At 72.8% G+C, this 57,671-nt stretch carries 43 protein-coding genes (1 of these 43 running past the window's edge); 7 read left to right on the forward strand and 36 right to left on the reverse strand.

Annotated features, from left to right (window positions below):
* Positions 1-156 precede the first annotated feature (156 nt).
* Together pruA and ACIP84_RS23670 are read right to left on the reverse strand one after the other, a co-directional pair.
* Positions 157-1,797: an L-glutamate gamma-semialdehyde dehydrogenase gene (gene pruA / locus ACIP84_RS23665; protein ID WP_401800054.1), complete on the reverse strand. Its 1,641-nt coding sequence runs from the start codon at positions 1,795-1,797 to the stop codon at positions 157-159.
* Positions 1,798-1,827: 30 nt separating this feature from the next.
* Positions 1,828-2,754 carry a proline dehydrogenase family protein gene (locus ACIP84_RS23670; protein WP_355968689.1) on the reverse strand — a complete coding sequence of 309 codons (927 nt, stop codon included), beginning with the start codon at positions 2,752-2,754 and terminating at the stop codon, positions 1,828-1,830.
* A 183-nt stretch (positions 2,755-2,937) separates the two neighbouring features.
* Here ACIP84_RS23670 and ACIP84_RS23675 point away from each other — a divergent pair, with 183 nt between their 5' ends.
* Positions 2,938-4,068, forward strand: a complete 1,131-nt coding sequence (locus ACIP84_RS23675; protein ID WP_401800057.1) for a PucR family transcriptional regulator — start codon at positions 2,938-2,940, stop codon at positions 4,066-4,068.
* A gap of 9 nt (positions 4,069-4,077) precedes the next feature.
* Here the strand turns inward: ACIP84_RS23675 and ACIP84_RS23680 are convergent, their stop codons facing one another.
* The 15 genes from ACIP84_RS23680 to ACIP84_RS23750 form a co-directional block, all read right to left on the reverse strand.
* Complete coding sequence (locus ACIP84_RS23680) at positions 4,078-5,118, reverse strand: aldo/keto reductase (RefSeq protein WP_401800058.1); 1,041 nt, start codon at positions 5,116-5,118, stop codon at positions 4,078-4,080.
* Entirely contained in the window at positions 5,115-9,035 is a 3,921-nt protein-coding gene (locus ACIP84_RS23685; protein WP_401800061.1) for an ABC transporter ATP-binding protein, read from the reverse strand. Before ACIP84_RS23685 ends, ACIP84_RS23680 begins: the two co-directional genes overlap by 4 nt.
* A complete protein-coding gene (locus ACIP84_RS23690) occupies positions 9,032-10,471 on the reverse strand; it encodes an LLM class flavin-dependent oxidoreductase (protein WP_355968682.1) in 1,440 nt (479 codons plus the stop codon). The genes ACIP84_RS23685 and ACIP84_RS23690 overlap by 4 nt, the downstream gene beginning before the upstream one ends.
* Positions 10,455-11,399 carry an ABC transporter ATP-binding protein gene (locus tag ACIP84_RS23695; RefSeq protein ID WP_401800064.1) on the reverse strand — a complete coding sequence of 315 codons (945 nt, stop codon included), beginning with the start codon at positions 11,397-11,399 and terminating at the stop codon, positions 10,455-10,457. The genes ACIP84_RS23690 and ACIP84_RS23695 overlap by 17 nt, the downstream gene beginning before the upstream one ends.
* Entirely contained in the window at positions 11,375-12,175 is an 801-nt protein-coding gene (locus ACIP84_RS23700) for an ABC transporter permease (RefSeq protein ID WP_355968698.1), read from the reverse strand. The genes ACIP84_RS23695 and ACIP84_RS23700 overlap by 25 nt, the downstream gene beginning before the upstream one ends.
* 125 nt (positions 12,176-12,300) lie before the next feature.
* Positions 12,301-13,374: an ABC transporter substrate-binding protein gene (locus ACIP84_RS23705; protein ID WP_401800067.1), complete on the reverse strand. Its 1,074-nt coding sequence runs from the start codon at positions 13,372-13,374 to the stop codon at positions 12,301-12,303.
* Positions 13,375-13,414: 40 nt separating this feature from the next.
* On the reverse strand, positions 13,415-13,918 hold the full coding sequence (locus ACIP84_RS23710) for a flavin reductase family protein (protein ID WP_401800069.1): 504 nt from the start codon (positions 13,916-13,918) through the stop codon (positions 13,415-13,417).
* Positions 13,919-14,360: 442 nt separating this feature from the next.
* A complete protein-coding gene (locus tag ACIP84_RS23715) occupies positions 14,361-15,596 on the reverse strand; it encodes an ROK family protein (RefSeq protein ID WP_401800517.1) in 1,236 nt (411 codons plus the stop codon).
* A 461-nt stretch (positions 15,597-16,057) separates the two neighbouring features.
* The gene (locus tag ACIP84_RS23720) at positions 16,058-16,639 is read right to left on the reverse strand and encodes a TetR/AcrR family transcriptional regulator (RefSeq protein ID WP_401800070.1); all 582 of its coding nucleotides are present in this window, start codon (positions 16,637-16,639) and stop codon (positions 16,058-16,060) included.
* 81 nt (positions 16,640-16,720) lie between these two features.
* Positions 16,721-18,310, reverse strand: a complete 1,590-nt coding sequence (serA, locus tag ACIP84_RS23725) for a phosphoglycerate dehydrogenase (RefSeq protein ID WP_355968672.1) — start codon at positions 18,308-18,310, stop codon at positions 16,721-16,723.
* 238 nt (positions 18,311-18,548) lie between these two features.
* Positions 18,549-19,550 (reverse strand): ketol-acid reductoisomerase, encoded by a 1,002-nt coding sequence (gene ilvC / locus ACIP84_RS23730; protein WP_073912719.1) that lies wholly within the window; start codon positions 19,548-19,550, stop codon positions 18,549-18,551.
* 133 nt (positions 19,551-19,683) lie between these two features.
* The gene (ilvN, locus tag ACIP84_RS23735; protein ID WP_355968669.1) at positions 19,684-20,211 is read right to left on the reverse strand and encodes an acetolactate synthase small subunit; all 528 of its coding nucleotides are present in this window, start codon (positions 20,209-20,211) and stop codon (positions 19,684-19,686) included.
* A gap of 41 nt (positions 20,212-20,252) precedes the next feature.
* Positions 20,253-22,103, reverse strand: coding sequence for an acetolactate synthase large subunit (locus ACIP84_RS23740; protein WP_355968667.1), 1,851 nt, complete (start codon positions 22,101-22,103; stop codon positions 20,253-20,255).
* A gap of 215 nt (positions 22,104-22,318) precedes the next feature.
* Positions 22,319-25,156, reverse strand: coding sequence for a putative bifunctional diguanylate cyclase/phosphodiesterase (locus tag ACIP84_RS23745; RefSeq protein ID WP_401800520.1), 2,838 nt, complete (start codon positions 25,154-25,156; stop codon positions 22,319-22,321).
* Between the two features lie 773 nt (positions 25,157-25,929).
* A complete protein-coding gene (locus tag ACIP84_RS23750) occupies positions 25,930-26,895 on the reverse strand; it encodes a 2-hydroxyacid dehydrogenase (protein ID WP_401800074.1) in 966 nt (321 codons plus the stop codon).
* A gap of 75 nt (positions 26,896-26,970) precedes the next feature.
* Between ACIP84_RS23750 and ACIP84_RS23755 the strand changes: the two genes are divergently transcribed.
* The 3 genes from ACIP84_RS23755 (at position 26,971) to ACIP84_RS23765 (ending at position 29,678) form a co-directional block, all read left to right on the forward strand.
* The gene (locus ACIP84_RS23755) at positions 26,971-27,993 is read left to right on the forward strand and encodes an aldo/keto reductase (protein ID WP_355968663.1); all 1,023 of its coding nucleotides are present in this window, start codon (positions 26,971-26,973) and stop codon (positions 27,991-27,993) included.
* A 114-nt stretch (positions 27,994-28,107) separates the two neighbouring features.
* Positions 28,108-29,247: a PQQ-dependent sugar dehydrogenase gene (locus ACIP84_RS23760; protein ID WP_401800077.1), complete on the forward strand. Its 1,140-nt coding sequence runs from the start codon at positions 28,108-28,110 to the stop codon at positions 29,245-29,247.
* Positions 29,248-29,261: 14 nt separating this feature from the next.
* Positions 29,262-29,678 carry a DUF6191 domain-containing protein gene (locus tag ACIP84_RS23765; protein ID WP_401800523.1) on the forward strand — a complete coding sequence of 139 codons (417 nt, stop codon included), beginning with the start codon at positions 29,262-29,264 and terminating at the stop codon, positions 29,676-29,678.
* Here the strand turns inward: ACIP84_RS23765 and ACIP84_RS23770 are convergent.
* The 6 genes from ACIP84_RS23770 to ACIP84_RS23795 all read right to left on the reverse strand — a co-directional run bounded on the left by ACIP84_RS23770 (position 29,562) and on the right by ACIP84_RS23795 (position 38,763).
* Complete coding sequence (locus ACIP84_RS23770; RefSeq protein ID WP_401800078.1) at positions 29,562-32,618, reverse strand: AAA family ATPase; 3,057 nt, start codon at positions 32,616-32,618, stop codon at positions 29,562-29,564. The genes ACIP84_RS23765 and ACIP84_RS23770 overlap by 117 nt on opposite strands.
* A gap of 7 nt (positions 32,619-32,625) precedes the next feature.
* Positions 32,626-32,823 (reverse strand): hypothetical protein, encoded by a 198-nt coding sequence (locus ACIP84_RS23775; RefSeq protein ID WP_401800081.1) that lies wholly within the window; start codon positions 32,821-32,823, stop codon positions 32,626-32,628.
* A 171-nt stretch (positions 32,824-32,994) separates the two neighbouring features.
* The gene (locus ACIP84_RS23780) at positions 32,995-33,618 is read right to left on the reverse strand and encodes a hypothetical protein (RefSeq protein WP_401800084.1); all 624 of its coding nucleotides are present in this window, start codon (positions 33,616-33,618) and stop codon (positions 32,995-32,997) included.
* Positions 33,619-33,666: 48 nt separating this feature from the next.
* Complete coding sequence (locus ACIP84_RS23785; protein ID WP_355968648.1) at positions 33,667-34,224, reverse strand: GNAT family protein; 558 nt, start codon at positions 34,222-34,224, stop codon at positions 33,667-33,669.
* The gene (locus ACIP84_RS23790; RefSeq protein ID WP_401800086.1) at positions 34,202-36,460 is read right to left on the reverse strand and encodes an MMPL family transporter; all 2,259 of its coding nucleotides are present in this window, start codon (positions 36,458-36,460) and stop codon (positions 34,202-34,204) included. Before ACIP84_RS23790 ends, ACIP84_RS23785 begins: the two co-directional genes overlap by 23 nt.
* A 203-nt stretch (positions 36,461-36,663) precedes the next feature.
* Positions 36,664-38,763 (reverse strand): phosphocholine-specific phospholipase C, encoded by a 2,100-nt coding sequence (locus ACIP84_RS23795; RefSeq protein ID WP_401800088.1) that lies wholly within the window; start codon positions 38,761-38,763, stop codon positions 36,664-36,666.
* 239 nt (positions 38,764-39,002) lie between these two features.
* Between ACIP84_RS23795 and ACIP84_RS23800 the strand changes: the two genes are divergently transcribed.
* Positions 39,003-40,925: a protein kinase gene (locus ACIP84_RS23800; protein WP_401800092.1), complete on the forward strand. Its 1,923-nt coding sequence runs from the start codon at positions 39,003-39,005 to the stop codon at positions 40,923-40,925.
* 69 nt (positions 40,926-40,994) lie between these two features.
* Here the strand turns inward: ACIP84_RS23800 and gatB are convergent, their stop codons facing one another.
* From gatB to ACIP84_RS23845, 9 genes are all read right to left on the reverse strand, one after another.
* Positions 40,995-42,506 carry an Asp-tRNA(Asn)/Glu-tRNA(Gln) amidotransferase subunit GatB gene (gatB, locus tag ACIP84_RS23805; RefSeq protein ID WP_401800095.1) on the reverse strand — a complete coding sequence of 504 codons (1,512 nt, stop codon included), beginning with the start codon at positions 42,504-42,506 and terminating at the stop codon, positions 40,995-40,997.
* A gap of 16 nt (positions 42,507-42,522) precedes the next feature.
* The gene (locus ACIP84_RS23810) at positions 42,523-42,756 is read right to left on the reverse strand and encodes a hypothetical protein (protein WP_355969791.1); all 234 of its coding nucleotides are present in this window, start codon (positions 42,754-42,756) and stop codon (positions 42,523-42,525) included.
* A gap of 5 nt (positions 42,757-42,761) precedes the next feature.
* Entirely contained in the window at positions 42,762-44,258 is a 1,497-nt protein-coding gene (gene gatA / locus ACIP84_RS23815; protein ID WP_355969762.1) for an Asp-tRNA(Asn)/Glu-tRNA(Gln) amidotransferase subunit GatA, read from the reverse strand.
* Between the two features lie 5 nt (positions 44,259-44,263).
* Complete coding sequence (gene gatC, locus ACIP84_RS23820) at positions 44,264-44,560, reverse strand: Asp-tRNA(Asn)/Glu-tRNA(Gln) amidotransferase subunit GatC (RefSeq protein ID WP_015036350.1); 297 nt, start codon at positions 44,558-44,560, stop codon at positions 44,264-44,266.
* Between the two features lie 106 nt (positions 44,561-44,666).
* On the reverse strand, positions 44,667-46,781 hold the full coding sequence (locus tag ACIP84_RS23825; RefSeq protein ID WP_355969764.1) for a bifunctional diguanylate cyclase/phosphodiesterase: 2,115 nt from the start codon (positions 46,779-46,781) through the stop codon (positions 44,667-44,669).
* 352 nt (positions 46,782-47,133) lie between these two features.
* Positions 47,134-49,314, reverse strand: a complete 2,181-nt coding sequence (gene ligA, locus ACIP84_RS23830; RefSeq protein WP_355969767.1) for an NAD-dependent DNA ligase LigA — start codon at positions 49,312-49,314, stop codon at positions 47,134-47,136.
* A gap of 32 nt (positions 49,315-49,346) precedes the next feature.
* Positions 49,347-50,363, reverse strand: a complete 1,017-nt coding sequence (locus ACIP84_RS23835) for a methionine synthase (RefSeq protein WP_355969770.1) — start codon at positions 50,361-50,363, stop codon at positions 49,347-49,349.
* 2 nt (positions 50,364-50,365) lie between these two features.
* Positions 50,366-51,064 carry an SDR family oxidoreductase gene (locus ACIP84_RS23840; protein ID WP_355969772.1) on the reverse strand — a complete coding sequence of 233 codons (699 nt, stop codon included), beginning with the start codon at positions 51,062-51,064 and terminating at the stop codon, positions 50,366-50,368.
* A gap of 7 nt (positions 51,065-51,071) precedes the next feature.
* A complete protein-coding gene (locus tag ACIP84_RS23845) occupies positions 51,072-51,611 on the reverse strand; it encodes a TIGR00730 family Rossman fold protein (protein WP_355969775.1) in 540 nt (179 codons plus the stop codon).
* A 97-nt stretch (positions 51,612-51,708) separates the two neighbouring features.
* Between ACIP84_RS23845 and ACIP84_RS23850 the strand changes: the two genes are divergently transcribed.
* Positions 51,709-52,497, forward strand: coding sequence for an alpha/beta fold hydrolase (locus ACIP84_RS23850; RefSeq protein WP_401800100.1), 789 nt, complete (start codon positions 51,709-51,711; stop codon positions 52,495-52,497).
* A gap of 197 nt (positions 52,498-52,694) precedes the next feature.
* Here the strand turns inward: ACIP84_RS23850 and mnmA are convergent, their stop codons facing one another.
* The gene (mnmA, locus tag ACIP84_RS23855; RefSeq protein ID WP_401800103.1) at positions 52,695-53,882 is read right to left on the reverse strand and encodes a tRNA 2-thiouridine(34) synthase MnmA; all 1,188 of its coding nucleotides are present in this window, start codon (positions 53,880-53,882) and stop codon (positions 52,695-52,697) included.
* 61 nt (positions 53,883-53,943) lie between these two features.
* Between mnmA and ACIP84_RS23860 the strand changes: the two genes are divergently transcribed.
* Complete coding sequence (locus ACIP84_RS23860; protein WP_355969784.1) at positions 53,944-54,639, forward strand: N-acetylmuramoyl-L-alanine amidase; 696 nt, start codon at positions 53,944-53,946, stop codon at positions 54,637-54,639.
* Positions 54,640-54,776: 137 nt separating this feature from the next.
* Here ACIP84_RS23860 and ACIP84_RS23865 read toward each other — a convergent pair whose 3' ends face one another.
* The 3 genes from ACIP84_RS23865 to ACIP84_RS23875 all read right to left on the reverse strand — a co-directional run.
* The gene (locus tag ACIP84_RS23865; RefSeq protein WP_355969785.1) at positions 54,777-55,940 is read right to left on the reverse strand and encodes a cysteine desulfurase family protein; all 1,164 of its coding nucleotides are present in this window, start codon (positions 55,938-55,940) and stop codon (positions 54,777-54,779) included.
* 419 nt (positions 55,941-56,359) lie between these two features.
* Positions 56,360-57,250, reverse strand: coding sequence for a thioesterase family protein (locus tag ACIP84_RS23870; protein WP_401800107.1), 891 nt, complete (start codon positions 57,248-57,250; stop codon positions 56,360-56,362).
* Positions 57,251-57,273: 23 nt separating this feature from the next.
* A protein-coding gene (locus tag ACIP84_RS23875; protein ID WP_355969789.1) for a trimeric intracellular cation channel family protein crosses the window boundary here: on the reverse strand, positions 57,274-57,671 show its 3' portion. Its footprint extends 280 nt past the window's final position; only the last 398 of its 678 coding nucleotides appear in the window; its start codon lies off the right edge, out of view; its stop codon occupies positions 57,274-57,276.

The following is a 57,671-nucleotide window of genomic DNA, read 5'->3' on the forward strand; positions in this document are numbered from 1 at the left end:
CCCCGGCTCTCTTGGGGGAGAGAGCCGGGGCCGTCGTTTGCGCTGGTCAGAAGACCAACCCGTTACCGCCCCCTTTGGATCCACTGTTGGGGGACCGGGGAGGGGGGCGGTGATCAGGGGCCGCTCACGCGGCGGGCCTCCGGGGAGGCGGGGGCGTCAGACCATGTGGGGGTAGCCGTACTCGGTCGGCGGGACCAGCGTCTCCTTGATGGCGCGGGTCAGCGTCCAGCGCATCAGGTTCTGCGGGGCGCCGGCCTTGTCGTTCGTGCCCGAGGCACGGCCGCCGCCGAAGGGCTGCTGGCCGACGACGGCGCCGGTCGACTTGTCGTTGATGTAGAAGTTGCCCGCGGCGAAGCGGAGCTTCTCCATCGTGTACGCGGCCGCCGCGCGGTCACCGGAGATGACCGAGCCGGTGAGGGCGTAGTCCGAGACCGACTCCATCTGGGTCAGCATCGCGTCGTACCCGTCGGCAGCGCTGTCGTCGTACACGTGGATCGCCAGGATCGGGCCGAAGTACTCGGCCTTGAAGACCTCGTTCTCCGGGTCGGTGCAGGCGATGACGGTCGGGCGGACGAAGTAGCCCACCGAGTCGTCGTACGTGCCACCGGCGATGATCGTGCAGGTCGGGTCGGCCGCGGCACGGTCGATCGCGGCCTTGTTCTTGGCGAACGAGCGCTCGTCGATGACGGCGCCGATGAAGTTCGACAGGTCGGTGACGTCACCCATGGTGATGCCGTCGACCTCGGCCGCGAACTCCTCCTTGAAGCCGTCGTTCCAGATGGAGGCCGGAATGTAGGCGCGCGAGGACGCGGAGCACTTCTGGCCCTGGAACTCGAAGGAGCCACGGGTCAGCGCGGTCTTCAGGATGGCGCGGTCGGCGCTGGGGTGCGCGACGACGAAGTCCTTGCCGCCGGTCTCGCCGACGATCCGCGGGTACGAGCGGTACTTCTCGATGTTCGTGCCGACCGTCTTCCACAGGTGCTGGAAGGTCTTGGTCGAACCCGTGAAGTGGATGCCGGCCAGGTCGGGGTGGTTCAGGGCCACCTCGGAGACGGCGATGCCGTCGCCGGTCACCAGGTTGATGACGCCCTTCGGCAGGCCGGCCTCCTCCAGGAGCTCCATGAGGAGCACGGCGGAGTGGGTCTGCGTCGGGGACGGCTTCCAGACCACCACGTTGCCCATGAGGGCGGGGGCGGTGGGCAGGTTGCCCGCGATGGCGGTGAAGTTGAACGGCGTGATCGCGTAGACGAAGCCCTCGAGCGGGCGGTGGTCCAGACGGTTCCACACACCCGGGGAGTTCGCCGGCGGCTGCTCGGCCAGGATCTGGCGGGCGTACGCCACGTTGAAGCGCCAGAAGTCGACGAGCTCGCACGGGGTGTCGATCTCGGCCTGCTGGGCGGTCTTCGACTGGCCGAGCATGGTGGACGCGGCCAGCGTCTCGCGCCACGGGCCGGCGAGCAGCTCGGCGGCGCGCAGGATGATCGCGGCACGGTCGTCGAAGGCCATCGCGCGCCAGGCGGGGGCCGCGGCCAGGGCCGCGTCGACGGCGTCCTGGGCGTCCTGCGTGGTGGCGCCGCGGAAGGTGCCGATGACGGCCTTGTGGTTGTGCGGCTGGACGACCTTGAACTCCTCGCCGCCGCCGAGGCGCTTCACGCCGCCGATGGTCATCGGAAGCTCGCGCGGGTTCTCGGCCAGCTCCTTGAGCTTGGTCTCCAGACGGAGGCGCTCGGGGGAACCGGGGGCGTAGCTGTGCACCGGCTCGTTGACCGGAGCGGGGACCTGGGTGACAGCGTCCATAAGTCTCGATACTCCTTGTGAGAGGTGGGCTCAGCCCTTGGTGAGGATGGAGCGGACGAAGAAGAGGAGGTTGGCCGGCTTCTCCGCGAGGCGGCGCATGAAGTAGCCGTACCAGTCGGTGCCGTAGGCGGTGTACACGCGCATGCGGTGTCCCTCGGCGGCCAGCCGGTGCTGCTCCTCGCTGCGGATGCCGTACAGCATCTGGAACTCGTACTCGTCCAGCTTGCGCCCCGCACGGCGGGCGAGCTCCTGGCCGATGGAGATCAGGCGCGGGTCGTGGGAGCCGATCATCGGGTAGCCCTCGCCGTCCATCAGGATCTTCATGATCCGGACGTACGCCTTGTCGATCTCGGGCTTGTCCTGGATGGCGACGGACGCGGGCTCCTTGTAGGCGCCCTTCACGATCCGGACGCGGGAGCCGTTCGCGGCGAGGCGGCGGGCGTCGTCCTCGGTGCGGAAGAGGTAGGCCTGGATGACGCAGCCGGTCTGCGGGTGGGTCTTCCGCAGCTCCTCGTGGATGGCGAACATCGAGTCGAGGGTGGTGTGGTCCTCGGCGTCCAGGGTGACCGTGGTGCCGATCTCGGCGGCGGCCTCGACGACCGGCCGGACGTTCGCGAGGGCCAGCTCGTGGCCGTTCTCCAGCGACTGCCCGAACATCGACAGCTTGACGGACATCTCGGCGCGCTCGCCGAGGCCCAGCTCCTTGAGACGGCCGATGAGCTCCAGGTAGGCGTCCCGGGCGGCGTACGACTGCTCGACGGTGGTGATGTCCTCACCGACGACGTCGAGGGTGACCTCCAGGCCGCGGTCGCTCAGGTCCTGGACGATCGGGACGACGTCGCCGACCGACTCACCAGCGATGAAGCGGGCGACGACCTGCTTGGTCCCGGGGGCGGCCGACACGAGACGGCGCATCTTGTCGCTGCGCGACGCGGCGAGGATCACGGGACCCAGCACGGGGACCTCCAGAAGGACAGGGTGACGAAGGGTGCCGTACCCGATCTTCCGTAAGAAAACGGGAACAGCACGAAGAACCACCGTGAAACCTATGGATCGCTCCGATCGTCCGCCATCTACAGCTGTCACGCATCCGTGCACGGCATCTCATACATATGTCTGAGAGGGTGCGAGAATGGCGCTGTGAAGGGCGATTACCAAGAACTGGTGGACGAGATCTCCGCGCTGCTCGGCGCACCGGCGACGCTGGAGAACCGCGATTTCGGTCTGATCGCCTTCGGCGCCCACGACAGCGACGACGACACCGCCATGGACCCCGTCCGGACGCGTTCGATCCTGACCCGGAAGTCGACCCCGGCGGTCCGCGCCTGGTTCGAGGGCTTCGGCATCACCCGGGCGACCGGCCCGGTCCGCATCCCGGCCGCCCCGGACGCCGGTGTGTTCCGGGACCGCCTCTGCCTGCCCGTACGCCACCGGGGGGTCGTCCTCGGGTACGTCTGGCTGCTCGACGCCGAGCCCGGCCCCACGCCCGCCCGGCTCACGGCCGCGATGGAGGTCGCCACCCGGATCGGCGACCTCCTCGCCGACGAGGAGCGGGCGGACGCCGACCTCTCGCGCGAGTTCGCCGCGGCCCTGACCGCCGGGCGCGGCTGGCAGAGCGACATGTCCGTCGCGGCCCTCCGGGTGGCGCTCGGCCCCAGCGCGGACGGTCTGCACACCGTCGTCTGCGTGACCCCCTGGCAGGGCGACGCCCCCTCGATCCGTTCGGTCGCCGCCGCGGCCGCGGTCGCCGTCCTCCCCGAGGGCGAGTCCGGCGAGTCCGGCGAGTCCCTGGCCGTCCTCGTACGGCTGCGCACGCCCGAGGACCTCGCCCCCGCCCGCGCGGCCGCCGACCGGCTGCGCGCCGCCGCCCCGGCCGGCATCGCCACCCCCCGCCGGGGCCTCGCCGACCTCCCGGCGGCCTGGCGCGAGGCCAACACGGCGGCCCGCGCCGCCACCGCCCAGCCGACCCTCGGCCCGGTCGCGGAGTGGGCCGGGATCGGCCCGTACCGCCTGCTCGCGGCGCTCTACCACCCCGAGGTCGACCCCGTCGTCGCCCCGCTCGTCGCCCCCGCCCACGCCGAACTGGCCCGCACCGCCGAGGTGTTCCTCGACAACGCGGGCCAGGCGGGCCGCACGGCGGCGGCCCTGGGCATCCACCGCCAGACCCTCTACTACCGCCTGTCGCGGGTCGAGCAGCTCACCGGCCTCGACCTGGACGACGGCGAGGACCGCCTACTGCTCCACATGTCTTTGAAGTCGGCGCGGCTCTGAACGGATCCGTCAGGGACGCGCGCGGCGGCGCAGCTCCGGCTCCCCCAGCGCGGGCGGCACGTATCCGCCGTCCCGGGCCGACAGGTTCGTGCCCGGCGGCACGATCTTGTCGATCCGGTCGAGGACGTCCCTGCTCAGCCGGATCCGGTCGGCGCCGAGCTGCGCCTCCAGCTGCTCGAAGGTCCGCGGCCCGATGATCGCCGAGGTGACGGCGGGGTGTTCGAGGACGAAGGCGAGCGCGAGCTGGACGAGGCTCAGTCCGGCCTCGTCGGCGAGCTGGGCCAGCGCCTCGGCGGCGTCGAGCTTGGCCGCGTTCTCCGGGTCGGCGATGTCGAAGCGGGCGGCCTGGCGGTCGATCCGGCTGGACTGCGGCTGCTCCGCGCCCTTGCGGTAGCGGCCCGAGAGCCAGCCGCCCGCCAGCGGGCTCCAGGTGAGGACACCGAGGCCGTAGCGCTGGGCGACGGGCAGCACCTCGCGCTCGATGCCCCGGGCGAGCAGGGAGTACGGCGGCTGTTCGGCGACGACCCGCTCGCGGCCCCGGCGCTCGGCGATCCACTGGCCCTCGACGATGGCGGAGGGCTCGAAGGTGGACGTGCCGATGTAGCGGATCTTGCCCTGGCGGACGAGGTCGGTCAGGGCGCCGAGCGTCTCGTCGAAGTCGGTCTCCGGCTCGGGCCGGTGCACCTGGTAGAGGTCGATCCAGTCGGTGCCGAGGCGGCGCAGGCTGTTCTCGACCTCGCGGACGATCCAGCGCCGGCTGTTGCCGCGCTCGTTGGTGTCCTCGCCGAGGCTGCCGTGGAACTTGGTGGCCAGGACGACGTCGTCCCGGCGGCCGCCCGCGAGGGCCTTGCCGACGATCGTCTCCGACTCCCCCGCCGAGTACACGTCGGCGGTGTCGACGAAGTTGATGCCGGAGTCCAGGGCCCTGTGGATGATGCGGACGCTGTCGGCGTGGTCGGTGTTGCCGCGGGCGCCGAACATCATCGTGCCCAGGCACAGCGGGCTCACTCGGACGCCGGTGCGGCCCAGCAGGCGGTGTTCGGTGGTCATCGTGCACTCCCTTGTACGAGTCGGTCGTGGTGCTCCGCCGCCGCGGGGGCGGGCGGGGTGGTACGGGTGGTGGTGCCCTGCCGGTAGGCGTCCCAGAGGCGGCGGTACGGCCCCTGGCCCGCGAGGAGCTGGGCGTGCGTGCCGCTCTCCACGACGGTGCCGGCCTCCAGGACGACGACCCGGTCGGCCCGGGCGGCCGTGGTGAGCCGGTGCGCGACGACGAGCGTCGTACGCCGGCGGCTGAGCGCCTCGACGGCGGCGGCCACCCGCCGCTCGGTGGCGAGGTCCAGCGAGGCGGTCGCCTCGTCGAGGAGCAGGACGTCGGGGTCGACGAGTTCGGCCCTGGCGAGGGCGAGCAGCTGGCGCTGCCCGGCCGAGAGGCCGTGGCCCCGCTCCCCCACGGGGGTCAGATAGCCGGCCGGCAGGGCGGCCACCGTGTCGTGGGCGCCGACCGCCCGGGCGGCGGCCTCCACCTCGGCGTCGGTGGCGTCCGGGCGGCCGTAGGCGATGGCGTCGCGGACGGTGACGCCGAACAGGTGCGGTTCCTGCGGAACGATGCCGAGCCTGCGGCGGTACCCGGTCAGGTCGAGCTCGCGCAGGTCGTGCCCGTCCACCCGGACGGCTCCGGCCACCGGGTCGTAGAACCGGGCGAGGAGCTTGACGACGGTGGACTTGCCCGCGCCGGTGGTGCCCACGAGCGCGACGGTCTCGCCGGGCGCGACCCGCAGCCGGACGCCGTGGAGCACGTCGCGTTCCCGGCCGCCCGCGTAGTGGAACGACACGTCGTCGAACTCGATCTCGCCCCGCAGCGAGGTCACCCGGCGCGGTGCCGCCGCCAGGGGCGTGGCGACGGGGGTGCGCATCAGGGCGCGCAGCCGGCTCATTCCGACGACCGCCTGCTGATAGCCGTCGAAGACCTGGGAGAGCTGCTGGATGGGCGAGAAGAAGAGTTCGACGTACAGCAGGAAGGCGATCAGCGTCCCCGCCGTCAGTTCGCCGGAGCGCACCTGGCCCACGCCGACGGCGAGGACCGCGGCGGTGGAGAGCGTGCCGAGGAACTCCACGAAGGGGAAGAAGGTGCCCATGTAGCGCTGGGCGCGCAGCCGCGAGTCGCGGAACGACCAGGCGAGGGCGGCGAAGTGCGCGGCGTTGTGCCCCTCGCGCCGGAACGCCTGGGTGACGCGCAGCATGCCCACGTTCTCCTGGAGGCAGGCGTTGACCGTGCTGATCCGTTCCCGGGCCTCCAGGTAGGCGGGGACCGAGTAGTGCCGGAACACGGCGGTCGCGCCGATGAGCAGCGGCAGCGCGGCGAGCAGGACGAGCGCGAGGCCGGCGTCGATGGCGAGGAGCGCGGCCAGGACGCCGAGGACGGTGAGGAGGCTGACGACCGCGGTGATCAGCCCGGTCTGGAGGAAGGTGGACAGGGCGTCCACGTCCGTGGTCATCCGGGTCATGATGCGGCCGCCGAGCTCCCCCTCGTAGTAGTCGAGGCCGAGCCGCTGCAACTGGGCGTAGGTCTTGATCCGCAGGGTGTAGAGGAGCCGCTCGCCGGTGCGTCCGGTGGTGCGGACCTGGGCGACGCCGACGAGCCAGTTCAGCCCGACGACGAGGGCGGCCGTGGCCGAGGCCGCGAGGAGGACCCCCCGGGCCTGGTGGACGACGCCGCCGTCCACCCCGTGGCGTACGAGGACGGGCACGGCGATCTGCGCGAGGGCGTCCACGGCGACCAGGAGCAGTCCGGCGAGGAGCGACAGCCGGAACGGCTTCAGGAGGGTGCCGAGGTGGAACCGGGGGTCGGCGGAGACCGCCTGCTCCAGCGGCACCCGGGGGTCGTCCTCGGGCAGCGGGAGGCGTTCGAGGGCGGCGAGGAGTTCGGGGGTCGGCGGTGCGGAGCCGAGGACCCCGCCGCCCGGTCCGCCGCGGCCCGGCCCGGCGGTGGCCGCGGCCTCGGCGAGCGCGTTCGCGGCCCGTACGGCCGTGGCCTCGTCGTGGACGCGCCCGGACCCCGTGGGGCGCCGCCACAGCTCCGCGGTGACGCCCCGCGCCGGGGCCGGGGCCTCCTCCTGCCGTCCCTCCTCGCCGTCGGCGGCGAGCAGCGTGCGGAACAGGGCCGAGCGGGAGCGGAGTTCGTCCAGGGTGCCGGTGTCCACGATCCGGCCGCCGTCCATGAGCGCGATCCGGTCCGCCAGTTCCAGCGTCGACTCGCGGTGGGCGACGAGCACGGTGGTGCACCGGAGCCCGGCCTCGCGCAGGGACGCGTGGATGTCGGCCTCGACGCGGGCGTCGATCGCGGAGGTGGCGTCGTCGAGCACCAGGACCGCGGGCTCACCGAGCAGGGCCCGGGCGAGGGCGATCCGCTGACGCTGGCCGCCGGAGAGCGTCAGCCCCTGCTCCCCGACGAGGGTGTCGTAGCCGTCGGGCAGCCGCTCGACGAACTCGTCGGCGCACGCGAGACGGGCCGCCGCGCGGATCTCCTCGTCACCGGCGTCCGGACGGCCGTACGCGATGTTGGCCCGCACGGTGTCGGACAGCAGCAGGCTCTCCTCGAAGACGAAGCCGATACGGGAGCGCAGAGCGGCCAGGGTGAGGTCGCGGACGTCGTGCCCGCCGACCCGGACCGTGCCCGCCGCCGTGTCGTAGAAGCGGGGCAGCAGGGCGACGGCGGTGGACTTGCCGCAGCCCGCGGGGCCGATGAGCGCGAGGGTCTCCCCCGGGCGCACGTCCAGGCTGAAGCCGCGCAGCAGGGGCTCGCCGGCCCCGTGGGCGAACGTCACGTCGTCCCAGGCGAGCGCGGGGAGTCCGGTGGCCGTGCCGGGGGCGCCCGGGCCGGTCGTGGACGCGGCGGGCAGGTCCCGGGCGGTCGGCGGGTCGGTGATCGCCGGCTCCTCGTCGATCACCTCGAAGACTCGTTCCGCGCCCGCCCTCGCCTGCTGCCAGACGGTGAGCAGGGTCGCGACCTGGCGGACCGGGGTGACGAACGAGCCGAGGTACGCGGTGAAGGCCAGGAAGGTGCCCAGCGAGACCTGGCCGTCGAGCGCCAGCCAGCCGCCGAGGACGAGGACCGCCACCTGCCCGAGCGCGGGCACGGCCTGGAGGGCCGGGTTGTAGCGGCTGGTGAAGGCGACGACGCGCAGCCGCGAGGAGAACAGCCCCCGGACGCGGCGTTCGAGGCCCTCCAGTTCGCGCCGCTCCTGGCCGAAGCCCTTGACGACGCGGACACCGGTGACCGTGGACTCGACGGCGGAGGCGACCTCGGCCGCCTCCTGCTGGGCGTGCCAGTTGGCGGGGAAGAGGGTGCGCCGGCCGCGCAGCGCGATCAGCCACAGGAGCGGGCCGACGACCAGGGCGACGACGGTGAGCAGCGGCGAGAGCCAGGCCATGAAGACCAGCGAGACGCAGAACATCAGGGCGTTGCCGGTCATGTTGGGCAGGAACTGCAGCAGCGTCTGGATCAGGGTGATGTCGGAGATGGAGCGGCTCACCACCTGTCCGGTGCGCAGGTCGTCCTGTTGCGCGCCGTCGAGCCGCAGGAGCGCGGCGAAGGCGTCGTTGCGCAGGTCGTACTGGACCCCGAGGGAGAGCCGGCCGGAGCAGTAGCGGCGGACGAAGCTCCCGCCGAAGCGCACCGCGCCGATGCCGGTGAGCAGCAGGATCCAGGGGACGAGGGAGGTGGTGGTGGAGCCGGCGACGCCGTCGACGACGTGCCGCAGGACGAGGGGCAGCGAGGCGGTGGCGACGGCGGCAACGGCCGCGGCGCCGAAGGCGAGCAGGAGGTCGGTGCGGCGGCGGAGCGCGTACCCGCCGAGGCGGCGCGCCCAGCCGGGCCGCGCCGCCTCCGGGTGCCCCGTCCCGCCCGCCCCGGTGGGTGCGGACGGTGCGGCGGCCGGGGCGCCCTCGTGCGGGGGACAGTCGCTCACCGGGATTCGACCAGACCGATGCCCAGGTGACCGCCGGGCGCCTCGGCGGCCTCGCTTCCGGCGGCCTCGCTCCCGGCGCCGTCGCTCCCGGCGCCGTCGAACAGCCGGTTGGCGGGCCGCGGAAGGCCGTAGTGGTCCCGCAGGGTGGTGCCGGTGTACTCGGTGCGGAACAGGCCGCGCTCCTGGAGCAGCGGCACCACCCGGTCGACGAAGGCTTCGAGGCCCGAGGGCAGGACGGCCGGCATGATGTTGAAGCCGTCGGCCGCGCCGCTCACGTACCAGTGCTCGATGGTGTCGGCGATCTGCTCGGGCGTCCCGGCGAACGTCCGGTGTCCGCGGCCGCCCCCGAGGCGTCCGATCAGCTGGCGCACGGTGAGCCGTTCGCGACGGGCCAGTTCCACGATCAGCGTGTAGCGGCTCTTCGCGCCCTCGATGTCGTCCTCGGTCGGGATGTCCTCGGGCAGTTCGGCGTCCAGGTCGAGGTCCTCGGGCGCGATCTTCAGCCGCAGGGCCAGCTGGCGCTTGGCGTACTCCGGCACGATGAGCCGGTCGAGTTCGGCGTCCAGCTCGCGGGCCTCGGCCTCGGTGTCGCCGATGACGGGGACGATGCCGGGGAGGATCTTGATGCCGTCGGGGTCGCGGCCGAGCGCGAGCGCCCGCTGCTTGACGTCCTTGTAGAAGGCGATGCCCTCCTCCAGGGTCTGCTGGGCCGTGAACACCGCCTCCGCGTAGCGGGCGGCGAAGTCCTTGCCGTCCTCGCTCGACCCGGCCTGCACCAGGAGCGGGTAGCCCTGCGGGGAGCGCTCGACGTTCAGCGGCCCCTCCACCCGGAAGAACTCGCCGCGGTGGCCGATGGGCCGGACCCGGTCGGCGCGGGCGTGGATCCCGCCCTCCTTGTCCGCGACCACCGCGTCGTCGGCCCAGCTGTCCCACAGCTTGGTGGCCACGTCGACGAACTCGGCCGCACGCCGGTAGCGCTCGTGGTGGAGCGGGGTGTCGTCGAGGCCGAAGTTGCGGGCCGCGTCCGCTCCGGCGGTGGTGACGATGTTCCAGCCGGCCCTCCCGTTCGACACGTGGTCGAGCGAGTTGAAGCGGCGGGCCAGGTTGAAGGGCTCGTTGTAGCTGGTGGAGGCGGTCGCGATCAGCCCGATGTGCGAGGTGACGGCGGCCAGGGCGGTGAGGAGCACGGTCGGCTCCAGCTTGCTGACGGGCCGGCGCCCCGGGTCGCCCTGCTGGACGGGACTGTCGGCGAGGAAGACCGAGTCGAGCAGGCCGCGTTCGGCGATGCGGGCGAGGTTCTGGTAGTGCGCGATGCCGGTGCCGCCGTCGGCGGGGCTCTCGGGGAGGCGCCAGGCCGCCTCGTGGTGGCCGACCGACATGAGGAAGGCGTTGAGGTGGAGGGGCTTGCGGGCGGGGCGGTCAGACGTGTGCGGCATGGGGATGGTCCTCCGGACGGGGTGCGGGGGCGAGCGGTGCGGAGTGCACGCCGAGCGCGGCGAGCAGGGCGTCGCGGTACTGCTGGAAGCGCGGGTCGCGCCGGTCGCGGGGGGTGGGGAGGTCGATGGCGAGGTCGACGGAGATCTCCCCCTCGTCCAGGACGAGGACGCGGTCGGCGAGTTCGACGGCCTCGTCGACGTCGTGGGTGACGAGGAGGACCGCGGGGCGGTGGCGTTCGTACAGTTCGCGGAGCAGGTCGTGCATCTTGATCCGGGTCAGGGCGTCGAGCGCGCCGAACGGCTCGTCGGCGAGCAGCAGTTCGGGATCGCGGACGAGGGCGCGGGCGAGCGCGGCCCGCTGCTGTTCGCCGCCGGACAGCTCGTGCGGCCAGGACCGCTCGCGGCCGGCGAGACCCACCTCGGCGAGCGCGGTCAGACCACGTGCGCGGGCGCCGGGCCCGCGCAGCCCCAGGGTCACGTTGTCGAGGACCCGCAGCCACGGCAGCAGCCGGGAGTCCTGGAAGGAGAGCGAGACCCGCTCGGGGACGAGCAGTTCTCCCGAGCCCTCGACGTCGTGGTCGAGGCCTGCCACGGCGCGCAGGAGCGTGGACTTGCCGGAGCCGCTGCGGCCGAGGAGGGCGGTGAACTCCCCCGCCGCCAGCGCGAGATCGATCTCCTTGAGGACGACCCGGTCGCCGAAGCGGCGGACCAGGCGCCCGGCCCGTACGGCGGGCGGCGCGTCGGGGGCGCCGGCGCTGAAGGGCTGCCCGTCCGGCGCGGCCTCCGGCTCCCCCGGGCGCGGTGCGTGCTCCTGCGGTTCCCCGGGGCTCGGCGTGTGCTTCTCGGGCTCCCCCGGGCGCGGGGCGTCCTGCGGTTCCCCGGGGCTCGGGGTGTGCTCCTTGGTCAGCCCGCCAGCGTGCGTCGCCATGACAGGGCCCTCCTCTCGACGGCGCGGACAAGGGCGTCGGAGGCGAACCCGAAGGTGCCGTAGGCCACCAGGCCGACGATGATCACGTCCGACTGGGCGTACTGCTGGGCCTGGAACATCATGTAGCCGATGCCGCTGGTCGCGTTGACCTGCTCGACCACGATCAGCCCCAGCCAGGACGAGGTGACGCCGAGCCGGAGCCCCACGAAGAAGCCGGGCAGCGAGCCGGGCAGGACGACCTTGGTCAGGAACTGCCGGCGGCGCAGCTCCAGCACCTCGGCGAGCTCCACATGACGGCTGTCGATGCCGGTCAGCGAGGCGTACGTGTTGATGTAGACGATCACGGCGACACCGAGGGCGATGACGGTGATCTTCATCTGCTCGCCGATGCCGAGCCAGAGGATCAGCAGCGGCAGCATCGCGAGGGACGGAATGGCCCGCTTGATCTGGAGCGGCCCGTCGACGAGGTACTCGCCGGTGCGGCTGAGCCCGGCGACCACGGCGAGCAGCACACCCGAGGCGACCCCGAGCAGCAGACCGAGCCCGGCGCGCTGCAGGGAGACGAGCACATTGCCCTGGAGCCGCCCGTCGGCGATCAGCTCGACGGCCGTGGAGACGACGGCGCCGGGGCCGGAGAGGATGCGCGGGTCGAGATAGCCGGCCGCCGAGGCGGCCCACCAGAGGGCGACCACGAGCACGGGGCCGAGGAGCCGCCCGAAGGGTACGCTCCGGCCGGGACCGAGGCGCCGCCGCCGCTGGATGCCGGAGCGGGACACCGGGACGCCGGCCGGGGGCGCGGTGGCCTGCTTCCGGGCCTCGGGGTGCTTCGTGCCGTCCGGCTCCCGCGGCGGGGCCGGTACGCCCGCCGGGACGCGGGTGCGGACATCGGTCAGGGAGTCGCTCACGATCCCTCCCGGTACCGGGCGGGCACGGCCCCCGAGGCGAGGCCCTCGAAGCGCCGGTCGAACAGCGAGGCGGCGTCCACCTTCGGCACGAACCCGCCTTCGGCCAGCAGGTCGGCGGTCTCCTGCTCCCAGGCGATGGCCTTGTCCCAGGAGACGGGGAACTGCGGTGTGGCGAGGGAGGCGACGATGCGGCGGCCGTCGGCCTCCTTCACGCCCTGGTCCTTGACGTAGTAGGCGTCGATCCAGCGGTCGGTGTTCTCCCACGCCCACACCACGCCCTGCGCCCACAGCGGGACGAAGGCACGGACGGCGGCGGCCTTCGCCGGGTCGTTCAGCACCTCGATCGGGGCCCAGAGGACGGTCAGCAGGTCGATGACGTCGGTGGGCACCCGGCGGGCGCCGTCCCCGGCGTACTGGCTCAGGTACTTGGTGAGCGTCGGCTCGCCGAGCGGCGCCGCGTCGACCTGCCTGGACTGCAGCGCGGTGAGGAACTGGGTGCTCGGCAGTTCGACGAGATCGACGTCGCCGTTGGCTATCCCGGCCTGCTTCAGGGCCCGCAGGACGACCACGCCCTGCGCCTGCCCCTGCGAGAAGGCGATCTTCTTGCCCCGGAAGTCGGCGACGCTCCGGACGGCCGAGCCGGGCGCGGTGGCGAAGACGTACGAGGGCTGTCTGCGCACCTGTACGGCGACGATGCGGGACTCCACGCCGATGGCCTCGGCCTGGATCGGCGGAATTCCGGCATTGCTCGCCAGGTCGATGGAGCGCGCCCTGAATCCCTGGATGATGTCGGGTCCCGCGCTCAGGTTGGGCCACTCGGAGACGGTGAAGGGGAGTTTCTTTCCGATGCCTGATTCGGCGAATTGAATACGCGAACTGCGGACGGCGACGGTCAGCGAGGTACCGGCAGGCGGCGGCCCGGTGGGGAGTTCCTTCAGCGGTGCGGAATGGGCGGCGTTGCTGGCCTGGGGCGCGCATCCGGCGGCGGCGAGGACGGCGCCGGACGCGAGGGCGAGGAAGCCTCTCCGCCCGAGGGCGGGGGACGGTGGCGGGTGCGGGAAGGAGGGCATCAGGGGAGTTCCTGTCGGGGTGCGGTGCGCGGGCGAGGGGTCAGAGGGAGTGGTAGCCGCCGTCGTGGAAGAGCAGCGGGCGCCGGTCCGCGTCCTGCCAGGCGTCCACCACGCGGCCGATGACGATGCGGTGGTCGCCCGCGGGGACGAGCTGCTCGATGTCGACGCGCAGCCAGCCGGTGACGCCGTCGAGGACCGGGTCGCCCTGGTCGAGCCGCCGCCAGCCGGTGGGCCGGGCGAACCTGTCGATCCCGCTGGTGGCGAAGCGCCTGGCCAGGTCCTCCTGTTCGGCGCCGAGGAAGTTGACGACCGCGGACGTGGCGCGCCGGACGTGCGGCCAGGAGGAGGAGCCGGTCGCGATGCCGAAGGAGAGGAGCGGCGGTTCGAGGGAGAGCGAGGTGAGCGAGGTGGCGGTGAAGCCGACGGGGCCGGATCCGGCGTCCGCGGTGACGACCACGACGCCGGCCGGATAGGCGCGGAACGCCTGCTTGAAGAGGCCGGGTTCGAGACCGGCCGCGGGATGCGAGGACAAGGAGACGGACATGTTTCCCCCGGGCGACGGAGAAGGACGGACAGGGCGGAGGACGGCACGCCGAAGCCGGGCGGGGCGGTGTGCGGGCACGGCGACGGAAGGGCCGGAGCGTCACGCGCAGGGAAAAGGGCACGCGTGGAAAAGGAAAGCGGGACCGGGAGTCGGGAAAACCGCTCGGATCAACAGCAGCGGCAGGGACGACAGGAACGACGGACGCGTGCCGAATGCGGCACGTGGCGTCGGGTCCTCTGCGGGCTGCTCATGAATACATCTTCCCGTTCGCGATCCGAGCGGGTCAACAATGCAACTCTCTGAATTAAGTCGGTATTCGCCGGGGGTACGGACGGGCGTCCCCCGGCGTCAGGACACCGCGGGACGCCCGGCGTACGGGCTGGGTGCCGCCGCCGTCAGGACACCGCGGCGCGCCCGGCGTACGGGCTGGGTGCCGCCGCCGTCAGGACACCGCGGGCAGCGCCGGCCAGGGGCCGAGCGGATCGTCGTGCAGGGCGCCGAGGGCGACGGCCGTTCCCGCCACGGCCAGGACCCGGCCGGTGAAGCTGCTCGGCACGACGGAGCGCTCGGGGTCGTCGCAGACCAGCGACCGTTCGGCGGTGGTGGCGCGCAACTCGGCCAGGCAGGGCGCCAGTCGGCCGGCGCCCGGTTCGACCACGACGAGCACCTCGGGGTCGAACATGTCGAGGAGGACGGCCGCGGCCCGGCCGACGAACCGGGCCCGCCGACGGAACAGCGAGACCGCCACCTCGTCCCCGTCCACCGCCCGCCCCAACAGCTCGGGGAACGTCCCGGCGTACAGACCGCGCCGGGCGGCCCGGCGCAGCATCGCGGGCTCCGACACCTCGGACTGGAGGCAGCCGGGGACGCCGCACTCGCAGGTCGTGCCGGCGTCGCCCGTCCCCACCGGCAGGTGGGCGATGTTGCCCGCCCCGAACCTCGGCCCCTGGTGCACCGCGCCGGAGGAGACGAAGGCCGCGTCGACCACGTTGCCGACGAAGAGCACCACCGCGCTGGCCCGGGTCGAGGCGACGCCGACGAGCTGTTCGGCGCGGGCGAGGGCGCGGGCGTGACTGTCCACGTGGACGGGGAGCCCGGTGGCCTCCGCGAGCACCTCCCGCACCGGGACGTCCCGCCAGCCCAGCTGCGGATGGTGGACGACGACCCCGGCGGCCGGGTCGACCCAGTGGCCGGTGGCGACGCCGAGCGCGAGCGCGGTCCGGGCGGAGCCCTGGGCGGCGAGCATCCGGGGCAGCCCCTCGGCCACCCGGTCGAGCACCTCGGCGGGTTCGGTACTGGTGTGCGGGAGGCGCTCCTCGGCGACGAGGCGCCCCCGGAGGTCCATGAGGGCGAGCGTCGTGTGGGTGACGGCGACGTGCGCACCGGCGAGGAGATAGCGCGCGGTGTCGATCTCGACGGGGATGTGGGGGCGGCCTAGGCCTCGCGGGCCTGCCGTCTCCGGGCCCTCCTTGACGAGCCCCCGGCCGATCAGGGCGCCGCAGTGGCCGGTGACCGAGGCGGGCGAGAGACCGGTGAGGCGGGCGATCGTGCTGCGGGCGACCGGTCCGTGGTCGAGGATCGCCCCCAGGACGGCTCCGGTGCTGGCGGCGCGGCGCGGAGGGGCGGCCGCGGAGGGGATGTCGGCGCGGCGCAGGGGGACGGGGCGGGAGGAGGACATGCGCGTTCTGTCCACGGGGGCCTTCTTCGGGTCCGTTGCGGTGGTGCGTACCGCCGCCGCGCGGGGTGCGGCCGCCCGTTCCGCCGGGTGCGGCGGCGGGGAGGGACGGCGGACCGGAGGGGCCGGGCGGGCGGGGGCCGTTCCGGGGGCGGGCGGACGCGCGAAGCTCCCGGGCGGGAGCCGTTCTCGGCGGGCGCCGGCGGGCCGCGGGTCCGCTCCCCCCGGAAGGCGCTCTCAGGGGGTCAGGGGGCCGCGCGGTCTCCGCCGTACGCTCGCGGAGCTACGGACACGCGGCGGAGCACACACGCTTCAGGTCGACATGACCTCGTGTCGTGAGAAGCGCGGAACGGTGCATGGCGCGCAACATAGCCCGAGTGTCGCAAGACGGTCAATCGACGGCCCGCATGATGGACGGCGTCCGCCCGGAGCCTTCCCGGGCTCCCACCATCCCTGACGTGACGTCAGTTCTCCTCCCCCATGAGCACCTTGAGGCCCTCCGTGAGGTCGTCCGCCGTCGGCGCGGTGTCCGGGTCGACCATCCACTGGATCATCACGCCGGCCACCAGGGCCTGGCAGAGCAGTCCGGCCACCCTGGCCTTCTCCGGCTCCGCCTCCGGGTCGATGCCGAGGAAGCCCTCGGCCATGCCGAGCCGCCCCTCGCGCTGCGGCTCCTTGATCGCCTCGCGCAGCTTCTCGTCGTCGTCGAGCCGGGTGACGATCTCGGTCTGGAGCTTCCAGACGGGCCGGCTGGGCCCGGCCGCGGCGATGACCTGTTCCCAGACGGTGTGGAAGCGCTGGTACGGGTCGGCCGGCAGCTCCCGCTTCTCCTCGCCACTGCCCGCGGGGCCGACCGCCTCGCCCCACTCCTCGGTGACGGCGAGGAAGGCCTGCTGGAGCAGGGCCTCCTTGGAGCCGTAGTGGTAGCCGATGGAGGCGAGGTTGGTACCGGAGGCGGCGACGATGTCGCGGGCCGTGGTCCGCCCGTACCCCTTCTCCAGGAGGCAGCGCTTGGCGCCTTCGAGCAGGTCTTCCTTGTGTCCCATGACAGCACTGTACCCGGCCGGTAGACGCTTGTGTAAGACGAGCGTCTACCGACCGGGTACGAGGTCGTTCGGGGTGGGGCGTCAGATCAGGTTGACCGAGCGGGCCGAGGCGGCGCCGATCTCGGCCGAGATCTCCGCGAGCACCGCGGCCGGGACGGTGTCGTCCACGGTGAGGACGACGAGCGCCTCGCCGCCCTCCTCCGCGCGCGCCACCTGCATGCCCGCGATGTTGAGACCGGCCTCGCCGAGGATCCGGCCGACGGTGCCGACGACACCCGGACGGTCCTCGTAGCGCAGCACGACCATGTGGTCGGCGAGCGCCACGTCCACGTCGTAGTCACCGACGGCGACGATCTTCTGGAGGTGCTTGGGGCCGGCGAGCGTGCCGGAGACCGCGACCTCCTCACCGCTCGACAGGGTGCCGCGCACGGTGACCACGTTGCGGTGGTCGGGCGACTCGGAGCTCGTCGTCAGACGCACCTCGACACCGCGCTCCTGCGCGAACAGCGGGGCGTTGACGTACGACACGGTCTCGTCGACCACGTCCTCGAACACGCCCTTGAGCGCCGAGAGTTCGAGCACCTTCACATCGTGCTGGGTGATCTCGCCGTACACCTCGACGTCGAGACGGGCCGCGACCTCGCCCGCGAGGGCGGTGAAGATGCGGCCGAGCTTCTCGGCGAGCGGCAGACCCGGCTTGACGTCCTCGGCGATGACACCGCCCTGGACGTTGACCGCGTCCGGCACGAGCTCACCGGCGAGCGCCAGGCGCACCGAGCGGGCGACGGCGATGCCGGCCTTCTCCTGGGCCTCGTCCGTGGACGCTCCGAGGTGCGGGGTGCAGACGACCTGGTCGAGCTCGAAGAGCGGGGAGTCCGTGCAGGGCTCCTTCGCGTACACGTCGAGGCCGGCGCCGGCGACCCGGCCCTCCTTGAGCGCCGAGTACAGCGCCGCCTCGTCCACGATCCCGCCGCGCGCGGCGTTGACGATCCGGACGGAGGGCTTGACCTTGTGCAGCGCCTCGTCGCCGATGAGACCGAGGGTCTCGGGGGTCTTCGGCAGGTGGACGGTGATGAAGTCGGCGACCTCCAGGAGCTCGTCCAGGGCCAGCAGCTTCACCCCCATCTGGGCGGCGCGGGCGGGCTGCACGTAGGGGTCGTACGCGACGATCTTCATGCCGAAGGCCGACATGCGCTGGGCGACCAGGACACCGATGCGGCCGAGGCCGACGACGCCGAGGGTCTTCTCGCTCAGCTCGACGCCCGTGTACTTGGAGCGCTTCCACTCGCCGTTCTTCAGCGCGGTGTTGGCCTGCGGGATGTTGCGCGCGGTGGCGACCAGCAGACCGCACGCGAGCTCGGCGGCGGTGACGATGTTCGACGTCGGGGCGTTGACGACCATGACGCCGGCCTTGGTGGCGGCGGAGACGTCCACGTTGTCCAGACCGACGCCGGCGCGGGCGACGACCCGCAGCTTGGTGGCGGCGGCGATGGCCTCGGCGTCGACCTTGGTCGCGGAACGGACCAGGATCGCGTCCACGTCGGCGATGGCGGGCAGCAGTTCGGCGCGGTCCGCGCCGTTGCAGTGCCGGATCTCGAAGTCCGGGCCCAGGGCGTCGACGGTGGCGGGCGACAGCTCTTCAGCGATGAGTACGACGGGTTTCGAGCTCACGTGAGTCCTCACAGATCCAGTGCGGACGGCCGTCCCGACGGCCGCAGGCGGTGGAGGGGGCTTGCCGCGTGAAAGCGCACGACGCTGTGGGCCTGAACGCGAATGTTGTTGAGCAGTGTAGTGGTGCGTCGGCGCCGATCATGCGCCTCGTTGGAAGGATCACCCGTCCGTGGTTGGACGGGGTGTCCAACGATGTGGACAGGGGCCGGACACACCGTCCGGCCCCGGTCCCGAAGGCTTACGCCTCCTCGTCGTTCACCCAGCTCATGAGCTTGCGCAGCTCCTTGCCGGTGGTCTCCAGGAGGTGGTTCTCGTCCTGGGTCTTGTACTCGTTGTACTTCTTCAGACCGCCGTGGTACTCGGCCATCCACTCCTTGGCGAAGGTGCCGTCCTGGATCTCCGCGAGGACCTTCTTCATCTCGGCCTTGGTGGCGTCCGTGATGATCCGCGGGCCGGTCACGTAGTCGCCCCACTCGGCGGTCTCGGAGACCGACCAGCGCATCTTCTCCAGGCCGCCCTCGTACATGAGGTCGACGATGAGCTTCAGCTCGTGGAGGCACTCGAAGTACGCGATCTCCGGCTGGTAGCCGGCCTCGGTCAGGGTCTCGAAGCCCGCCTTGACCAGCGCCGCGGTGCCACCGCAGAGGACGGCCTGCTCGCCGAAGAGGTCGGTCTCGGTCTCCTCGGTGAAGGTCGTCTTGATGACGCCGGCGCGGGTGCCGCCGATGCCCTTGGCGTACGAGAGCGCCAGCGCGAAGGCGTTGCCGGTCGCGTCCTGCTCGACGGCCGCGATGCACGGAACGCCGCGGCCCTCCTCGTACTGACGACGGACCAGGTGGCCCGGGCCCTTCGGGGCGACCAGGGCGACGTCAACGCCCTCGGGCACCTTGATGAAGCCGTAGCGGACGTTCAGACCGTGGCCGAAGAAGAGCGCGTCGCCCTCCTTGAGGTTGTCCTTGATGGACTCCTCGTAGACCTGGGCCTGGATCGGGTCCGGGGTCAGGATCATGATGAGGTCGGCCTCGGCGGCGGCCTCGGCGACGGAGACCACGCGCAGGCCCTGCTCCTCGGCCTTGGCCTTGGACTTCGAGCCCTCCTGCAGACCGACGCGGACGTCGACACCGGAGTCACGGAGCGACAGCGCGTGGGCGTGGCCCTGGCTGCCGTATCCGATCACCGCGACCTTCCGGCCCTGGATGATGGACAGGTCGGCGTCGTCGTCGTAGAACAGCTCGGCCACTGGGTATCTCCTTGAGGTGCTGGTGTTGCGTCCCACCGTACGGCGGGGAGCGGGAGGAAGGTTTTCGGGTCTCGTCAGTCGGACCGGCGCATGGACCGCCGGTCGACCTCCGATGACTCTGAGGCGATGATTCTCAGGCGCTGCGGTCGAGGGCCCGGAGGGACCGGTCCGTAATGGACCGGGAACCACGCCCTATGGCGATCGTGCCGGACTGCACGAGCTCCTTGACGCCGAACTGCTCCAGCATCTTGAGCATCGCGTCCAGCTTGTCACTCGAACCGGTGGCCTCGATGGTGACCGCCTCGGGCGAGACGTCCACGGTCTTGGCGCGGAACAGCTGGACGATCTCGACGATCTGGGAGCGGGTCTCGTTGTCGGCGCGGACCTTCACCAGGACGAGCTCGCGCTGGATCGCAGCGCTGGGCTCGAGTTCGACGATCTTCAGGACGTTGACCAGCTTGTTGAGCTGCTTGGTCACCTGCTCCAGGGGCAGGTCCTCGACACTGACCACGATGGTGATGCGGGAGATGTCGGGGTGCTCGGTGATGCCCACGGCGAGGGAGTCGATGTTGAAGCCGCGGCGCGAGAACAGGGCGGCGATCCGGGCGAGGATGCCGGGCGTGTTCTCGACGAGAACGGAGAGCGTGTGCTTGGTGGACATGGTCTGGGTCTCTTCCTTTTCGCTCTGCTTCGTTCCGCGCTTCAGTCGTCTTCGCCGTCGCCGAAGTCGGGGCGGACGCCCCGGGCGGCCATGACCTCGTCGTTCGAGGTGCCGGCGGCGACCATCGGCCAGACCTGGGCGTCCTCGTGGACGATGAAGTCGATGACGACGGGACGGTCGTTGATGGCGTTGGCCTCGGCGATGACCTTGTCCAGGTCGGCCGGGTCCTCACAGCGCAGGGCGACACAGCCCATGGCCTCGGACAGCTTGACGAAGTCGGGGACGCGGGTGCCCTTGTTCGCCTGGACGTCGTCCGGACCGGAGTGCAGGACGGTGTTCGAGTAGCGCTGGTTGTAGAAGAGGGTCTGCCACTGGCGGACCATCCCGAGGGCGCCGTTGTTGATGATGGCGACCTTGATCGGGATGTTGTTCAGGGCGCAGGTGGTGAGCTCCTGGTTGGTCATCTGGAAGCAGCCGTCGCCGTCGATCGCCCAGACCGGGCGGTCGGGCATGCCGGCCTTGGCGCCCATCGCGGCGGGGACCGCGTACCCCATCGTCCCGAGGCCGCCGGAGTTCAGCCAGGTGGCCGGACGCTCGTACTCGATGAAGTGGGCGGCCCACATCTGGTGCTGGCCGACGCCCGCGGCGAAGATCGTGTCGTCGGGGGTGAGCTCGCCGATGCGCTGGATGACCTGCTGCGGCGAGAGGCTGCCGTCGTCCGGCAGGTCGTAGCCGAGCGGATAGGTCTCGCGCCAGCGGTTCAGGTCGCTCCACCAGGCGGTGTAGTCGCCCTTGTTGCCCTCGCTGTGCTCGGCCTGGACGGCCTGGACCAGGTCGGCGATGACCTCGCGGGCGTCACCGACGATCGGGACGTCGGCGGTGCGGTTCTTGCCGATCTCGGCCGGGTCGATGTCCGCGTGGACGATCTTGGCGTACGGGGCGAAGCTGTCGAGCTTGCCGGTGACGCGGTCGTCGAAGCGGGCGCCGAGGGCGATGATCAGGTCCGACTTCTGCAGCGCGGTGACGGCCGTGACCGCGCCGTGCATGCCCGGCATGCCCACGTGCAGCGGGTGGCTGTCGGGGAAGGCGCCGAGCGCCATCAGGGTGGTGGTGACCGGTGCGCCGGTGAGCTCGGCAAGGATCTTCAGCTCGGCGGTGGCGCCGGCCTTGATGACGCCGCCGCCGACGTACAGGACGGGGCGCTTGGCCGCGCTGATCAGCTTCGCGGCCTCGCGGATCTGCTTGGCGTGCGGCTTGGTCACGGGGCGGTAGCCGGGCAGGTCGGTCTGCGGCGGCCAGCTGAAGGTGGTCTTCGCCTGCAGGGCGTCCTTGGCGATGTCGACCAGGACCGGGCCGGGGCGGCCGGTGGAGGCGATGTGGAAGGCCTCGGCGATCGTCCGCGGGATGTCGTCGGCCTTGGTGACCAGGAAGTTGTGCTTGGTGATCGGCATCGTGATGCCGCAGATGTCCGCCTCCTGGAAGGCGTCCGTGCCGATCGCCTTCGAGGCGACCTGGCCGGTGATCGCGACGAGCGGCACCGAGTCCATGTGCGCGTCGGCGATCGGGGTGACGAGGTTGGTCGCACCGGGCCCCGAGGTCGCCATACAGACGCCGACCTTGCCGGTCGCCTGGGCGTAGCCGGTGGCCGCGTGGCCCGCGCCCTGCTCGTGGCGGACCAGGATGTGGCGCACCTTCTTCGAGTCCATCAGCGGGTCGTAGGCCGGGAGGATGCAGCCACCGGGGAGACCGAAGATGGTGTCCGCGCCCACCTCTTCGAGAGAGCGGATGAGGGACTGCGCGCCCGTGACGTGCTCGACGGCGGTGGCGGCCTGAGCGCCGCTACGGGGCCGCGGCTGCGGATGGTGCCCGGTGGCCTGGTCGGTCATCAGCATCTCTTCTCGAAGCAGAGGGTTTTACGAGGGTTTGGGACGGCTTTGGGGTGAGCCAGTGCAACAAAAAACCCCTCGTGCCGTGAGGCAAGCGAGGGGAGCGCGTCGGGTGCGTTTCAAGCGGGGCCTACCGTGGCCCTGCTTCAGCCGACGCGCTTTCCAAGTACGAGAATTCGGGTGCGCATGGCAATGACCCTCCCTCTCAGCCCTCGCCACTGTCAAGTGGGTGGGACGGGCGTCTCAGTATGTGAGCGGAACGGGGGACGGTTTCCGACCCGGGCGGGGACGGCTCCGGGCAGCGGAAACTCGTCCCGTACGAGCGCCCTGCGCAGCCGGTACTCGTCGAGCGGACCCGAGAAGGCCATGCCCTGGGCGTGGGTGCAGCCCATCGCCCGCAGGGCGACGACCTGCTCCGGTACGTCCACACCCTCGGCGACGGTCTGCATCCCGAGCTCGTCGGCGATGCGGAGCACCCCGCGGGTGATCTTCCGGAGCCGGGCCGACTCGACGACGCCCTCGACGAGTCCCCGGTCCAGCTTCAGTATGTCGACGGGAAGCCTGCGGAGGGCGTTGATCGCCACATGTCCGCTGCCGAATCCGTCGAGCGCGATCCGCACCCCGAGACGGCGCAGGGTGACCAGGCGCTGCTCCAGCTCGTCGAGCGGGATCCGGGGGTCGCTGTCGGCGAGCTCGACGATCAGCGAACCGGACGGCAGCCCGTGCCGGGTGAGCAGGGACTCGATCGAGCCGAGCGGCAGCGAGCGGTCCAGGAGGCGGCGGGCGGAGAGCCTGATGGAGACGGGGGTGCGATGGCCGGTTCCCGCACGCTCGGCGGCCTGCTCGACGGCCTCTTCGAGCAGCCAGCGGCCGAGATCGGCGGTGCGCTCGCTGTCGTCGGTGACGCGGAGGTACTCGGCGGGGGTGAAGAGGATGCCCTGGGCCGACCGCCAGCGCGCCTGGGCGCTGACGGCCGAGATCCGGCCGGTGGCCAGGTCGACGACCGGCTGGTGGAGCAGGGCGAACTCACCGTCGTGGAGGGCCGTGCGCAGCCGGGCGGCCAGCTCCGTCCGGCGGACCACCTCGGCCTGCATCTGGGGCGCGTAGAGCTCGACGCGGTCCTTGCCGGCCGCCTTGGCCCGGTACATGGCGAGGTCGGCGTTGCGCAGGAGGTCGCCGGCCCCGATGCCGGGCTCGGCGAAGGCGACGCCGATGGAGGCGGCGACCCGCACCTCGTTGCCCCCGTCGACCCGGTAGGGCCGGGAGAGGGTGAGGCGGAGCCGGTCGGCGATCTCCTGGACCTGTTTCTGGCGGGCCCCCTGGTCGCGGCCGCCGTCGCCGAGGATGAGGGCGGCGAACTCGTCGCCGCCGAGCCGGGCGGCGGTGTCCCCGGCGCGCACCGAGTCGTGGAGGCGGCGGGCGGCCTGGACGAGGAGGTCGTCGCCCGCCTGGTGGCCGAGGCGGTCGTTGACGCCCTTGAAGCCGTCGAGGTCGATGAAGAGCACGGCGGTGCCTGCGTCGGAGGCACGGCGGCCGCTGAGGGCCTGCCGGACCCGGCGGGTGAAGAGCGCCCGGTTGGGCAGGTCGGTGAGCGGGTCGTGCTCGGCGTTGTGCTGCAACTGGGCCTGGAGCCGGACGCGTTCGGTGACGTCCCGGCTGTTGAAGATCAGTCCGCCCTGGTGCCGGTTGACGGTGGACTCGACGTTCAGCCAGTCGCCGCGGCCCGAGCGGAAGCGGCACTCGATCCGGGTCGTGGGCTCGTCGGCGGGCGAGACGGCCAGGAAGCGCCGTACCTCGTGGACGACGGCGCCGAGGTCCTCGGGATGGATGAGCGAGGCGAGCTCGGAGCCGATCAGCTCCTCGGCGTCCCGCCCGTACACCCCGGAGGCGGCCGGACTGACGTAGCGGAGGATCCCGCTCGGCGCGGCGATCATGATGACGTCGCTTGAGCCCTGCACGAGCGACCTGAAGTGGTTCTCCTTCTGGGCCAGTTCATGGGTCAGGGCGATGTTGTCGAGAAGCATGATGCCCTGCCGTACGACGAGGGCGAGGACCACCGTGCAGCCGGTGAGGACGACGACGCGGTCGACCCTGCGCCCTTCCACGACGTTGTACAGGATGCCGAGGGTGCAGACCGCGGCGGCGAGGTACGGCGTGAGGGCGGCGAGCGAGCCGGCCACCGGCCGGCTGTGCAGCCACTGCCCGCGCGGGGTGACGGCGCTGTCCGGGATGCGGCGCACACCCCAGGGCGCGTAGGCCAGCAGCAGGGAGCCGGCGAACCAGCCGGCGTCGAGCAGCTGGCCCGAGGCGTAGTTCTCGCGCAGCAGCGGCGAGGTGAACAGGGCGTCGCACAGCACGGTCAGGGCGAGGGCGGCGATCGCGGTGTTGGTCGCCGACCGGTTCGCCTGCGAGCGCCGGAAGTGCAGCACCAGGACCATGCTCACGAGGACGATGTCGAGCAACGGGTACGCGAGGGACAGTGCCGCCTGGGCCACCGGCTCGTTCTGGAAGTGTGCGGTACGGGCGAGGGCGAGGCTCCAGGAGAGCGTGAGGAGCGAGCCCCCGATGAGCCAGGCGTCGAGCGCCAGGCAGACCCAGCCGGCCCGGGTGACGGGTTTCTTGGCCAGGACGAGCAGGCCCACGATGGCCGGCGGTGCGAAGAGTAAGAAGAAGAGGTCGGCGATGGAGGAGTCGGGCACCTCGGTGCGGAGCACGACCTCGTACCAGCCCCACACGGCGTTGCCCGCGGAGGCCATGAACGAGGAGAAGGCGAAGAGCAGCCAGGCGGGGCGGGCACTGCCGCGGTGCGCGCGCCCGTAGAGGAAGCAGGAGACCGCGGCGGTGAGGGCGGCGGCGCTGAGTCCGAAGTCGCCCATGAAGAGTGCGAGTTGCGGTGAGCCCCAGCCGAGCGAGGCGCCGGTCGTGTAGCCCGCGCAGATCACCACCAGGGCGACCTGGGCGAGGAGCGAGCCGAAGCCGGGGCGCCCGGGGTCCGGATGTCCGGAGTCGCCTCCTCCGCCGACGGGGCGCCGCGCGAGGACCGCTCCGGGCGCGCTCACCGGTCCCTCCGGCGCCGCGCCACCGCACCCGGCCGCGTCGTGCGGGCGCGCCGGCGGCTCGTCGGCGCCGCCGGGAGCGTGCCCGTCGCAGTCGTTCGGGCCGCCGTGGTCCCGTACGGCCTGGACGGCCCGCTCCGGTGCGGCGCCCGGCTTCCGTCCCACCGGGGCGGCCGGCTCCGGCGCGGGGGCTCCACAGGTTTCGCAGGCGCTGTGTGGCGTGAAGTCGCCATGAGGCGCGGGGGCGCCGTGCGCCGGGGGTCCGCCGCGCGGCGCGGCGGCGCGGGCGGCCGGGACCGGGGCGTCGCCGGGGGGAGCGGCCGTGCCCGGTGGTTCGGCACCGCGAGCCTCGGCCCGGCGGTCCGGTCCGGTTGCCGGTCCTGCGCCCGGTCCGGGAGCCGGGCCGGTGTCCGGCTCGGCCTCCGGTCCGGTGGCCGCCGGCTCGGCGGCTCGGGGCACGTGGTGCGGCACGGCCTGGTCCGGCACGGAACGCGCGAGGCCGGTGGCGAGGCGCGGAAGGCTCGCCGGCGGCGGCGTCGCCGCGTCGGATCGTCGGTCCTCCGGCCGTGCTTCACCCGTCGCCCCCCTCGGAATCTGATGACCCGTCACTTCGCTCCCCAGCGTCAGCCCGTACTCGACGCAGTCCCCCCGCTCCGGGACGATACACCAGGACGGTCACTCAGGGACAGGGGCGCAGTACTCTCCGTGACGGTCCAGCGGCTTGCAGGCAGCGCGTGTCGGGGGCGCGTGCCACCCGACCGGCCCAGCTCGGCCGCTCAGCCGGTGGTGAGCAGGACGTTGGCCTGCTCCTCGCCCGCCGCGAACCGCCGCAGCTGCCCCGCGATCAGCCGCTTCGCCCGCGGCATGAAGGCCGAAGTGGAACCTCCGACGTGGGGGCTGATCAGGACACCGGGAGCGTGCCACAACGGATGCCCGGCCGGCAGCGGTTCGGGGTCGGTGACATCGAGTGCCGCCGTGATCCTGCCGCTCTCCACCTCCTTGAGCAGGGCCGCGGTGTCGACGACCGGCCCGCGGGCGACGTTCACGAGGAGCGCCCCGTCCTTCATCCGGCCGAGGAACCCGGCGTCCGCGAGATGCCTGGTCGCGGGCGTGAGCGGGGTGGAGAGCACGACGACATCGGCGTCCGGAAGCAACCCGGGCAGCTCCGTCAGGGGGTGGACCTCGCCGCGCGCTGTGGTGCGCGCGGAGCGCGCGACGCGCGACACCCGCGCGCACTCGAAGGGCGCGAGCCGGTCCTCGATGGCGGTACCGATCGACCCGTACCCGACGATGAGCACGGACTTGTCGGCGAGGGCCGGGTAGAAGCCGGCCCGCCACTCCTCGGCGTCCTGGCCGCGCACGAATCCGGGGATGCCGCGCAGCGAGGCCAGGATCAGCGCGAGCGTGAGCTCGGCGGTGCTGGCCTCGTGGACGCCCTTCGCGTTGCAGACGGCGACGCCCGGACGCAGCGAGCCGATGCCGGGCGTGACGTGGTCGATGCCCGCGGACAGGGTCTGCACGACCCTCAGCGAGGTCATCGCGGCCAGCGGCCGTACGGCGATCTCGGAGCCCTTCATGTACGGGACGACGTAGAAGGCGCAGTGCGCCGGGTCGGCCGGGAACTCCGGCCCGCCGTCCCAGAAGCGGTAGTTCAGGCCCGACGCGCCCGGTTCGGGGAGATCTTCGATCTCGTCCGCGGGAATCGGAAGCCACACGTCAGCGGTCGTGTTCGCGAATCTCATGAGCGGGAGGCTATGCGAAGAACCCCGCTCGCCATTGGTTACTTTGGGGGACGGCACAGGGAGGGGTACCGGCAGGTGGAGCGCAGGACTATCGGGGCGACGGCGCTCGACGTGGGTGCGATCGGCCTGGGGTGCATGCCGATGAGCTGGGGGTACAGCCGTTCGGAACAGCGGGGTGACCGCTCGCTGCGGACCGTGCACGCGGCGCTCGACGCCGGGGTGAGCCTGCTCGACACCGCCGACATGTACGGCCCGTTCACCAACGAGCTGCTGGTGGGGCGGGCGTTGAAGGAGCGACGGGCGGACGCCTTCGTCTCGACGAAGTGCGGACTGCTCGTGGGCGACGGCGGCGAGCGCCGCCACGTGGTCGCCAACGGCAGGCCGGGGTACGTCCGTCGAGCCTGCGACGCCTCGCTGCGACGGCTCCAGACCGATGTGATCGACCTGTACCAGCTGCACCGGGCGGACCCCGAGGTGCCGGTCGAGGAGACCTGGGGGGCGATGGCCGAACTGGTCTCGGCGGGCAAGGTGCGGGCGCTCGGGCTCTGCGCCGTCGGCAGCCGCTCGGCCCGTCGTGGCGCGACGGGTGTCAGCCGTGACGGCTATGAGGGAACGATCCGCCAACTGGAGCGGATCCAGCAGGTGTTCCCGGTGGCGGCGGTGGAGGCCGAGCTGTCGGTGTGGTCCCAGGAGGCGCTGGTGCGGCTGCTGCCCTGGTGCGCGGCGCGGGGTGTCGGCTTCCTGGCGGCGATGCCGCTGGGGAACGGCTTCCTGACCGGGACGCTGACCCCGGGCGGCGGCTTCGAGCCGGACGACCCGAGGGCCCGGCACCCCCGGTTCACGGCGGAGATGATGGCGGCGAACCAGCCGCTGGTGGCCGGCCTGCGGCGGGTGGCCGCACGGCACGGGGCGGAGGTCACCCCGGCGCAGGTGGCGCTCGCCTGGGTGCTCGGCCGGGGGCGGCACGTCGTGCCGGTGCCGGGGGCGAAGCGGGAGTGCTGGGCCGTGGAGAACGCCGGTGCGGCCGGGCTGCGGCTGACGGCGGCGGACCTGGCGGAGATCGCGGCCCTCCCGGCGGCCCGCGGGTCCTGGGACTGAGGGCCTCGCGGGAGCGCTGGACACGGGTTGTCGCGGCGGTCGGGAACCTGATCGCGCCGGGCGGTGTATCAAGGGTGAAGGGATGCCGCTCGACTCGTCGAAGGGGACCGCGCCATGAGCCGTCCTGCAGTTGTGAAGGCCCTGTGGGGCGCCGCCGTGCTGGCCCTGGTGGCGGGCTGCTCCTCGGGAGGTACGGAGGATCGGCCGGGTACGGCTCCGCCGACGTCGGCCTCGGCGTCGGCCACGGCGAGCCCGTCCGGGTCCGCCGCCACCGCTCCCGCCGGCGGGCGGGTGGCGTTGACGGGCACGCTCACCGAGGGACTGAAGTCGCCCTGGGGGCTGGCCGAGCTGCCCGGCGGGGACCTGCTGGTCTCCTCGCGGGACGAGCGGACGATCACCAAGGTCGACGGGCGGACCGGGGCGAAGACCTCGCTCGGCGAGGTGCCGGGGGTGGTGCCGGGCGGTGAGGGCGGGCTGATGGGCCTCGCCGTGCGGGACGGCTGGGTGTACGCGTATCTGACCGCCGAGTCGGACAACCGCATCGTGCGCATGCGGTACGGCGGCGCGGAGGGCGACCGGCTCGGCGTGCCGCAGCCGGTGCTGACCGGCATCCCGAAGGGGGTCGTGCACAACGGCGGGCGGATCGCGTTCGGGCCGGACCGGATGCTGTACGCGGGGACGGGCGAGACAGGCAGGACCGGTCTGGCCCAGGACCGCGAGTCGCTCGGCGGGAAGATCCTCCGGATGACACCGGAGGGCAGGCCTGCGCCCGGCAATCCCTTCCCCGGGTCGGTGGTCTATTCGTACGGGCACCGCAATGTGCAGGGCATCGCCTGGGACGACGAGGGTCGCCTGTGGGCGGCCGAGTTCGGGCAGAACACCTGGGACGAGCTGAATCTGGTGGAGCCCGGGAAGAACTACGGCTGGCCGGAGGCCGAGGGGCGGGCCGGGAAGGCCGGGTTCGTGGACCCGGTGGCCCAGTGGCCGACCTCGGAGGCCTCCCCCAGCGGGATCGCCTACGCGCGGGGCGCGATCTGGATGGCCGGACTCAGAGGCGAGCGGCTGTGGCGGGTCCCGCTCGCCGGGGCGGAACGCTCGGGGGACCCCCAGGCGTTCCTCTCGGAGGAGTACGGACGCCTGCGCACGGTCCTCGCGGGGGGCGGCGGGCGGCTCTGGCTGGTGACCAGCGAAACCGACGGCCGGGGTACGCCTGGGCCCGGGGACGACAGGATTCTCCGGCTGGAGGTGAGCTGAAGGAGCTGGTGACCGTGTTCGACCCGTTCGCGGAGCTGTTCGCGCCCGGCCGCAGGCACACCGAGGAGGAGCTCCGCAGGCAGGCGCTGACCAGGGAGGACCCGGGCGACGCCGACCCGTCGCGGGGGCCCGTGGACCTCACATCGGGCCGCGTGACGATACGTGTCCCCCGCCGTCCGGCCGCGGGGGACACGGCGGGCACGGCGGGCGAGGACACGGCCGACACGACGGCCGGGGACACCTCGACGGCCGGAGGCACGGCGGCCGGGGACACGGCGGCCGGGGGCACGGCGGTGGGCGGCGGGCCCGGCGGGTCAGAGGGGCGTGTCGAGGAGGTGGAGGCGGTGGGCCAGGGCGGCGGCCTCGCCCCGGCCGGCGACGCCGAGCTTGGCGAGGATGTTGGAGACGTGGACGCTGGCCGTCTTGGGTGAGATGAAGAGTTCCTCGGCGATCTGGCGGTTGGTGCGGCCGGCCGCGACGAGGCGCAGGACGTCCTGCTCGCGGGGGGTGAGACCGAAGGTGTCGTCCCCCGGCTCCGCGGGGGCCGGGACCTGCTTCTCCTCGGTCAGGGAGAGGCGGGCGCGGGCGGCGAGGAGCTCCACGTCCTCGCGGAGCGGGCGGGCGCCGAGGCGGACGGCCGTGGCGTGGGCCTGCCGGAGCAGTGCCGTGGCCTCCTCGCGGCGGCCGCCCTCGACCAGCAGGGCGTCGGCGAGACGGTGGCGGGCTCGGGCCAGCTGGTACGGGCGTTCGAGCGGTTCGTAGGAGGCGGCGACCTCGGCCCAGCGGGCGGCGGTCTCGCGGCCCTCGGCGCGGGCGATCTCCTCGGCGACCTGGCGGGAGTATGCCTCCCAGATCGGGGCCGGGGTGGCGAGGCCGCGGACGCTGCGGCGGACGACGGCGAGCGCCTCGGCGCGGCCCTCGTCGGCGGCGGGCAGTCCCCGGCTGTCGGCCTCGGCGGTGACGGCGGTGAGGAGGAGGGGCCAGCCGTAGCGGTGGGTGCTGGGCGGGAAGCCGGCCTGTTCGGCGGCGGCCAGCTGGGTCCGGACGTCGTCGATGCGCCCCTCGGCGGCGGCCACGGCGATCTCGACCTGGGCCATGGGCAGGACGTACTGCGGGATCGTGTCGCGGCTGCCGTAGGCGGCGCGGGCCTCGGCCAGGTGGCGGCGCGCCGCGTCGAGTTCGCCGCGGGCGACGGCGAGCTGGGCGAGGCGGAGGGACGCCGAGCCGCGGGGCTTGCTGCTGGTGGCCGAGCGGAGCAGCCGGGTGGCGATCTCCCCGATCTCGCCCCAGCTGCCGAGGGAGAAGAGGGACTCGGCCCGGTTGGCCTCGACCCAGCCGACGCTGTCGACGAGGCCGTAGGAGCGGGCGACGCGGATGCCGGCGTCGGCCACTTCGACGGCCTCCGCCGAGCGGCCGAGGGACTCCAGGGCGGAGGAGATGTTGATGTGGGCGCGGGCGGTCTCGGTGAACTGGCCGAGGGCCGCGGTGCGTTCCCGTACCGCGTGCATCTCCTTGAGGCCGGCCTCGACGTCGCCGGCCGCGGTCATGAGGGTGCCGAGGGTGAGCCGGGCGTTGAGTTCGATCGACTCGGCCTTGACGAGCCGGGCGTACTCGACGGCGCGTTCGGCGGCGGCGAGGGCGTCGGGTCCGGGGTTGCGGAGCATGCCCCAGCCGGCGGCGCCGACGAGGACCACGGCGTGGACGGCGGACGGCGGGAGGCCCTTGACGAGTTCCTGGGCGCGGGCGATCTCCTCCCAGCCGTCGCCCCGGCCGAGGTTGGACTGGAGGCGGGCGCGCTCGGTCCAGAACCAGGCGGCGCGCAGCGGGTCGCCGGGCTCCGCGTCGTCGAGGAGGCGCAGCGCCGTCCTGCCGATCTTCAGGGCGCGTTCGCGGTCGCCGCTGAGCCGGGCGGCGACCGCGGCCTCGGCGAGCAGGTCGAGGTAGCCGAGGGCGGCGCTGTCGGGGTCGCAGCCGCAGGCCGGGTAGGCCTCGGCGTAGTCCATGGGCCGGAGCGAGCCGCGGATCTCGGCGGGGGCCTCGTCCCAGAGCTCCATGGCCCGTTCGAGGAGGCGGAGTTGTTCGGCGTAGGCGTGGCGCTTGCGGGTCGCGACGGAGGCGCTGAGGACGGCGGGCAGGGCCTTGGCCGGGTCGTGCGCGTGGTACCAGTAGGTGGCCAGCCGGTTGGCGCGCTCGTCGGCCCGGACGAGGCCGGGGTCGGCCTCCAGGGCTTCGGCGTAGCGCCGGTTGAGGCGGGAGCGTTCGCCGGGGAGCAGGTCGTCGCTGACGGCCTCGCGGACCAGGGAGTGGCGGAAGCGGTAGCCGTCGCCGTCGGGGACGGCGAGCAGGAGGTTGGCGCCGACGGCGGCCCGCAGGGCCTCGATGAGTTCGTCCTCGGTGAGCCGGGCGACGGCGGCGAGCAGTCCGTACTCGACGGTGGAGCCGCCCTCGGCGACGATCCTGGCGATCCGCTGGGCGTCCTCGGGGAGCGTCTCGACCCGGACGAGCAGGAGGTCGCGCAGGGAGTCGCTGAGTTGTCCCGCGGCGCAGCCGGCCTCGTGGGAGACGATGAGTTCCTCGACGAAGAAGGCGTTGCCGTCGGAGCGTTCGAAGACCTCCTCGACGAGGCCGGGGTCGGGTTCGGCGGCGAGGATGCCGGTGAGCTGGCGGTGCACCTCGGTGCGGGTGAAGCGGGCGAGTTCGATGCGGCGGATGGTGCGGAGCCGGTCGAGTTCGGCGAGGAGGGGGCGCAGCGGGTGGCGGCGGTGGATGTCGTCGGCGCGGTAGCTGGCGACGACCACGATGCGGCCGCGGCGCAGGGTGCGGAGGAGGTAGGTGAGGAGGTGCCGGGTGGAGGCGTCGGCCCAGTGCAGGTCCTCCAGGACGAGCACGATCGTGCGGTCGGCGGCGAGCCGCTCCAGAAGCCGTACGGTCAGTTCGAAGAGGCGGGCGGTGGAGTCCTCGTCCGAGGACTCGTGGCTGCCGGGGTCGCCCAGTTCGGGGAGCAGCCGGGCGAGTTCCGCCTGCTGGCCGTCGGCCGCCGCGGCGAGTTCCTCGGGGAGGCGCCGGCGGAGCGAGCGCAGGGCGGTGGCGAAGGGGGCGAAGGGCAGGCCGTCGGCGCCGAGCTCGACGCAGCCGCCGAGGGCGACGACGGCGCCCTGTGCGCAGGCCGTGTCGAGGAACTCCTCGATGAGCCGGGTCTTGCCGACCCCCGCCTCGCCGCCGATGAGCAGGGCCTGGGGCTCCCCCGCGGTCGCGCGGGAGAGCGCCTCGGTGAGGGCGGTGAGTTCGCCGGCGCGGCCGACGAACACGGGACTGACTGACCTGGTCTCCACGGCGCCGAGCATCGCACAGCCGTCCATGCCATCGCCCATACGGGGGTCACGCGGCCCGGACGAAGCGACCGCGTCCGCCGTCGCTCACCCGCCCCTCCGCGTCCTTGTCGCCGCTCCGGCGGCCGAGGCGGCGCAGGCCCCGCGCGGCGCCGACCGTCTCGGCGGCCTCGTGGGACAGGCGCTGGGCGGCGGCCTCGCGGACGAGCTGGGCGTGGTTCATGCGGTGGAGTTCGTACTCGAACATCGGGTGCTCCCTGGTTCTTCTCGGTTTCGGTATCGCTCCTTGCGATGCCTCCACTGTCGTTTCCCAGGGGGTGCGGCCACATCGGGCGTGTGCCGCATGTTCGGGGTACGGGGGTCCTTAGGCGGGTCGGGGGGGTACTTAGGTGTCGCCCCGGGCCGCCTTAGGCAGGGGTCAGGATCCGGCGGTCGGCAGGCTCAGGAACAGGTCGAAGTAGGTACCGACCGAGAGGAGCAGCCCCAGGCCGCCGAGCACGGCGCCGGCGACGGCGACCGAGCGGACCCAGGCGGGGCGCCCGGGGAGGACGAGCACGAGGACGGCGACGAGCAGGGCGATCAGCGCGAAGACGCCGTTGACCAGGGCGGTGCTGTGCCAGGCGTCGCCGTAGATCTCGGAGATCTGCTGGGCCGGGGTGCCGGACCCGGAGGTCTTGATCTGCCCGAGGAGGGTCTCGCGCTCGGAGACGACCTTGCCGGTCCAGGTGCCGGTCAGCGCGACGGCGCCGAGAGCGGCGGAGACCACGGCCGCGGCGGCGCCGCCGATGCCGGCGGACGAGGGGGCCGCCGCCTCGGCGAACAGCTCGTCGTCCTCGTCGCCGTCCTCGGCCTCGTTCTCGGCCTGGTTCCCGTCGGCGTTCGCGTCGGCGTGCTCGTCCGCGTCGGTCGGCGCGGTGGCCGGCTCGGTGGCCTGCTTGTCGAGCGCGGTCGCGGCCTTCTCCTCGGCGGGCGCGGTCGCCTCGGCGGTCCCGGCGGCGTCCGCGCTCTCGCCGGTCTTCTCTGTCGTCGTCTTCGTGTCCATGCGCGGCACGCTAGGCGCCCCGTATGAGAACTGTATGAGGAAAGCGGGCTACGAGGCCTTCGCCGCGCGCCACTCCGGCGCGAGGACGGCCCAGACCTCGGTGTCGGCGCGGACGCCGCGGTGCGGGTAGTTCTCCCGCAGCACGCCCTCGAGGGTCATGCCCAGGCGGCGGGCGACGGCGATGCTCGGCCCGTTCTTCGCGGAGGCGTGCCACTCGACGCGGTGGATGCCGCGCTCCTCGAACGCCCAGTCGATGATGACCCGGCAGGCACGGGTGATCAGGCCCTTCCCCGCGGCGGAGGGCTCCAGCCAGCAGCCCGCCTCGGCGGTGCCGTAGGTGGCGTCGAAGGTCCGGAAGAGGACGCCGCCGACGAGCGTGCCGCCGGTCCAGATGCCGTAGATGCGTCCGGTGTCGTGCGCGGCCTTCTCTGCGTACGAGACGAGGAAGGAGCGGGCGGAGTCGAGGTCCGCCACGACGTCGGCGAGGACGATGTGCTCGCCGACGAACTCGCGTCCGCGGTCCATGTGGGCGAGGAACTCCTCGGCGTTCGACGGCTCCAGGGGCCTCAGCTCGGCGCCGTCGTCACCCAGCGGTATCGCGAACATCGTGGTTCCTCTCCTCCGCGGCCGGAGCCGCGGGCGCCGTCACTGCCGTCACACGCTGAGCCGGTATTTTCCCACGCGCGTCGGCGGCCTCGCGGCACTCGGGCGTCTCGATGCTGATCCGGGGCAGGAGGCGGTCCAGCCACTTGGGCAGCCACCAGTTCGCCCCGCCGAGCATGTGCATCAGGGCGGGGACGAGAAGCGTCCGCAGCACGAAGGCGTCGAGGGCGACGGCCGCCGCGAGCGCGATGCCGAACATCGCGATGACCCGGTCGCCGGAGAGGACGAAGGCGAGGAAGACCGCGATCATGATCACGGCGGCGGAGTTGATGACGCGGCTGGTCTCGGCGAGGCCGACCCGGACCGCCCGCCGGTTGTCGCCGGTCTCCAGCCACTCCTCGTACATCCGGCTGACCAGGAAGACCTGGTAGTCCATGGACAGTCCGAAGAGGACCGAGACCATGATCACCGGCAGGAACGGCTCGATCGGTCCGGCGCTGCCGAGGCCGAGGAGCTCGCTCCCCCAGCCCCACTGGAAGATCGCCACGACGACGCCGAAGGCACCGGCGACGGCGGCGACGTTCATTGCGGCGGCCTTGATCGGGATGCCGAGGGAGCGGAAGGCGATCAGGAGCAGCAGACAGCCGAGCGCGATGACGACGCCGACGAAGAGCGGCAGCTTGCCGATGATGATCTCGGCGAAGTCGTCGTACGAGGCGGTGACGCCGCCCACGTGCACGTCGAGCGAGGTGCCGCTCTCGGCCGCGGGGAGGACGTCCGTGCGCAGCCGGTCGACGAGCTCGCTGGTGGCCTTGGACTGGGGCGAGGAGTCGGGGACGACGGTGAGGACGGCGGTGTCGCCGGAGCTGTTGTACGTGACCGGGGAGACGGACGCGACGCCCTTGGTGGCGGACAGGGCGGCCGGCAGCTGGTCGAGGGCGATCCGGTCGTCGGCGCCGTCGAGCCCGGCGACCAGGGTGAGGGGGCCGTTCACACCGGGGCCGAAGCCGTCGGCGATCAGGTCGTACGCCTGCCGCGTGGTCGCGGTGGCCGGGCCGTTGCCCTGGTCGGAGGTGCCCAGGTGGAGCGAGAGGGTGGGCAGCGCGAGGACGCCCATGACGACGGCGGCGACGATCCCGAGGAGCTTGGGGTGCCGCTCGACGAAGGCGGACCAGCGGGCGGCGAAGCCGGTGGGCAGCTCGGGTTGCGGGCCGTGCTCGGCGAGCGTCCGGCGTTCGCGCCGGGACAGCGCCCGCATGCCGATGAGGGAGAGCAGCGCCGGCAGGAGGGTGACGGAGGCCGCCACCGTGAGGACGACGGTGAGGGAGGCGGCGATGGCGACGCCGTTGAGGAAGCTGAGCCGCAGGATCAGCATGCCGAGCAGGGCGATGCAGACGGTGGCGCCGGCGAAGACGACGGCTCGGCCGGTGGTGGCGACGGCGGTCTCGGCGGCCTCGGCTACGGAGAGCCCGCGTTTCAGGCCTCTGCGGTGCCGGGTGACGATGAAGAGGGCGTAGTCGATGCCGACGCCGAGCCCGACGAGCATGCCGAGCATGGGGGCGAAGTCGGCGACCGTCATCAGATGGCCGAGGAGCACGATCCCGGAGTAGGCGATGCCGACGCTGACGAGGGCGGTCGCGATGGGGAGCGCGGAGGCGGCGAGGGAGCCGAAGGCGAGGAAGAGGACGACGGCCGCGACGGCGACGCCGACGACTTCGGCGATGTGGCCGCCGGGGGCCTCGGTGAGGGCGACGGCGCTGCCGCCGAGTTCGACCGAGAGGCTGTCGTCCGCGGCGGCCTTCGCGGTGTCGACGAGGGCGCGTGCCTGCGCCTCCGGGATGTCGTCGGCCTGCTCGTGGAAGGTGACGGTGGCGTAGGCGGTGTGTCCGTCCTCGCTGACCTGGCCCCGGGTGTCGCCGTAGGGGGAGGTCACGGTGGCGATGCCGGGGAGCTCGGCGACCTGGTCGAGCATCGCGGTCATGCGGCGCTCGACGGCGTCGGCGCGGACGCTGCCCTTGTCGGTGTGCCAGACGATGGTGTCGCTGTCACCGCCGAGGCCGTGGAAGCCGCGCTCCAGGAGGGCGGTGGCACGGCCGGACTCGGTGCCGGGGACCTCGTAGTCGTTGGAGTACGCGCTGCCGGCGGCGACCGCCGCGGTGCCGACCCCGCCGAGAGCGACGAGCCACAGCAGGACGGCGACGAGGCGGTGCTTGATGCACCACCGTGCGATGGCTGCCAAAGGACGTGCTCCCTGGGTGGTTCGAGGATCTTCAGCGGGAACAGCCCGAAAAAGAACGCTTGACCTACGTGCGCCCACTGTGGCAGGCAAACGTGATCGTTTGCCCGTTTCGTGGTGATGCTCACAGGCCTGCCCGGAGGGTCGGGGCGGAGGTCCCGGACCTCGGTCCCGGCCCTCCGGGCAGAACGGCTCACCGCGGGTGTTCAGCCGGAGACGCTGGCGCGGCCGTTCTCGATGTGGCCCATGAGCCGACGGCGGAAGCCGCCGGGCGCGGTCACCTCGATGTCGTACCAGCCGTGCGCGTCGGCGGCCGAGTGCACGACGGTACGGGTCTTCCCGGGCTTCACGGTGACGGTGCGGGTCCAGTCCCCGAGGTCGGCAGAGTCCTCGGGGTCCACGTATCCCAGCGGCCGCACCGTGAAGGAGACGGGCGCCGAGCCCGTGTTCCGTACGGTGAGGTGCAGGTCACGGTCATGGTGGTCGATCCGGGAGGCGAGCTCGGCGCCGCCGGTCGCGGGTCCCTCGAACTCGCGGCGGAAGCCGTTGGGGCCGGTGATCGTGAAGCGGTAGCGATCACCCGGAACGGGGACGTTCCACTCGCCCGCCCTCGTGACGTCCTTGTGCTGCGGGACGGCGAACTCGCCCGCGTACGGGTAGAGGGCGAAGTGCGCGCTCGCCTTCCCCCGGTTGCCGAGGGCGACCCGCACGGTGCCGGCGCGGAGGGTCGCCTCGGCGTCCGGCTGGTACGGCAGCGGGCGGGCGCGGCGGACGCCGGGCTCCTGGACGGGCATCCGCTGTACGGCCGGGGGCTGCGGCCGCCATCGGCCGCTGAAGGGCGGGATCGGGCCCGGCTGGTCGACGTCGGGCTGCCGGCGGCCCCGCTGGAAGTCGAAGGCGGAGGTGAGGTCGCCGGTGACGGCCCGGCGCCAGGGGGTGATGTTGGGCTCCCTGATGCCCGTCAGCCGCTCCAGGAAGCGGATCACCGAGGTGTGGTCGAAGGTCTCGGAGCAGACGTAGCCGCCGACCGACCAGGGGGAGACGACGAGCAGCGGGACGCGGATGCCGAGGCCGGTGGGCTGGCCCTTCCAGCGCTCGTCCGTGTTGTCGGCCGGCGGGACCGGCGGCGGCACGTGGTCGAAGAAGCCGTCGTTCTCGTCGTAGTTGATCAGGACGACGGTGTGGCGCCAGACGTCGGGGTGCGCGCCGAGGGCGTCGAGCACCTTGTAGACGAGGGTCGCGGAGGCGATCGGCGAGGAGGAGCCGGGGTGCTCGGAGTCGATCGCGGACGGCACGAGGTAGGAGACCTCGGGGAGGGTGCCGGCGGCGACGTCGGCGCGGAAGGCGTCGGCGAGGGTGCCGCTCTCGACGCGGCGCAGTCCGCGCTCGAAGAGGGAGCGCTCGGCCTCGGTGAGGGTCGCCACGCCCTCCTCCAGGAGACCGAGGAGGCGGGCGCGCTCGGCGGTGTCGTCGGTGTCGCGGACGGCGGCGTAGAAGGACTCCATGAAGGTGTGCCCGCCGGTTGCGGCGAGCGCCTTGCGGGCGATCTTCTTGAAGCTGGTGAAGAACTCGATGTTGTTGTCGGTGAAGTTCTCCCACTCGGTGTACGTCTTCCAGCTGCGCCCGGCGGCTTCGAGCCGCTCGGCGTAGGTGGGCCAGCCGTAGCCGGGGTGGGTGCCCTCGGCGTACGCGGCGTTGGTGACGGCGCGGCTGCCGTCGGCCTCGAAGCCGGTCCAGCCGGACCAGAGGTGGTTGCGGTTGGGGCTCGTCGAGGTGTGGATGGACGAGTGGTAGGCGTCGCAGATGGTGAAGGTGTCGGCGAGCTCGTAGTGCAGGGGGATGTCCCGCCGGTCGTAGTACGCCATGGTCGCGGCGGTCTTGGCCGAGACCCAGCCGTCCATCCAGCCGTCGTGCCAGGCCTTGCCGCCGCCGCCCCAGGAGTGGTCGAGGTCCCCGATGTACTGGAGGTCCTTCCGCTGCGTCTCGGCGGCGCCGCGGATGGGGAAGGGCAGCACGGTCCGGCCGGGTGCGGCGGGCTGCTCGAAGACGGGCCTGCCGGAGGGCAGCTCGACGGCGTTGCGGTCGGAGAAGCCGCGGACGCCGCGGAGGGTGCCGAAGTAGTGATCGAAGGAACGGTTCTCCTGCATCAGGATCACCACGTGCCGAACCGCCGACAGCCCGCCGGCCGGCGGCTCCGCGGCCATCGCGGCCTGCAACGACGGCGGCAGCAACGAGCCGGCTGCGGCGACACCGAGGGCGCCTCCGCCCAGTGCGAGGAGCCTTCTGCGGGACATCTCGGATGACAAGACCGACCTCCAGTCGACGACCAATGGTTCGCCATCGAGCCATTGGGTGGTACGCCGGGGACGGTAGTGAGACGGGATGACGGAGAGAAGACCCGGCGGGGGCGCGGTGGTGAACGTCCAAGAGCACGTGACGGGAGTCCAAGTGGCCTCCCCCACCGCTCCGGCCTCCTCCGCGTTGACCGCGGACCCATCGGAGCGGCAAGCTGACTCTCTGTCAATCACTGTGCCCTGGGGGAAATTTGAGCAGCACGGCACACCACATCGGGCCCGACTCCGCACCTGACCGGTACCGGTTGCTGCGGTCCATCGGGCGGGGCGGCGAGGCCGTGCTCTATCTCGCCGAGATCGAGCTGGCCGGCAGCACCGAGCCCGTCGTCGTCAAGATCCTCGACGCGAAGACCACCCTCACGCCCGAGATCTTCGAGCGCATCAGCCAGAAGTGGAACGAGCAGGCGGAACTGCTGCGCTTCGTCCACCGGCCCGGTGTCGTCGGCGTACGGGAGCACTTCCAGGGGCCTCCGATCCACCGGCCCGGCGAGTCCGGGACGATCAGCGGCCGGGCGCTGGCCCTGGTCATGAACCATGTCGAGGGCCTCGACCTGCGCGACTGGCGGGCCGAACGGACGCTGGCCACCGCCGCCGAGCGGCGCGAGGTGATGCGGACGCTCGAACAGCTCGCCGACGTCCTCGACTGGCTGCACTCCGGCAAGGCCACGCCGTCCGGGCGGACCGTCGTCCACGGCGACCTGTCCCCGGGCAACGTCATGGTCGACGAGCACGGCCAGGCGACCCTCGTCGACTTCGGCCTGAGCAAGCTGACCGCCGACCACCAGACGGCCGAGGTGTGGTTCACCCCCGGCTACGCGGCGCCCGAGATCTTCGAGGGCAAGCGCACCCCGAGCACGGACCGCTACGCCTTCGGCGCCATCGCGTACTTCCTCCTCTGCGGCCAGTCCCCGCCGACCGCCCCCGAGCAGCTGGTGGCCGCGCTCGGCGCGCTGCCGCAGGTCGCGGGACTCCCGGCCGAGCAGCGGGACCGGGTGCTGAGCATCGCCTCGGCCGACCCGGGCCGGCGGCCGCTGTCCCTGTCGGCGTGGGTGAAGGACGTCCGGCACGGGGTGGTGTCGACGACGACCTCCCGCCCGGCGACGGTCGCGGACGCGGTCCCGGCCGCGCCCCCGCGGAAGCCGTCGGCGCCGCCCCTGCCGATGGCACCCCCGCCGCCCGCCGCCGCTCCCGTGGCGGCCGCGCGGCCCGCCGTACCGCCGCCGGTGGTCGCCCCGCCGGCGGCGGCGCCGCAGCCGGTCGCCCCGCAGCCCCTGGCGGCCGCGCAGCCCGCCGTACCGCAGCAACCGCAGCCCTCCGCCGAACCGCCCACCGTCGCCACGCCCGGCTTCGGGCCGCCGATTCCTCCCCCGGCGTCCGGAGCGGCGGAGACGGCCCCGCCCCGGGCACCCGAACCCCGCCGCCGCCGCAAGGGCCCGCTCATCGGGGCCGTGGCCGGGGTCCTGGTGGTCGCCGTCCTCGCGGTGATCGGCGTCCAACTGCTCGGCGACAAGGAGGACAAGGGCACCGAAGGCAAGGGCGGCAGCCCCGGCACGACGAGCGCCTCCCCTTCGTCCGATCCCACGACCGATGCCCCCACGGACGAGCCGACCGAGGAGGCGACGCCCTCCGAGGAGCCCGCGACCGGGACCCCCGGCGACGAGACCACCGGCCCCGCCGCGTCGGAGAGCCCGACGGGCGACCCCGGCTCCGTACCGGACAGCAAGGAGGCCGACCTGACCGGCCTCGCACCGATCGACGGGCTCGGCGGGTTCTCGGTGAGCTCCGCCGCCACGCTCAACACCCGGGACTACGGCTCGGCCTTCACGGCCGGGTGCTCCAACGAGTCGTACATGGAGTTCAACCTCGGACGGAAGTGGAAGACCCTGGAGTTCACCGCGGGCATCGACGACGACTCCCCGACCGAGGAGGGACGGATCACCATCTCCGTGGACGACCGGACCGCCTCCTTCTCCCAGACGGTCCAGCTCGGCAAGCCGGTCGTCAAGAGCATCACGGTCACCGGAGCCCTGCGGCTGCGCATCCGCGTCGAGGACACGTGCAGCTACGACCAGGACGCGTACGTGATCATCGCCGCCCCGCTCCTCAAGCGGTAGCCGCACGCGGAACGGCCCCGCACCGGAACTCCGGTGCGGGGCCGTTCACATGTCCGTACGAGAAGGGGATCAGCCCTCGCTGACGCCCAGCTTCTCCAGGATCAGGTCCTTCACACGCGCCGCGTCCGCCTGGCCGCGGGTGGCCTTCATGACCGCGCCGACCAGCGCGCCGACCGCGGCCACCTTGCCGCCGCGGATCTTGTCGGCGATGGCCGCGTTGGCCGCGATGGCCTCCTCGACCGCCGTGCCGAGCGCGCCCTCGTCGGAGACGACCTTCAGACCGCGCTTCTCGACGACCTCGTCAGGGGTGCCCTCGCCCGCGAGAACGCCCTCGATGACCTGACGGGCCAGCTTGTCGTTCAGATCGCCGGCGGCGACCAGGGCCGAGACCCGGGCCACGTCCGCCGGGGTGATCGCCAGCTCGTCGAGGGACACGCCCTGCTCGTTGGCGCTGCGGGCGAGCTCGCCCATCCACCACTTGCGGGCCGAGGCCGCCTCCGCGCCCGCCTCGATCGTCGCGACGATCGGGTCGACCGCACCGGCGTTGAGGATGGACTGCATGTCGTGCTCCGACACACCCCATTCCTCGCGCAGCCGGTTGCGGCGTACCCGGGGCAGCTCGGGCAGCGTGCCCCGCAGCTCCTCCGCCCAGGCACGGGCCGGGGCGACGGGGACGAGGTCGGGCTCCGGGAAGTACCGGTAGTCCTCGGCGTTGTCCTTGATGCGGCCGGAGGTGGTGGAGCCGTCCTCCTCGTGGAAGTGACGGGTCTCCTGCACGATCGTGCCGCCGGAGGACAGCACCGCGGCGTGCCGCTGGATCTCGAAACGGGCAGCGCGCTCCACCGAACGGAGCGAGTTGACGTTCTTCGTCTCCGAGCGGGTGCCGAAGGTCTTGGTGCCGTGGGGGCGCAGCGACAGGTTCACGTCGCAGCGCATCTGGCCCTTGTCCATGCGCGCTTCGGACACGTCGAGCGCGCGGATCAGCTCACGCAGCTCGGCGACGTACGCCTTGGCGACCTCGGGGGCCCGCTCGCCCGCGCCCTCGATCGGCTTGGTGACGATCTCGATGAGCGGGATGCCGGCCCGGTTGTAGTCGAGCAGCGAGTGGGACGCGCCGTGGATACGGCCGGTGGCGCCGCCGACGTGCAGCGACTTGCCGGTGTCCTCCTCCATGTGGGCGCGCTCGATCTCCACGCGGAAGACCTCGCCGTCCTCCAGCTGGACGTCCAGGTAGCCGTTGAAGGCGATCGGTTCGTCGTACTGGGAGGTCTGGAAGTTCTTCGGCATGTCCGGATAGAAGTAGTTCTTCCGGGCGAAGCGGCACCACTCGGCGATCTCGCAGTGCAGCGCGAGGCCGATCTTGATGGCGGACTCGACGCCGATGGCGTTGACGACGGGCAGCGAGCCCGGCAGACCGAGGCAGGTCGGGCAGGTCTGCGAGTTCGGCTCGGCGCCCAGCTCGGTCGAGCAGCCGCAGAACATCTTCGTCTTGGTGCCGAGCTCGACATGGACCTCAAGGCCCATGACGGGGTCGTACTCGGCGAGCGCCGCTTCGTACGACAGCAGTTCAGTGACAGTCACGGTGAGACTTTCCCTCTCAGCCCAGCAGGACGTCGTCGTCGCCCAGGCGCTTGAGCTCCCGGTAGAGGATCGCCAGGCCGGTAACGATGGCGGCGGCGGACACGGCGGAGTCGATCAGCCGCAGCATGTCGTTGTCGCTGCGGGCCAGCTTGGCCTGCTTCGCGACGCTGACGGCACCGAACGCGGTGGTCGCGAGCGAGACGTAGACGCCGGTCTTGGACTTCTTGAAGTTCTTGGCCTTCTTTGCCATGGCACTCACAGCGACGGAGCCTCCTCAAGCAGCGGGTGCCCCCACTTTTCCACGAAGGCGGCCTCGACGGCGGCGCCGACCTTGTACAGCCGGTCGTCCTTCATGGCGGGGGCGATGATCTGCAGGCCGACCGGCAGACCGTCCTCGGGCGCCAGGCCGCAGGGCAGCGACATGGCGGCGTTGCCGGCCAGGTTGGTCGGGATGGTGCACAGGTCCGCGAGGTACATCGCCATCGGGTCGTCGGCGCGCTCGCCGATCGGGAAGGCGGTGGTGGGGGTCGTCGGGGAGACGATCACGTCCACCTCCTCGAAGGCCTTCTCGAACTCGCGGGTGATCAGGGTCCGGACCTTCTGGGCCGAGCCGTAGTACGCGTCGTAGTAGCCGGAGCTCAGCGCGTACGTACCGAGGATGATGCGGCGCTTGACCTCGTCGCCGAAGCCGGCCTCACGGGTGAGGGCGGTGACGTCCTCGGCGGACCGCGTGCCGTCGTCGCCGACCCGGAGGCCGTAGCGCATGGCGTCGAAGCGGGCCAGGTTGGAGGAGCACTCCGACGGCGCGATCAGGTAGTACGCCGAAAGGGCGAGGTCGAAGGTCGGGCAGTCCAGCTCGACGATCTCGGCGCCCAGCGACTTGAGCAGCTCGACGGACTCGTCGAAGCGCTGCACGACACCGGCCTGGTAGCCCTCGCCGCGGAACTGCTTGACGACACCGACGCGCATGCCGGCGACCGAGCCGTTGCGCGCGGCCTCGACGACCGGCGGGACCGGGGCGTCGATGGAGGTCGAGTCGAGCGGGTCGTGCCCGGCGATCGCCTCGTGCAGGAGGGCCGCGTCCAGGACCGTACGGGCGCAGGGGCCGCCCTGGTCGAGGGAGGACGAGAAGGCCACCATGCCGTAGCGGGAGACGCCGCCGTAGGTCGGCTTGACGCCGACGGTGCCGGTGACGGCGGCGGGCTGGCGGATCGAGCCGCCGGTGTCCGTGCCGATGGCGAGGGGCGCCTCGTACGCGGCGAGGGCGGCGGACGAGCCACCGCCGGAGCCGCCGGGGATCCGGGTCAGGTCCCAGGGGTTGCCGGTCGGACCGTACGCGCTGTTCTCGGTGGAGGACCCCATGGCGAACTCGTCCATGTTGGTCTTGCCGAGGATGACGACGTCGGCGGCCTTCAGGTTCTTCACCAGGGTCGCGTCGTACGGCGGGATCCAGCCCTCGAGCATCTTCGAGCCCACGGTCGTCGGCATGCCGGCGGTGGTGAAGATGTCCTTGAGCGCGAGCGGCACACCGGCGAGCGGGCCGAGCTTCTCGCCGCGGGCGCGCTTCTCGTCGACGGCACGGGCCTGGGCGAGCGCGCCCTCACGGTCGACGTGCAGGAAGGCGTGGACCTTCTCGTCGACGGCCTCGATGCGGGCGAGGTGCGCCTCGGTGACCTCGACGGCGGTCAGCTCGCCGGCGGCGATCTTCCCGGCGATCTCGGCCGCGGTGAGCTTGATGATGTTGTCCGTCATGACTGTTAGTCCTCCCCCAGGATCTGCGGCACCTTGAAACGCTGCTGCTCCTGGGCCGGGGCGCCGGAGAGCGCCTGCTCGGGGGTGAGCGACGGACGGACCTCGTCCGCGCGCATGACATTGGTCAGCGGCAGCGGGTGGGAGGTCGGCGGTACGTCTTGGTCGGCGACCTCGGAGACGCGGGCGACCGCGCCGATGATGTCGTCGAGCTGGCCGGCGAAGTGATCGAGTTCTTCGCCCTTCAGCTCCAGACGCGCCAGCCGTGCGAGGTGGGCGACCTCCTCGCGCGTGATGCCAGGCATGCGGATCCTCACGGGGTGAGCTTGATGGTGTGGGCCCATCCTATGGGGCCGGTGCCGCTGCCCGTGAAACGGTTTGCCCGGGGTCGTCTCCCCGGGGTCACACGGCCTACGGAACGACCTGGCCCGAGGGGTGGTCCACGTCCAGTTCGGCGGCGATGTCGGCGGGTCGGCGCCAGCCGTGCTCGCCCCGGGCGAGCAGCCAGGCGGTGGCCTCGCCCGGCGGCATCGCGGCGGCGACGAGCCAGCCCTGGACGGCGTCGCAGCCCAGGTCGCGCAGGCGCTCCCAGGTCTCGTCGTCCTCGACGCCCTCGGCGACGACGAGCAGGCCGAGGGAGTGGGCGAGGTCGACGGTGCAGCGGACGATCTCGGCGTCCTCGGTGTCCACGGCGAGCCGGGCGACGAAGGAGCGGTCGATCTTCAGTTCGCTGACGGGGAGCCGGCGCAGATGGACGAGGGAGGAGTAGCCGGTGCCGAAGTCGTCGAGGGACATCTTGACGCCGTGGCCGGTGAGGCCGTTGAGGGTGTCGGCGGCGCGCTGGGGGTCCTCCAGGAGGACGTGCTCCGTTATCTCCAGCTGGAGCGCGCCGGCCGGGACGCCGTGGCGGGCGAGCCGGGCGGCGACGGCGCCGGCGAAGCCGGGGGTGTGCACGTCGCGGGGCGAGACGTTGACGGCGACCGGGACGTTGAGGCCCTGGGCGCGCCAGCGGGCGACCTGGGCGAGGGCGGTCTCCAGGACGTACTCGGTGAGGTGCGGCATCAGGCCGGAGGACTCGGCGATGGCGATGAACTCGTCCGGCGGGACCTTGCCGCGCTCGGGGTGGACCCAGCGGACGAGGGCTTCGAGTCCGGCGACCTGGCCGTCGAAGCGGACCTTGGGCTGGTAGTGGAGTTCGACCTCGCCGGCGTCGAGCGCGCGGCGCAGGTCGCCGAGGAGGCCGAGCCGGTCGGGGGTGTTGGAGTCGCGCTTGGACTCGTAGACCTCGACGCCGGTGCGGTCGCGCTTGGCCTGGTACATGGCGACGTCGGCGCGGCGCAGCAGGCCTTCGGCGTCGAGGGCGTGGTCGGGGAAGACGGCGACGCCCGCGCTGGCCTCCAGGACGAGGGTGAGTCCGTCGAGGTCGAGCGGGGAGGAGAGTTCGGCGACGAGGTGGCGGGCGACCCGCTGGGCGCTGGTGGTGGAGTCGGCGGTGGGCAGCAGGACGGCGAACTCGTCGCCGCCGAGCCGGGCCGCCTCGGCGCCGCGGGGCAGGGCGAGGCGGAGCCGGTCGGCGATCTGGAGGAGCAGCCGGTCGCCCGCGAGGTGACCGAGGGTGTCGTTGACCGATCGGAAACGGTCGAGGTCGATCAGGACGAGGGCGGCGCGGGCCCCTTCGCCTTCGGCCTCCTCCAGGGCGGTCCAGGCCCGTTCGAGGAGCCACTGGCGGTTGGGGAGTCCGGTCAGCGGGTCCCGCAGCTGTTCCTCGGCACGGGCGCGGGCGATCCACAGGGTGGAGTCGAGGGCGATGAGAGGGACGGCGAAGAGCGGCAGCAGGACGGGCCGGGTGGCGGCGACGACGCAGATCAGCGGGGCGATGCCGAGCAGGGCGACGGCGACGAGGCCCTGTCTCAGGAGCGCGGTGCGGGCGACGGTGGGCAGTCCGCGGGTCGGCGGGGCGAGCGTGTACCACAGGAGGAGCCGGGTCACCACCAGGTAGGTGGCGGCGGCGAGGACGACTTCCGGGAGGTCCCCGATCGTCCAGTCGAGGGGCTGCCAGGGCTGTTCGACGGTGGGGACGTCGTCGAAGAGGGCGAGGACGAGGGCGGCGGCGGCGACCCCGAGGACGTCGGCGGCGCCGTGCAGCAGGCCCTGTCGCCAGCGGTGCCGGCGGGCGGCGCCGACCAGGGTGACGACGGTCATCGAGACGAGTCCGGCGGGCACCCAGCCGTAGAGCAGGAGGACGGCGAGGGTGAGGGCGGCGCCCGAACCGGTGCCGCCCCACCAGCGGTCTCGGCCGAGGGCGACCAGGTGTCCGACGATGAGGCCGGTGAGGACCGCGAGGGACCAGCCGGTGACCCCGCCGGGGAAGAGGCCGCTGCCGGCGCTCAGGCCCTGCTGGAGCCCGACGACGAGCACGACGGCGGCGATGCCCACCACGGCTGCGGGCAGCCGGGAGGTGAAACCCGGGGACACCACACGGCCGTGCGGCCGTGGGACCGGGGCGGCGCTCTCGGTCGGTTCCATTCCCGTCCCTCTCACAGGCGGCGGTGCCGTCGGTGTGCGATGGGCCGCGGTCAGGCGGCCGTCCGTCGTCCGGCCGTCCGTCGTGCGTCGGACGACCGAGGGCACTGCCGGTCGTACGTCGTGCCACGGGGCCGTTGTCCTGACGCCACGACCGGCAGAGCCCTCGCGCGGTCGTGGCAGGACTGGGCGCACGGTCACCACAGTAGGCCGCCGAGGGCGTCGACGGGCAGCGCTCTCCCTGTCTTGCCCGAATGCGACCAGGCCACCCGTAACGATCTGGTATGCGCCGAACGGGTGACCGTCGCACGGTCGTCGGGAGGGGGAGGAAGGGGTGCGGGCGGGCCGCGGGTGGCTACTGCGCGGCGGGGACCGCGGCCTCCCGAGCGGCGTCGGGCCCTTGTTCGAGCAGGATCGCGAAGCCGTCCTCGTCCAGAACCGGAACCTTCAGCTGCATCGCCTTGTCGTACTTCGAACCAGGGTTTTCACCGACGACGACGAACGCTGTCTTCTTCGAAACGGAACCGGTCACCTTCGCTCCGAGGCTCTGGAGGGACTCTTTTGCGCCATCCCTGGTGAACTTCTCCAGGGTCCCGGTCACCACGACCGTGAGGCCCTCCAGCGGACGCGGGCCGACGTCCTCCCCGGCGCCCTCGTCCTCCAGAGTGACCCCGGCCGCGCGCCACTTGCGCACGATCTCGCGGTGCCACTCCTCGGAGAACCACTGCTTCACCGCGGTCGCGATGATCCCGCCGACCCCGTCGACGGCCGCCAGCTCCTCCTCGCTCGCCTGCTCGATCCGCTCCAGCGAGCGGAACTCGCGGGCCAGCGCCTCGGCCGCGACCGGACCCACGTGCCGGATGGAGAGGCCGTTGATGAAGCGGGCCAGCGGGCGGGTCTTGGCGGCCGCGATGTTCTCCAGCATCGCCAGGGCGTTCTTCTTCGGCTCGCCCTTCTGGTTGGCGAAGACCGTGACGATCTTCTCCTCGCCGGTCTTCGGGTCCCGCCGGGGCAGTCCGCTGTCCGGGTCGAGGACGTACGCCTTGATCGGCAGCAGCTGCTCGATCGTCAGGTCGAAGAGGTCGCCCTCGTCCGCGAGCGGCGGCTCGGCGGGCTCCAGGGGGCGGGTGAGCGCCGCCGCGGCCACCTTGCCGAAGCTCTCGATGTCCAGGCACTGGCGCCCGGCGAGGAAGAAGAGACGCTCGCGCAGCTGCGCCGGGCAGGTCCGGGCGTTCGGGCAGCGGAGGTCGATGTCGCCCTCCTTCATCGCCTTCAGCGGCGTCCCGCACTCAGGGCACTCGGCGGGCATCACGAACTCCCGCTCGCTGCCGTCCCGCAGGTCGGCGACCGGCCCGAGGATCTCCGGGATGACGTCGCCGGCCTTGCGCAGCACGACGGTGTCGCCGATCAGGACGCCCTTGGCCTTCACGACCTCCTGGTTGTGCAGGGTGGCGAACTCGACCTCGGAGCCGGCCACGGTCACCGGCTCCACCTGCGCGTACGGGGTGACGCGGCCGGTCCTGCCGACGCCGACCTTGATGTCGATCAGCTTGGTGTTGACCTCCTCAGGCGCGTACTTCCAGGCGATGGCCCAGCGCGGGGCGCGCGCGGTGGAGCCGAGCCGGCCCTGGAGCGGGATCTCGTCCAGCTTGACGACGACGCCGTCGATCTCGTGCTCCACGGAGTGACGGTTCTCCCCGAAGTACGCGATGAACTCCCGCACCTCGTCGAGGGAGCCGACCACCTTGTTGTGCCGGGCGGTGGGCAGGCCCCACTCGCGCAGCAGCTCGTACGCGTGGGAGAGGCAGTCGATGTCGAAGCCCTCGCGGGCGCCGATGCCGTGGACGACCATGTGCAGCGGCCGGGAGGCGGTGACCTTGGGGTCCTTCTGGCGGAGCGAACCCGCCGCCGCGTTCCTCGGGTTGGCGAAGGGCTTGTCACCGGCCTCCACCAGGCGGGCGTTGAGCCCCTCGAAGGCCTCCATCGGGAAGTAGACCTCGCCGCGGATCTCCACGAGGTCCGGGATCCGGTCCCCGTGGAGCCGCTCCGGGATGTCGGCGATCGTGCGCACGTTGGGCGTGATGTCCTCGCCGGCGCGTCCGTCGCCGCGGGTGGCGGCCCGGGTGAGCCGCCCGTGCTCGTACGTGAGGTTGACCGCGAGGCCGTCGACCTTGAGCTCGCACAGGTAGTGGAAGTCGGGGGTGCCGACGTCCCGCGCGACCCGCTCGGCCCAGGTGGCCAGCTCCTCGTCGTCGAAGGCGTTGTCGAGGGAGAGCATCCGCTCGCGGTGCTCGACGGAGGTGAACTCGGTCTCGTACTGCCCCGCGACCTTCTGGGTCGGCGAGTCCGGCGTCCGCAGCTCCGGGTACTCCTCCTCCAGCGCCTCCAGGGCGCGCAGGAGCCTGTCGAAGTCGCCGTCGCTGATGACCGGCTGGTCCTTCACGTAGTACCGGAAGCGGTGCTCCTCGACCTGCTCGGCCAGATCGGCGTGCTTCTCCCGTGCCTCGGCGGGCAGGGCCCCCTGTTCGACTGCCACCTTCGTCCGTCCTCCCGTGCCTCGAAACCCGGTCACTCTGGGTTGTCCGCGAGCGATCTCGCCGCCCGGGCGCAGTGGGCGAGCGCCGCACGGGCGTAGGCGGGCGAAGCGCCCGCGAGCCCGCACGTGGGAGTGATGACCACGGACTCGGCGAGAGTCCCCGGATTCAGCCCCAGCCTGCGCCACAGCGTCCTGACACCCATGACGCTACCGCCCGGGTCGGACAATGGGCCGTCGGTGGACGCCACCACACCGGCGAAGAGCTTGGTGCCGGCCTCCACGGCCTCGCCGATCGTGTCCTCGTCACGCTCGGTGAGCAGGGAGAAGTCGAACGAGACACCCGCGGCGCCGGCCCGCCGGAGCAGCGCGAACGGCACGTCGGGGGCGCAGGAATGGACGACCACCGGCCCGTCGTGGACGGCGACCACCTCGCGCAGGGCGCTCTCCACGACCTGCCGGTCGACGGCCCGGTAGGTGCGGTAGCCACTGGCGGTGCGGACGTGGCCGCGCAGGACGGCGGTCAGCGAGGGCTCGTCGAGCTGGAGGACGACCCGGGCGCCGGGGATCCGCTTGCGCAGGTCCGCGAGGTGCTCGTGGAGGCCCTCGGCGAGCGAGCCGACCAGGTCGCGGCAGGCACCGGCGTCGCCGAGGGCGGCCTCGCCGCCGCGCAGCTCCAGGGCCGCGGCGAGGGTCCAGGGGCCCACGGCCTGCACCTTGAGCGGTCCCTCGTACCCCTGGGTGAACTCCTCCAGGGCGTCCAGGTCCTCGCCCATCCAGGACCGGGCGCGCTTGGTGTCGCGGCCGGGCCGGTCGCTGATCCGCCAGCCGCTCGGCTCCACGTGCGCGTAGAAGTCGACGAGCATCCCGATGGTCCGGCCGATCATGTCGGCGCCGGGACCCCGGGCGGGCAGCTCCGCGAGGAACGGGAAGTCCTCGAAGGACCCGGTGACGGTCTTCGCCGTCTCCCGGGCGTCGCCGCCCGGCATGGAGCCGACGCCGGTGGCGGGCCCCCAGAGCACACGGTCGTCCTCGGCCTGCGTCTCGCTCATGTCTAGCGTCCCGGACGAACGGTGAGGTCGTTGATCTCCGCGTCGCGCGGGAGGTCGACGGCGGTGAGGATCGCCGTCGCGACCGACTCGGGGTCGATCCACCGCGACGGGTCGTACTCCTTGCCCTCCTGGGAGTGGACCTTGGCCTGCATCGGGCTCGCGGTACGGCCCGGGTAGACCGAGGTCACCCGTACGCCGTTGCCGTGCTCCTCGTGGCGCAGGGAGTCGGCGAGGGCCTTGAGGCCGTGCTTGGAGGCGGCGTACGCGCCCCACTCGGCGTGCGCGGCGAGCCCTGCGCCCGAGTTCACGAAGACGACGTGGCCCTGGGAGACGCGCAGCTGGGGCAGCAGGTGCCGGGTCAGCTCGGCCGGGGCGACGAGGTTGACGTTGAGCTGGTGGTGCCAGGTCTTGGGGGTGAGGTCCCCGATCGGCCCGAGGTCGACGACGCCCGCGATGTGCAGCAGGCTGTCCACCCGCTCCGGCATGGTCTGGTGCGAGAACGCCCAGGAGAGCCGGTCCGGGTCGGCGAGGTCCCCGACGAGCGTCCGGGCGCCGGGGAACTGCGCGGCGAGCTCCTTGGCCCGCCCCGCGTCGCGCGCGTGGAGCACGAGGTCGTCCCCGCGCGCGTGGAGGCGGCGCGCGACGGCCGCGCCGATGCCGGAACCGGCTCCGGTGATCACATGTGTAGCCATGGGCCCCATGCTCGCATCAGCGGGCGGCGATGTTCTCCTCCAGGTGGGTGAGGGCCGTCGGGGCGTCGTCGGCGAAGAGGACGAGGCCGGCGAGGGGGAGCGGCAGGAAGCCCTCCTCCTCCATCCGGCGGAACTGGGCCTGCAGCCCGTCGTAGAAGCCGGCCGTGTTGAGCAGGACGACCGGCTTGCTGTGCTTGCCGTGCTTCTTCAGCTCCAGGATCTCGGTGGCCTCGTCGAGGGTGCCGGTGCCGCCGACCATGACCACGACCGCGTCGGACTTGGCGAGGAGGAGCGCCTTGCGCTCGGCCAGGTCCTTGGCGACGACCATCTCGTCGGCGTTCGGGCGGGCCTTGTGGGCGAGGAAGTCGACGGAGACGCCCACGAGCCGCCCGCCGGCCTCCTGGACGCCGTCGGCGACCACCTTCATCAGGCCGGTGTCGGAGCCGCCCCAGACCAGGGTGTGGCCGGCCTTGCCGAGGAGCCGCGCGAAGTCGCGGGCCGGGGCCGTGTAGCGCTCGTCCAGGTCGGCCGCGGAGAGGAAGACGCAGATGTTCATGGCCCCACGGTAGGCCCTGACCAGCGGCTTCCATCTTTCTCCGAGAAATCCCGTCGTACGGCGATGAGTTCCGGTGAGCGGTCGGGTCTCACCTGCCATGGACGAGGTGAGCACCACACCGGGCGGGGTTCGGGGACGGGTCGTGTCGCGGGACGGGACGCCGATCGCGTACGAGCGGTACGGGGACGGGCCGCCGCTCGTCCTGGTGAGCGGCGCGCTGGGGACGGCCGCGGGCGAGCGTGCGCTGGGCGGGTTACTGGCCCGGCGCTTCTCGGTCGTGGCGTACGACCGCAGGGGCCGCGGTGGGAGCGGCGACACGGGGCCGTACGCGGTGGAGCGGGAGATCGAGGACCTGGCCGCGGTCGTCGGGGAGGCGGGGCCCGGTGCGGCGCTGCACGGGATGGGCACCGGGGGCGCGCTGGTCCTCGCCGCGGTGGCCGCCGGGCTGCCGGCCGGGGCGGTGTCGGTGTTCGAGCCGCCGTTCTCGGCGGCGGCCGCCGAGCGGGGGCGGCGGGTGGCCGTGCTGCTCGACAGGGGGCGGCGGGCGGAGGCGCTCGACCTGTTCCTGGCGGAGTCGACGGTGCCCGCGGGGCTGCGGCCCGGGGTCGTGGAGCTGGCGCACACCCTGGCGTACGACGCCGCCGTCCTCGGCGACGGGACGGTGCCGGAGCGGCTCCTGGCCGGGGTCCACGCGCGCGTGCTGGTGGTCGACGGGGGTGTGAGCCCGGGGGACGTCCGGCAGGCGGCCCGCGCCCTGACGGAGGCCCTCCCCCGGGGCCGGCACCGCACGTTGACGGGCCAGACGCACGACGTGGCCCCGCATGTCCTCGCCCCGGTCCTGGAGGAGTTCCTCACGGACGAGCGGGAGCCCGCGGAGGCGGCCTAGGACAGTCCGGCGAACCGACGGCGTCGCCGCCGCGGCCGGGACGCCCCGCGACCGATCCTGATCGGACCTGTCGGATCATGGCCATGAGCTGACCGGCCGTGATCGGCCGGAAGGGGCGTCCGGGGCCCGGACCGAGCCGGGCCGGACGGGTGGGTCGGGTCCCGGGGCGGGCGGGGTGAGGCCCTGGCGGGGTGGGGCTACGCCGTCGCCGGGGCGGCCGTCGTCGCAGGTGTGGCCGTGGTCGCCGGTTCCGGCGTCGTCGTGCGGCGGGTCGTCGTCGCGATCGTGGCCGAGCCGACCACGCGCGTGCCGTCGTACAGCACGATCGCCTGGCCCGGGGCCACCCCGCGGACCGGCTCGTCGAAGGCGACCGTCAGTTCGCCGTCCGTCAGGGAGGTCGTCACCGCCGTCTCGCCGCCGTGGGCGCGGAGCTGGGCCGTGTAACGGCCCTCGCCCTCCGGGGCGGTGCCGCACCAGCGCGGCTTGATCGCGGTCAGGGCGGTGACGTCGAGCGCCTCGACGGGGCCCACCGTCACCGTGTTGTTCACCGGCGAGATGTCCAGGACGTAGCGGGGCTTGCCGTCGGCGGCCGGGTGTCCGATCCGCAGGCCCTTGCGCTGGCCGATGGTGAAGCCGTACGCGCCCTCGTGGCTGCCGACCTTCGCACCGGCCTCGTCGACGATGTCGCCCTCCGCCTTGCCCAGGCGGGAGGCGAGGAAGCCCTGGGTGTCGCCGTCGGCGATGAAGCAGATGTCGTGGCTGTCGGGCTTCTTCGCGACCGCGAGCCCGCGCCGCTCCGCCTCCGCCCTGATCTCGTCCTTGGTGGTGAGCGTGTCGCCCAGCGGGAACATCGCGTGCGCGAGCTGCTTCTCGTCGAGCACACCGAGCACGTACGACTGGTCCTTCGCCATGTCGGAGGCGCGGTGCAGCTCGCGGGTGCCGTCCTCGTTCAGGACGACCGTCGCGTAGTGACCGGTGCAGACCGCGTCGAAGCCGAGGGCGAGCGCCTTGTCGAGCAGCGCGGCGAACTTGATCTTCTCGTTGCAGCGCAGGCACGGGTTGGGCGTACGGCCGGCCTCGTACTCCGCGACGAAGTCGTCCACGACGTCCTCGCGGAAGCGCTCGGCGAGGTCCCAGACGTAGAACGGGATGCCGATGACGTCGGCCGCCCGGCGGGCGTCGCGGGAGTCCTCGATCGTGCAGCAGCCGCGCGCTCCCGTGCGGAAGGACTGCGGGTTCGCGGAGAGGGCGAGGTGCACGCCGGTGACGTCGTGGCCGGCCTCTGCGGCGCGGGCTGCGGCGACGGCGGAGTCCACTCCGCCGGACATGGCGGCAAGGACCCGGAGGGGACGGCTCTGGGGGCGCGGGGGCGGAGTCTGAGTCATAGCCCTACCAGGGTACGGGGCGCCGGGAACCACCGTCGCGGTAGTAAGCGTTCTCGGTGGCATGGGGAGCAAGGCGAGGGGCACGGGCGGGTCCGGCGGTTCGGGAAGGGCCGGCGGGTCCGGCAGACGGGTGGGGCGGCGCGCGGTGCTGCTCGGCGGGGGCGTCGCCGTCCTGGGGACGGCGGCACTGGCCAGGGAGGAGCTGGCGCGTGCCTGGTGGCGGCTGCCGGGGATGGAGAAGAAGAGGGTCGAGGGCGAGCTCGACCACCGTGCCGCGGAGTGGACCTCGGCGTCGCGGGCGAACTGGCGGCGGGCCGACCGGCCGGACGACTACCGGATCGACCGGGTCGTGATCCATGTCGTCCAGGGCAGTTACGCGACCGCCCTGAAGGTCTTCAAGGACCCCGGGCACGGGGCCGCCGCGCACTACGTGGTCCGCAAGGACGGGCATGTGGCGCAGATGATCCGGGAGCTCGACGTCGCGTTCCACGCCGGGAGCCGCGACATGAACGAGCGGAGCATCGGCATCGAGCACGAGGGCTTCGTCGACCGGCCGCAGGACTTCACGGCGGCGATGTACGCGGGGTCGGCGCGGCTGACGGCCGACATATGCGCCCGGTACGGGATACCCGTGGACCGGGAGCACGTCATCGGACACGTCGAGGTCGAGGGCACCGACCACACCGACCCCGGTCCGCACTGGGACTGGGACCGCTATCTCAAGCTGGTGCGGGAGGCGTCGAAGACCCGCGCCTGAGCGTCTTCGAAGCGGTCGCGCGCGGGCTCGCGTACGTGCCTCGCTTACCGGTGCCTCGGGCGGGCTCGCTTACCGGTGCCTCGCGCGGGCCGGCTTGCCGCGCCTCGGGCGCGGGTCGCGCGGGCATCCGGCGCGGGTCAGCTGAGGCCTGCGGTCCTGGCCCGTTCCACGGCGGGGCCGATCGCGTCCGCGACCGCCGCGACGTCCTCCTTGGAGGAGGTGTGGCCGAGCGAGAAGCGCAGGGTGCCCCGGGCCAGGTCCGGATCGGTGCCGGTGGCGAGGAGGACATGGCTCGGCTGCGCGATGCCCGCGGTGCAGGCGGAGCCGGTGGAGCAGGCGATCCCGGCCGCGTCGAGCAGCAGGAGCAGGGAGTCGCCCTCGCAGCCGGGGAAGGTGAAGTGGGCGTTGGCGGGGAGCCGCTCGACGGGGTCCCCGCCGAGGATCACGTCGGGGACGAGTGCCCGGACCTCGGCCACGAGCTCGTCGCGCAGCGCGCCCACCTCCCGGGCGAACTCCTCGCGCCGCTCGGTGGCGAGCCGGGCGGCGACCGCGAAGGCGGCGACGGCCGGCACGTCGAGGGTGCCGGAGCGGACGTGCCGCTCCTGACCGCCGCCGTGCAGGACGGGTACGGGGGTGTGCTCGCGGCCCAGGAGCAGGGCGCCGATGCCGTAGGGGCCGCCGATCTTGTGACCGGAGACGGTCATCGCGGCGAGTCCCGAGGCGGCGAAGTCGACCTCGATCTGACCGACGGCCTGGACGGCGTCGGCATGCAGCGGTACGCCGAACTCGGCCGCGACGTCGGCCAGTTCGCGGACCGGCATGACGGTGCCGATCTCGTTGTTGGCCCACATGACGGTGGCCAGGGCGACGGAGTCGGGGTCGCGGGCGACGGCCTCGCGCAGGGCCTCGGGGTGCACGCGGCCGTACCGGTCGACCGGCAGGTACTCGACGTCGGCACCCTCGTGGGTGGCGAGCCAGTCGACGGCGTCGAGCACGGCGTGGTGCTCCACCGGGCTGGCGAGGACGCGGGTGCGGCGGGGGTCGGCGTCGCGGCGGGCCCAGTAGAGGCCCTTCACGGCGAGGTTGTCCGCCTCGGTGCCGCCGGAGGTGAAGACGACCTCGCTCGGCCGCGCGCCGAGCGCGGCGGCGAGCGTCTCGCGGCCCTCCTCGACGGTCCGCCGGGCCCGCCGTCCGGCGGCGTGCAGGGAGGAGGCGTTGCCCGTGACGGCGAGCTGGGCGGTCATCGCCTCGATCGCCTCGGGCAGCATGGGCGTGGTCGCGGCGTGGTCGAGGTAAGCCATGGTGGGTCGATTCTACGAGCCCGTTCCCCCGGCCCTGGCGGGTGGCCGGTTTACGCCCCCGGGCGCGGCGGGGGCCGGGGGCAGGGGCCGGGCCCCGGCCGGGGCCTCGCTGTGCCCCGGCCGGGCTCTGGCCACACCCTGGCCGGGCACTGGCCGGGCACTGGCCGGGCGGGCGGGGCCGGGGACCGGAACCCGGGCACGGAACCCCTGCGGCGCGGGGCGTCCTCGGGTCCCGGACGTGGCCCGACGGGTCACGTCCGGGACCGCCCCGGAGCCGATCGGTCCCCTTCGGGACCGGGATCGGGACCGGGCCGTACGCGCTCCGGGCCGTACGCGCTCCGGGGTGTGCGGCCCCGGGGCGTAAGGACCCTGTCGTCGCCGACGGCGCGTTCCGGCTCGGGGTCTGAGCCGGAACCGCGTCAGGCGCGCGGCGCGCGGGCCAGCTGCCGGGACTGCGCCACCAGACGGTCGGCGCTGTCCCAGACCTCCGCGTCCTCCTCCAGGAAGCCGCCGGCGAGGTTGCGGGTGGTGATGGAGACCCGCAGCGGGCCCGGGGCCGGGCGGCAGCGGACGTGGGTGGTGAGCTCGACGGTCGGGGTCCAGCCCTTCAGGCCCAGCTCGAAGGAGGTCGGCGGCAGTGCGTCGACCGTCAGGAGCAGCGACAGCGCGTCCGGCTCACGGCCGTCCGCGAGGCCGAACCACGCGCGCATCTCGCCCTTGCCGGACGGCGCGCCGACCGCCCAGCCGACGCAGGCCGGGTCGAGGCGCAGGTCGAGCCGGTCGGCGATCGCCGAGGAGCCGGGGATCGCCGGGGTCGGGCCGTCGGAGGCGGAGAAGCAGTTCTCGATGGCGGCCATCGCCGGGGGCGTCGCGGTGGTGCGGACGTCGTCGGAGAGCGTGTCGAGGTCGCCGTACGAGGCGAGCACCCGGATGCGCTCGACCTCGGTGCCGTCCTCCGCGTACTGGAAGAGGGAGGCCTGGCCGGTGGAGAGCGTGCGGCCGGTGCGGACGGTCTCCGTCCTGATCACCGCGGGGCCCGGCACGGACGGCGTGAGGTAGTGCGCCGAGATCGTGAACGGGTCGGGGTGCGGGAGGTGGTCGCCGAGGGCGCGGCCGAGCAGAGCGAGGAGGTAGCCGCCGTTGACCGCGTGGATGATCGTCCAGCCCGCGGAGAGGTCGGTGTCGTAGACACCGGGCTCCCGGAGGGTGACGGCGGTGTCGCGGTCGAACTCGTACGCGCGCTCGTCGTCGCGCTCGCCCTCGCGTCCGCGCTCGCTCGCCGCGACGGGGGTCTCGATGCTCGTGCTCATGTTTCCGACGGTACCCCAGGAAGCTACTGAGCGGTAGCTTTTTCTGTTTCCTCACGCGCGGAGGACCGCCGGTTCCAGGCGCGGGGCGCGCGCCAGTGGTAGCGCATCGCGAGCAGGCGGAGCAGGAAGGCGGTGAGGACGGCAGTGCCGCTGGTCCAGGCGTTGAGCAGGTCGAAACGGATGCAGAGCACGACCATCGCGGCCCCGACGATCGCGGGGACGGCGTACAGGTCCCGGTCCCAGCGCAGCAGCGACGGCACCTCGTTGGCGAGCACGTCGCGCAGGACGCCGCCGCCGACGGCCGTCGCGAGACCCAGCACGGCGGAGGAGGTGAGGCCGAGCCCGTACTCGTACGCCTTCGTCGTACCCGTCACGCAGAAGAGGCCCAGGCCGGCGGCGTCGAAGACGTTGACGGCGTTCT

It is taken from the genome of Streptomyces sp. NPDC088707 (genome assembly GCF_044752725.1).
Taxonomy (GTDB): Bacteria; Actinomycetota; Actinomycetes; order Streptomycetales; family Streptomycetaceae; genus Streptomyces.

Bases quoted from the DNA above. Each gene is read 5' to 3' on its own strand.
- mnmA (WP_401800103.1), bottom strand. From the start codon at position 53,882: ATGACTCAGACTCCGCCCCCGCGCCCCCAGAGCCGTCCCCTCCGGGTC.
- ACIP84_RS23780 (WP_401800084.1), bottom strand. From the start codon at position 33,618: ATGGACACGAAGACGACGACAGAGAAGACCGGCGAGAGCGCGGACGCC.
- ACIP84_RS23760 (WP_401800077.1), top strand. From the start codon at position 28,108: ATGAGCCGTCCTGCAGTTGTGAAGGCCCTGTGGGGCGCCGCCGTGCTG.
- ACIP84_RS23720 (WP_401800070.1), bottom strand. From the start codon at position 16,639: ATGGGACACAAGGAAGACCTGCTCGAAGGCGCCAAGCGCTGCCTCCTG.
- ACIP84_RS23715 (WP_401800517.1), bottom strand. From the start codon at position 15,596: ATGTCCTCCTCCCGCCCCGTCCCCCTGCGCCGCGCCGACATCCCCTCC.
- pruA (WP_401800054.1), bottom strand. From the start codon at position 1,797: ATGGACGCTGTCACCCAGGTCCCCGCTCCGGTCAACGAGCCGGTGCAC.
- ACIP84_RS23865 (WP_355969785.1), bottom strand. From the start codon at position 55,940: ATGGCTTACCTCGACCACGCCGCGACCACGCCCATGCTGCCCGAGGCG.
- ilvN (WP_355968669.1), bottom strand. From the start codon at position 20,211: ATGTCCACCAAGCACACGCTCTCCGTTCTCGTCGAGAACACGCCCGGC.
- ACIP84_RS23740 (WP_355968667.1), bottom strand. From the start codon at position 22,103: ATGCTGATGACCGACCAGGCCACCGGGCACCATCCGCAGCCGCGGCCC.
- ACIP84_RS23840 (WP_355969772.1), bottom strand. From the start codon at position 51,064: ATGGGGCCCATGGCTACACATGTGATCACCGGAGCCGGTTCCGGCATC.
- gatC (WP_015036350.1), bottom strand. From the start codon at position 44,560: ATGCCTGGCATCACGCGCGAGGAGGTCGCCCACCTCGCACGGCTGGCG.
- ACIP84_RS23710 (WP_401800069.1), bottom strand. From the start codon at position 13,918: ATGTCCGTCTCCTTGTCCTCGCATCCCGCGGCCGGTCTCGAACCCGGC.
- ACIP84_RS23775 (WP_401800081.1), bottom strand. From the start codon at position 32,823: ATGTTCGAGTACGAACTCCACCGCATGAACCACGCCCAGCTCGTCCGC.
- ACIP84_RS23850 (WP_401800100.1), top strand. From the start codon at position 51,709: ATGGACGAGGTGAGCACCACACCGGGCGGGGTTCGGGGACGGGTCGTG.
- gatA (WP_355969762.1), bottom strand. From the start codon at position 44,258: ATGACGGACAACATCATCAAGCTCACCGCGGCCGAGATCGCCGGGAAG.
- ACIP84_RS23835 (WP_355969770.1), bottom strand. From the start codon at position 50,363: ATGAGCGAGACGCAGGCCGAGGACGACCGTGTGCTCTGGGGGCCCGCC.
- ACIP84_RS23770 (WP_401800078.1), bottom strand. From the start codon at position 32,618: ATGGGCGATGGCATGGACGGCTGTGCGATGCTCGGCGCCGTGGAGACC.
- ACIP84_RS23860 (WP_355969784.1), top strand. From the start codon at position 53,944: ATGGGGAGCAAGGCGAGGGGCACGGGCGGGTCCGGCGGTTCGGGAAGG.
- ACIP84_RS23705 (WP_401800067.1), bottom strand. From the start codon at position 13,374: ATGCCCTCCTTCCCGCACCCGCCACCGTCCCCCGCCCTCGGGCGGAGA.
- ACIP84_RS23695 (WP_401800064.1), bottom strand. From the start codon at position 11,399: ATGGCGACGCACGCTGGCGGGCTGACCAAGGAGCACACCCCGAGCCCC.
- ACIP84_RS23845 (WP_355969775.1), bottom strand. From the start codon at position 51,611: ATGAACATCTGCGTCTTCCTCTCCGCGGCCGACCTGGACGAGCGCTAC.
- ACIP84_RS23680 (WP_401800058.1), bottom strand. From the start codon at position 5,118: ATGACCACCGAACACCGCCTGCTGGGCCGCACCGGCGTCCGAGTGAGC.
- ACIP84_RS23825 (WP_355969764.1), bottom strand. From the start codon at position 46,781: ATGGAACCGACCGAGAGCGCCGCCCCGGTCCCACGGCCGCACGGCCGT.
- ACIP84_RS23690 (WP_355968682.1), bottom strand. From the start codon at position 10,471: ATGCCGCACACGTCTGACCGCCCCGCCCGCAAGCCCCTCCACCTCAAC.
- ACIP84_RS23810 (WP_355969791.1), bottom strand. From the start codon at position 42,756: ATGGCAAAGAAGGCCAAGAACTTCAAGAAGTCCAAGACCGGCGTCTAC.
- ACIP84_RS23750 (WP_401800074.1), bottom strand. From the start codon at position 26,895: ATGAGATTCGCGAACACGACCGCTGACGTGTGGCTTCCGATTCCCGCG.
- ACIP84_RS23870 (WP_401800107.1), bottom strand. From the start codon at position 57,250: ATGAGCACGAGCATCGAGACCCCCGTCGCGGCGAGCGAGCGCGGACGC.
- ACIP84_RS23785 (WP_355968648.1), bottom strand. From the start codon at position 34,224: ATGTTCGCGATACCGCTGGGTGACGACGGCGCCGAGCTGAGGCCCCTG.